This is a genomic window from Actinotignum vesiculae, assembly GCF_051267215.1.
GTDB classification, from domain to species: Bacteria; Actinomycetota; Actinomycetes; order Actinomycetales; family Actinomycetaceae; genus Actinotignum; species Actinotignum schaalii.
In genome coordinates, this window is the sequence record NZ_JBOZGG010000006.1 from 57,672 (window position 1) to 115,342 (window position 57,671).

The 57,671-nt window shown below is 62.9% G+C and carries 48 protein-coding genes, 2 tRNA genes and 1 other RNA gene (2 of these 51 cut by a window edge); 20 read left to right on the forward strand and 31 right to left on the reverse strand.

The genetic code is table 11. The features are described from left to right. On the reverse strand, positions 1-345 hold the 5' portion of the coding sequence (locus ACRQHG_RS04580; protein WP_435713452.1) for a DNA gyrase/topoisomerase IV subunit B. It extends 1,779 nt beyond the left edge of the window; only the first 345 of its 2,124 coding nucleotides appear in the window; it begins with the start codon at positions 343-345; its stop codon lies beyond the left edge, outside the window. A gap of 175 nt (positions 346-520) precedes the next feature. After that, positions 521-715 carry a DUF7455 domain-containing protein gene (locus tag ACRQHG_RS04585; RefSeq protein WP_026428827.1) on the reverse strand — a complete coding sequence of 65 codons (195 nt, stop codon included), beginning with the start codon at positions 713-715 and terminating at the stop codon, positions 521-523. 81 nt (positions 716-796) lie between these two features. Here ACRQHG_RS04585 and ACRQHG_RS04590 point away from each other — a divergent pair, with 81 nt between their 5' ends. Further along, positions 797-1,552: a 3'-5' exonuclease gene (locus tag ACRQHG_RS04590; RefSeq protein ID WP_435713453.1), complete on the forward strand. Its 756-nt coding sequence runs from the start codon at positions 797-799 to the stop codon at positions 1,550-1,552. Here ACRQHG_RS04590 and ACRQHG_RS04595 read toward each other — a convergent pair. Further along, a complete protein-coding gene (locus ACRQHG_RS04595) occupies positions 1,500-3,317 on the reverse strand; it encodes an RNA polymerase sigma factor (RefSeq protein WP_435713454.1) in 1,818 nt (605 codons plus the stop codon). The two genes, ACRQHG_RS04590 and ACRQHG_RS04595, sit on opposite strands and share 53 nt — an antisense overlap. Before the next feature lie 293 nt (positions 3,318-3,610). After that, complete coding sequence (locus ACRQHG_RS04600; protein ID WP_435713455.1) at positions 3,611-5,014, reverse strand: hypothetical protein; 1,404 nt, start codon at positions 5,012-5,014, stop codon at positions 3,611-3,613. 107 nt (positions 5,015-5,121) lie between these two features. Here ACRQHG_RS04600 and ACRQHG_RS04605 point away from each other — a divergent pair, with 107 nt between their 5' ends. Further along, positions 5,122-6,162, forward strand: a complete 1,041-nt coding sequence (locus tag ACRQHG_RS04605) for a polyprenyl synthetase family protein (protein ID WP_435713456.1) — start codon at positions 5,122-5,124, stop codon at positions 6,160-6,162. Here ACRQHG_RS04605 and ACRQHG_RS04610 read toward each other — a convergent pair. Continuing rightward, positions 6,159-6,500 carry an Rv2175c family DNA-binding protein gene (locus tag ACRQHG_RS04610; RefSeq protein ID WP_435719610.1) on the reverse strand — a complete coding sequence of 114 codons (342 nt, stop codon included), beginning with the start codon at positions 6,498-6,500 and terminating at the stop codon, positions 6,159-6,161. The genes ACRQHG_RS04605 and ACRQHG_RS04610 overlap by 4 nt on opposite strands. A 202-nt stretch (positions 6,501-6,702) precedes the next feature. On the opposite strand from ACRQHG_RS04610, the gene ACRQHG_RS04615 reads away from it, so the two are divergent. Both ACRQHG_RS04615 and ACRQHG_RS04620 read left to right on the forward strand, forming a co-directional pair. Then, entirely contained in the window at positions 6,703-7,197 is a 495-nt protein-coding gene (locus tag ACRQHG_RS04615) for a lytic transglycosylase domain-containing protein (RefSeq protein WP_435713457.1), read from the forward strand. Between the two features lie 36 nt (positions 7,198-7,233). Next, positions 7,234-8,910 carry a protein kinase domain-containing protein gene (locus tag ACRQHG_RS04620; RefSeq protein WP_435719612.1) on the forward strand — a complete coding sequence of 559 codons (1,677 nt, stop codon included), beginning with the start codon at positions 7,234-7,236 and terminating at the stop codon, positions 8,908-8,910. 102 nt (positions 8,911-9,012) lie between these two features. Here the strand turns inward: ACRQHG_RS04620 and ACRQHG_RS04625 are convergent, their stop codons facing one another. Both ACRQHG_RS04625 and ACRQHG_RS04630 read right to left on the reverse strand, forming a co-directional pair. Beyond that, the gene (locus ACRQHG_RS04625) at positions 9,013-10,371 is read right to left on the reverse strand and encodes a class II 3-deoxy-7-phosphoheptulonate synthase (protein ID WP_026428820.1); all 1,359 of its coding nucleotides are present in this window, start codon (positions 10,369-10,371) and stop codon (positions 9,013-9,015) included. 253 nt (positions 10,372-10,624) lie between these two features. Beyond that, positions 10,625-11,839 carry a pyrophosphate--fructose-6-phosphate 1-phosphotransferase gene (locus ACRQHG_RS04630; protein WP_284896588.1) on the reverse strand — a complete coding sequence of 405 codons (1,215 nt, stop codon included), beginning with the start codon at positions 11,837-11,839 and terminating at the stop codon, positions 10,625-10,627. A gap of 69 nt (positions 11,840-11,908) precedes the next feature. Here ACRQHG_RS04630 and ACRQHG_RS04635 point away from each other — a divergent pair, with 69 nt between their 5' ends. The 3 genes from ACRQHG_RS04635 (at position 11,909) to ACRQHG_RS04645 (ending at position 15,116) form a co-directional block, all read left to right on the forward strand. Continuing rightward, complete coding sequence (locus tag ACRQHG_RS04635; RefSeq protein ID WP_435713677.1) at positions 11,909-12,418, forward strand: SdpI family protein; 510 nt, start codon at positions 11,909-11,911, stop codon at positions 12,416-12,418. Between the two features lie 52 nt (positions 12,419-12,470). Continuing rightward, entirely contained in the window at positions 12,471-14,354 is a 1,884-nt protein-coding gene (locus tag ACRQHG_RS04640; RefSeq protein WP_435713676.1) for a DEDD exonuclease domain-containing protein, read from the forward strand. A 135-nt stretch (positions 14,355-14,489) separates the two neighbouring features. Next, positions 14,490-15,116 (forward strand): superoxide dismutase, encoded by a 627-nt coding sequence (locus ACRQHG_RS04645; protein WP_435713678.1) that lies wholly within the window; start codon positions 14,490-14,492, stop codon positions 15,114-15,116. A 187-nt stretch (positions 15,117-15,303) separates the two neighbouring features. Here ACRQHG_RS04645 and ACRQHG_RS04650 read toward each other — a convergent pair whose 3' ends face one another. Then, complete coding sequence (locus ACRQHG_RS04650; protein ID WP_435713553.1) at positions 15,304-16,305, reverse strand: FKBP-type peptidyl-prolyl cis-trans isomerase; 1,002 nt, start codon at positions 16,303-16,305, stop codon at positions 15,304-15,306. 65 nt (positions 16,306-16,370) lie between these two features. After that, positions 16,371-17,726, reverse strand: coding sequence for a dipeptidase (locus ACRQHG_RS04655; RefSeq protein WP_026428814.1), 1,356 nt, complete (start codon positions 17,724-17,726; stop codon positions 16,371-16,373). Between the two features lie 188 nt (positions 17,727-17,914). On the opposite strand from ACRQHG_RS04655, the gene ACRQHG_RS04660 reads away from it, so the two are divergent. Beyond that, positions 17,915-18,610 (forward strand): DUF3043 domain-containing protein, encoded by a 696-nt coding sequence (locus ACRQHG_RS04660; RefSeq protein ID WP_435713554.1) that lies wholly within the window; start codon positions 17,915-17,917, stop codon positions 18,608-18,610. Positions 18,611-18,646: 36 nt separating this feature from the next. Here the strand turns inward: ACRQHG_RS04660 and ACRQHG_RS04665 are convergent, their stop codons facing one another. Both ACRQHG_RS04665 and ACRQHG_RS04670 read right to left on the reverse strand, forming a co-directional pair. Then, complete coding sequence (locus tag ACRQHG_RS04665) at positions 18,647-19,072, reverse strand: hypothetical protein (protein WP_026428812.1); 426 nt, start codon at positions 19,070-19,072, stop codon at positions 18,647-18,649. An 81-nt stretch (positions 19,073-19,153) separates the two neighbouring features. Next, positions 19,154-19,468 (reverse strand): P-loop NTPase family protein, encoded by a 315-nt coding sequence (locus ACRQHG_RS04670; protein WP_026428811.1) that lies wholly within the window; start codon positions 19,466-19,468, stop codon positions 19,154-19,156. Positions 19,469-19,593: 125 nt separating this feature from the next. Between ACRQHG_RS04670 and lpdA the strand changes: the two genes are divergently transcribed. Both lpdA and sucB read left to right on the forward strand, forming a co-directional pair. Beyond that, positions 19,594-20,967 (forward strand): dihydrolipoyl dehydrogenase, encoded by a 1,374-nt coding sequence (gene lpdA / locus ACRQHG_RS04675; protein ID WP_435713555.1) that lies wholly within the window; start codon positions 19,594-19,596, stop codon positions 20,965-20,967. Positions 20,968-20,985: 18 nt separating this feature from the next. After that, the gene (gene sucB / locus ACRQHG_RS04680) at positions 20,986-22,743 is read left to right on the forward strand and encodes a 2-oxoglutarate dehydrogenase, E2 component, dihydrolipoamide succinyltransferase (RefSeq protein WP_435713556.1); all 1,758 of its coding nucleotides are present in this window, start codon (positions 20,986-20,988) and stop codon (positions 22,741-22,743) included. Positions 22,744-23,745: 1,002 nt separating this feature from the next. Here the strand turns inward: sucB and ACRQHG_RS04685 are convergent. Beyond that, a complete protein-coding gene (locus ACRQHG_RS04685; protein WP_435713557.1) occupies positions 23,746-24,417 on the reverse strand; it encodes a hypothetical protein in 672 nt (223 codons plus the stop codon). 318 nt (positions 24,418-24,735) lie between these two features. Between ACRQHG_RS04685 and ACRQHG_RS04690 the strand changes: the two genes are divergently transcribed. Next, on the forward strand, positions 24,736-25,437 hold the full coding sequence (locus ACRQHG_RS04690) for a DUF4191 domain-containing protein (protein WP_087070668.1): 702 nt from the start codon (positions 24,736-24,738) through the stop codon (positions 25,435-25,437). A gap of 159 nt (positions 25,438-25,596) precedes the next feature. After that, on the forward strand, positions 25,597-27,021 hold the full coding sequence (gene glnA / locus ACRQHG_RS04695; protein ID WP_435713558.1) for a type I glutamate--ammonia ligase: 1,425 nt from the start codon (positions 25,597-25,599) through the stop codon (positions 27,019-27,021). Between the two features lie 114 nt (positions 27,022-27,135). Here the strand turns inward: glnA and ACRQHG_RS04700 are convergent, their stop codons facing one another. From ACRQHG_RS04700 to ACRQHG_RS04710, 3 genes are all read right to left on the reverse strand, one after another. Continuing rightward, the gene (locus tag ACRQHG_RS04700) at positions 27,136-30,162 is read right to left on the reverse strand and encodes a bifunctional [glutamine synthetase] adenylyltransferase/[glutamine synthetase]-adenylyl-L-tyrosine phosphorylase (protein WP_435719613.1); all 3,027 of its coding nucleotides are present in this window, start codon (positions 30,160-30,162) and stop codon (positions 27,136-27,138) included. A gap of 17 nt (positions 30,163-30,179) precedes the next feature. Beyond that, the gene (locus ACRQHG_RS04705; protein WP_435719615.1) at positions 30,180-31,517 is read right to left on the reverse strand and encodes a glutamine synthetase family protein; all 1,338 of its coding nucleotides are present in this window, start codon (positions 31,515-31,517) and stop codon (positions 30,180-30,182) included. 99 nt (positions 31,518-31,616) lie between these two features. After that, positions 31,617-32,816, reverse strand: coding sequence for a DUF2207 family protein (locus tag ACRQHG_RS04710; protein ID WP_435713561.1), 1,200 nt, complete (start codon positions 32,814-32,816; stop codon positions 31,617-31,619). Between the two features lie 194 nt (positions 32,817-33,010). Here ACRQHG_RS04710 and panB point away from each other — a divergent pair, with 194 nt between their 5' ends. Together panB and map are read left to right on the forward strand one after the other, a co-directional pair. Beyond that, positions 33,011-33,817 (forward strand): 3-methyl-2-oxobutanoate hydroxymethyltransferase, encoded by an 807-nt coding sequence (panB, locus tag ACRQHG_RS04715; RefSeq protein ID WP_026428802.1) that lies wholly within the window; start codon positions 33,011-33,013, stop codon positions 33,815-33,817. Between the two features lie 9 nt (positions 33,818-33,826). Continuing rightward, a complete protein-coding gene (map, locus tag ACRQHG_RS04720; RefSeq protein ID WP_087070663.1) occupies positions 33,827-34,738 on the forward strand; it encodes a type I methionyl aminopeptidase in 912 nt (303 codons plus the stop codon). A 104-nt stretch (positions 34,739-34,842) separates the two neighbouring features. On the opposite strand, the gene rnpB is transcribed toward map, so the two are convergent. Then, an RNA gene (gene rnpB / locus ACRQHG_RS04725) (RNase P RNA component class A) lies at positions 34,843-35,187 on the reverse strand. A 711-nt stretch (positions 35,188-35,898) separates the two neighbouring features. Between rnpB and ACRQHG_RS04730 the strand changes: the two genes are divergently transcribed. Then, positions 35,899-38,322, forward strand: a complete 2,424-nt coding sequence (locus ACRQHG_RS04730; protein WP_435713562.1) for a hypothetical protein — start codon at positions 35,899-35,901, stop codon at positions 38,320-38,322. 210 nt (positions 38,323-38,532) lie between these two features. Here ACRQHG_RS04730 and ACRQHG_RS04735 read toward each other — a convergent pair whose 3' ends face one another. The 4 genes from ACRQHG_RS04735 to ACRQHG_RS04750 form a co-directional block, all read right to left on the reverse strand. Further along, complete coding sequence (locus tag ACRQHG_RS04735; protein WP_435713563.1) at positions 38,533-39,273, reverse strand: zinc ribbon domain-containing protein; 741 nt, start codon at positions 39,271-39,273, stop codon at positions 38,533-38,535. A gap of 151 nt (positions 39,274-39,424) precedes the next feature. Further along, entirely contained in the window at positions 39,425-40,210 is a 786-nt protein-coding gene (locus ACRQHG_RS04740; RefSeq protein WP_435713564.1) for a Nif3-like dinuclear metal center hexameric protein, read from the reverse strand. A 111-nt stretch (positions 40,211-40,321) separates the two neighbouring features. After that, positions 40,322-42,376, reverse strand: coding sequence for a CocE/NonD family hydrolase (locus ACRQHG_RS04745; protein ID WP_435713565.1), 2,055 nt, complete (start codon positions 42,374-42,376; stop codon positions 40,322-40,324). A gap of 92 nt (positions 42,377-42,468) precedes the next feature. Beyond that, positions 42,469-44,043, reverse strand: coding sequence for a peptide MFS transporter (locus ACRQHG_RS04750; protein ID WP_435719616.1), 1,575 nt, complete (start codon positions 44,041-44,043; stop codon positions 42,469-42,471). A 308-nt stretch (positions 44,044-44,351) separates the two neighbouring features. Between ACRQHG_RS04750 and ACRQHG_RS04755 the strand changes: the two genes are divergently transcribed. Continuing rightward, a complete protein-coding gene (locus tag ACRQHG_RS04755) occupies positions 44,352-45,191 on the forward strand; it encodes an aldo/keto reductase (RefSeq protein WP_435719618.1) in 840 nt (279 codons plus the stop codon). A gap of 64 nt (positions 45,192-45,255) precedes the next feature. On the opposite strand, the gene ACRQHG_RS04760 is transcribed toward ACRQHG_RS04755, so the two are convergent. Further along, positions 45,256-45,329, reverse strand: a tRNA-Val gene (locus ACRQHG_RS04760). 85 nt (positions 45,330-45,414) lie between these two features. Further along, positions 45,415-45,813, reverse strand: a complete 399-nt coding sequence (locus ACRQHG_RS04765; protein ID WP_026428793.1) for a DUF3052 family protein — start codon at positions 45,811-45,813, stop codon at positions 45,415-45,417. 337 nt (positions 45,814-46,150) lie between these two features. On the opposite strand from ACRQHG_RS04765, the gene aceE reads away from it, so the two are divergent. From aceE to ACRQHG_RS04780, 3 genes are all read left to right on the forward strand, one after another. Beyond that, positions 46,151-48,886: a pyruvate dehydrogenase (acetyl-transferring), homodimeric type gene (gene aceE / locus ACRQHG_RS04770; protein WP_035276891.1), complete on the forward strand. Its 2,736-nt coding sequence runs from the start codon at positions 46,151-46,153 to the stop codon at positions 48,884-48,886. A 216-nt stretch (positions 48,887-49,102) separates the two neighbouring features. Next, positions 49,103-50,884: an ABC transporter ATP-binding protein gene (locus ACRQHG_RS04775; protein ID WP_435719619.1), complete on the forward strand. Its 1,782-nt coding sequence runs from the start codon at positions 49,103-49,105 to the stop codon at positions 50,882-50,884. Then, on the forward strand, positions 50,881-52,668 hold the full coding sequence (locus tag ACRQHG_RS04780; protein WP_320768543.1) for an ABC transporter ATP-binding protein: 1,788 nt from the start codon (positions 50,881-50,883) through the stop codon (positions 52,666-52,668). The genes ACRQHG_RS04775 and ACRQHG_RS04780 overlap by 4 nt, the downstream gene beginning before the upstream one ends. Positions 52,669-52,760: 92 nt before the next feature. Here ACRQHG_RS04780 and ACRQHG_RS04785 read toward each other — a convergent pair whose 3' ends face one another. The 4 genes from ACRQHG_RS04785 to ACRQHG_RS04800 form a co-directional block, all read right to left on the reverse strand. Beyond that, positions 52,761-53,228: a hypothetical protein gene (locus ACRQHG_RS04785; RefSeq protein ID WP_435719620.1), complete on the reverse strand. Its 468-nt coding sequence runs from the start codon at positions 53,226-53,228 to the stop codon at positions 52,761-52,763. 176 nt (positions 53,229-53,404) lie between these two features. Further along, positions 53,405-54,067 (reverse strand): HAD hydrolase-like protein, encoded by a 663-nt coding sequence (locus ACRQHG_RS04790; RefSeq protein WP_284896543.1) that lies wholly within the window; start codon positions 54,065-54,067, stop codon positions 53,405-53,407. Continuing rightward, on the reverse strand, positions 54,064-54,678 hold the full coding sequence (locus ACRQHG_RS04795; protein ID WP_026428788.1) for an L-threonylcarbamoyladenylate synthase: 615 nt from the start codon (positions 54,676-54,678) through the stop codon (positions 54,064-54,066). The genes ACRQHG_RS04790 and ACRQHG_RS04795 overlap by 4 nt, the downstream gene beginning before the upstream one ends. 48 nt (positions 54,679-54,726) lie before the next feature. Continuing rightward, complete coding sequence (locus ACRQHG_RS04800; protein ID WP_284896541.1) at positions 54,727-55,341, reverse strand: hypothetical protein; 615 nt, start codon at positions 55,339-55,341, stop codon at positions 54,727-54,729. A 34-nt stretch (positions 55,342-55,375) separates the two neighbouring features. Between ACRQHG_RS04800 and ACRQHG_RS04805 the strand changes: the two genes are divergently transcribed. Continuing rightward, positions 55,376-55,816 carry a hypothetical protein gene (locus ACRQHG_RS04805; RefSeq protein WP_284896538.1) on the forward strand — a complete coding sequence of 147 codons (441 nt, stop codon included), beginning with the start codon at positions 55,376-55,378 and terminating at the stop codon, positions 55,814-55,816. Here the strand turns inward: ACRQHG_RS04805 and ACRQHG_RS04810 are convergent. From ACRQHG_RS04810 to ACRQHG_RS04830, 5 genes are all read right to left on the reverse strand, one after another. Beyond that, positions 55,813-56,319, reverse strand: a complete 507-nt coding sequence (locus tag ACRQHG_RS04810; protein WP_026428785.1) for a DUF3145 domain-containing protein — start codon at positions 56,317-56,319, stop codon at positions 55,813-55,815. The two genes, ACRQHG_RS04805 and ACRQHG_RS04810, sit on opposite strands and share 4 nt — an antisense overlap. A 55-nt stretch (positions 56,320-56,374) precedes the next feature. Next, entirely contained in the window at positions 56,375-56,887 is a 513-nt protein-coding gene (gene def, locus ACRQHG_RS04815) for a peptide deformylase (protein ID WP_284896535.1), read from the reverse strand. Positions 56,888-57,022: 135 nt separating this feature from the next. Next, positions 57,023-57,094, reverse strand: a tRNA-Asn gene (locus tag ACRQHG_RS04820). Between the two features lie 152 nt (positions 57,095-57,246). Continuing rightward, a complete protein-coding gene (locus ACRQHG_RS04825) occupies positions 57,247-57,531 on the reverse strand; it encodes a hypothetical protein (RefSeq protein ID WP_284896532.1) in 285 nt (94 codons plus the stop codon). Between the two features lie 9 nt (positions 57,532-57,540). Then, a protein-coding gene (locus ACRQHG_RS04830; RefSeq protein WP_087070647.1) for a cupin domain-containing protein crosses the window boundary here: on the reverse strand, positions 57,541-57,671 show its 3' end. It continues 211 nt past the right edge of the window; 131 of the gene's 342 nt are visible here — the last part of the coding sequence; the start codon falls outside the window, past its right edge — the gene reads right to left on this strand; its stop codon occupies positions 57,541-57,543.

Genomic DNA, 57,671 nt, shown 5'->3' on the forward strand with positions numbered 1-57,671 from the left:
GCCGCCGGAAGCGGAATAGGATCCGCCGCCGAATTTCCCGCCGGCGTGCAGGCGGGTGTACACAACTTCCACGCCGGAAAGTCCCACCCCGGGGACGGTATCCACGGGGACGCCGCGGCCGTCGTCAGTTACCTCAACCGATCCGTCGGCGTAGAGGGTGACGGTGATATGGGTGGCGAATCCTTCCAGGGCTTCGTCGATGCCGTTGTCGATGATTTCCCAGAGGCAGTGCATGAGTCCGCGTGAATCCGTGGAGCCGATGTACATGCCGGGGCGTTTGCGCACGGCTTCCAGGCCCTCGAGGACTTGGAGATGACGAGCTGAGTATTCTTCGGAAGTTGACACACCGGTAGTTTACGCGAACGGCTGTTCGCGAGCCGCCGCGGCGCGCGTGAAAGTGTGTGAAAGTGCGTGAAAGTGTGTGAAAGTATGTGAATCCCACGGTTCACACCAGTCCCAGCGGGGCACATTAACTCAAAAGCGGCCCGGGTGGGCCGCTGGTGGTGAGATCGAAGAGAAGCTAGGCGATATTTTCGCGTTCGTCTTGAATCTCAAGGGCATCTTCACGCAGCTTATCGAGATGCTGGGAAGCATGATGGCCGCAGAAGAAAAGTTCTCCATAAGGCAGGCGTACCCGAACGTAAGCCTGGGCTCCGCAGGCATCGCAACGATCCTGCGCGGTCAAGGGAGCTAATTCAGTCAATGTAGTACTCACATACCTATCAAAGCATAAAAGGGCGCGCTTATTCCTGAGGAGAAGATCACCCCGGGCCCGTGCTCTCGGTAAGCTGAACGCATGGGTGTTTCTCAGGCGCACGGTATTTCTTCTGGCTACGCTGCCCTCGATTTGGAAACCACCGGTTTAGATGCGCGCACTGACCGGATTGTGGAGATCGGGGTGGTGCTTCTGGATGAGCAGGGCAACCCGGAACGCGAATGGGACAGCCTGGTGAACCCGCTACGGCCCATGGGAGCTACGGAGATTCACGGGGTACACGCTGCGGAAGTGGCACAGGCGCCGTCGTTCTCACAACTGCTCCCCCACGTGGAACGGCTGCTGCACGGGCGTATCCTTGTGGCGCATAATGCCCGCTTTGATCTGGGTTTTCTCAACGAGGCTTTTCGCCGGGCCGGAAGCCCGCTACGGATCCCGCTCAGCGCTGCCGTGTGCACGATGGATCTTTCGCGCATTTATGTTCCGGAGGGGCGCCATTCCCTCATGGCCGTGGCGCGCCGAGCCGGCATTGAGATAGAAGAACACCACCGCGCCATCACGGATGCGCGCATGTGCGGACGGCTTCTGGCGGAATATCTGCGCCGGGAGGCGCGCGGGGAACGCTACGCCACCAGCGCGCACAGCCGAGACGGGCGGGAAATAACAGCAGCGGCGTGGGACGATGCTCGCCGCCACGCCGCTGAGATTATTTGGCCCACCCCGCTATTCGAGGTGGAATTCCCGGGTGTGCGCCGCGCGCGCCGGGAATCTGCCGCGCCTGGTGTTACTCCAGGTAGTCACGCAACACCTGCGAACGGCTCGGGTGGCGCAGCTTAGACATGGTCTTAGATTCGATCTGGCGAATGCGTTCGCGGGTGACCCCGTAAACCTTGCCGATTTCGTCCAGGGTTTTCGGCTGGCCGTCGGTGAGGCCAAAGCGCATGGAAACCACCCCGGCTTCGCGTTCGGACAGGGTATCGAGAACGCGATGGAGCTGTTCTTGGAGCAGGGTGAAGCCCACGGCGTCTGCCGGGACTACCGCTTCGGAATCCTCAATGAGATCACCAAATTCGGAGTCGCCATCTTCACCGAGCGGGGTGTGCAGGGAAATGGGTTCCCGGCCGTACTTTTGAACTTCGACGACCTTTTCTTCGGTCATATCCAGTTCTTTCGCCAGTTCCTCGGTAGTTGGTTCCCGCCCGAGCTCCTGGAGCATCTGGCGCTGGACCCGCGCGAGCTTGTTGATGACTTCAACCATATGCACCGGGATGCGGATGGTACGAGCCTGGTCCGCCATCGCGCGGGTAATGGCCTGGCGAATCCACCAGGTGGCATAGGTGGAGAACTTGTAGCCCTTGGCGTAGTCAAACTTTTCGACGGCGCGCACCAGCCCCAAATTCCCTTCCTGAATAAGATCAAGGAAGAGCATGCCGCGGCCCGTGTAGCGCTTAGCCAAGGAAACTACCAGGCGAAGATTCGCTTCGAGCAGGTGGTTCTTAGCGTGCTTGCCATCGCGGGAAATAATCCGCAGTTCACGGATATAGGCGTGGTCTTTCTCCTTATCGAGATTGCCCTGGTCCAGCAGATGCTGGGCGTAGAGCCCGGCCTCGATTCGCTTGGCGAGTTCTACTTCTTCCGCGGCGTTGAGCAGGGGAACTTTACCGATCTGCTTGAGGTAGTCCTTGACCGGATCCGCGGTGGCACCAGCAACGTGAACACGCACCGCCGGTTCATCCGAATCATCGGAATCCTTGACGGTGAAACCACCCCGGGAATTACGCCCGGTTGTTTCCGTTTTGGCGGCGCTATCCGTTTCCTTATCGGCTTCGTCCTCCTCTTCCTCGGGTTCCTCTTCGGAGTCCTCAGAATCGTCCTCGTCATCCTCGAGATCGTCGTCCAGATCCTCGGCATCAACATCCTCAGCATCGACGTCGAAATCTTCATCCTCGAGATCCTCATGTTCTTCAGGATCTTCCGGTTCTTCCTGCTTAGCGGTAGCACGCTTCGAGGTGGTCTTCTTCGCGGTGGAAGATGCCGAAGAAGCCGCCTTGGATTCGGCCGCCTTGGAGGTGGTCTTCTTCGCGGCAGTCTTGCGGGTGGCCGACTTCTTAGCGGCCGACTTCTCCTCCTTGGCTTCCGCTGCGGCCGCGGTCGCATCCTTAGCGGCCGCCGCAGTTTCCGGAGCTTCGGCTTCAGTGGCTGCCTTCTTAGTGGAGGTCTTCTTCGCCGCGGTGGACTTTGAGGCGGTGGACTTCGTAGCGGCGGACTTCGCGGTGGTGGCCTTCTTGGTGGAAGATGCCGAAGAAGCTACCTTGGATTCGGCCGCTTTAGATTCAGCCGCTTTCGATTCGCTTGCCTTGGAGGTGGTCTTCTTGGTGGCAGTCTTCTTGGTAGTGGTGGCCTTGGTGGCAGTGGCCTTCTTAGCGGCCGGCTTCTTCGCAGCCGTTGTGCTTTCGGAAGCGGTAGCTGCCGAGGTGGCCGATGCCGTGCGACTGGAGGAGCGAGAGGCCGCCTTCTTCTTCGTACCCGAAGCGGATGCGGAGACCGCGGTGTCCTTTTCCACGGCAGCGGTTTCTTGTGCACTGGCAGACTTTGTGGCCACGTGAGACCTTTCCCTAGTGTTATCAACGAATGCCGAGAACCGGCACGGGGTATCCACCCCAAAGAGCTACTTAGCGGAACGCGCCCGACCCGCTTTTTGTTCCCCGGCCTCCCCAACGTGCCGATCCTCACATAGCATTCTTATCCTCGGCGACTATAGTTCTCCCACTTCCGCGCGCACGAACTTTCCCTTCGCCGTGAACTTCTGCCGCCGCGAAATTCCGTGCCCGCGCGAACTTCCGCGAGCGCGAACTTCCCCGCCGGCGCACGTGCCTCTTTCACGCACGCAACTACTTAGGCTGCTTGCCTACCAGGTCCGTATCGATCCATAGTTTCCGGCTCTTGGCCCACAGCTTCCAGCTCAATATCCACCGAACCGCGCGGTGTGGCCGCGTCACCAGGGCCGTCGCCATCCGCGTTGGCACGGCCGTCACCATTCGCGCTGCCAAAGCCGTCACCATCCGCGTTGGCAACGCCATCACCATCCGCGTTGCCAGGCCCGTCGCTATCCGCGTCCCCTTCACCGCCACTACCAGCTTTGGTGCGCGAGCACCTCCCACCCCCGTTCGGGCCGAGCAGCCAAGGCGGTAGCGCGTTCCATTCCGCAGCATCTTTGAGCATGCGCGCCAGACGCGAGCCGGAATTGATTTCCAGCGCTTCCTGAGCGCGCAGCGCGGTCATGGAGTTTTGCCCCACCCACCAGGCTAAATACGCCGAACAGGCATAGGGAACCTCCACTCCTTCCGGAGCCAGCCGAGCTAATTCATCCAGCAGCGCCATCATCCCCAAAGCCCGCACGATATTGGGGCGCTCCCCCACCCCGGTGGCAAAGCCCACCGCGGGATCAACGGAAGACATCGGTAGCAGCGGATCGTGTTCGAGGGAAACCTGCAAGATTTTGTCCCGAATAGGGATGTGCACAAGCCCGGCCAGGGCCCGCCCAGCTTCGCGGGTGGTGATGCGCGGCGGGCCGGCTTTGCGGCGGCGCACCACCCGGGAAAGGAGCATATCCCAATGCTCTTCCAGGGCCGTAACCTCCTCCCCGCGCGCTTCTTCCATCGCCGCCGCGGTATTACGCATCCGGGTGGGGCTGGCTTTGACGATATCGCGGCTCGGTTCTTGTTCCAGCGGAGCCGAACCCTTATATACAAGAGCCGCCGCCGCCTCGGTAGATTCCAGTTCTTCCCAGCGGCAAAATGTTTCTTCTCCCATATCCATAAATCCTTCGTTATCGGCAATGAAAAAATCACAACTCCACGCATCGCGAGTGCCCGGGTCGCCATCCCAGAGCCGGGAAAGAGCAGCGCAGAGCAGCTCCAGGAGGGCCAGCACCGAGGCAAATTCGCGGGTGTGCGCGAAGCGAACAAAACTTGGGCAGTACACCACCGCCACGCAGCTGAACATGCGGCAGGCAGCTACCGCGTCAGTGATCTGCCGCGCAACATAGGGCGAGATAGGGCCGGCACGCAGATCCACCCGGATAAGTGGCGTTTCACCCCCGGCCACGGCAACTCCCGGCGGCTCGGAAGATTCCAGGGAATCGAACCATTGCGGTAGTTCCTCCCCATCCGGGCCCAGAGCCCGGTGTATTTCCGGGCTTCCCCCGAAGAGTACGAAGTGGTGGCGCGGGTAATAGCCCAGCAGATGGGGAATAACAGCGAGGGCATCGCGCGGATGATGAAGTGTGATTGTGTCCATAGCGCTAGATAACCAGCTTCGGCAAGCGCGTGCTCGCGAGTGCCGGTACCCTGTGGATGGGGCGCGCACCTCACGAATCTGTGGATAAAAGAAGCGGAGCACGAGCAATGGAGTGGAGCACTCGCGATTTCACCAACGGGGTTGATAGCCGTATTGAGGCGCGTTTGGATTCGCTGCGCCGTTGGAATCAGCCCGAGGTGGAGGATTTCATCGATACGGTTACCGCGCTTGCGTCCGGTGGTAAGCGGACCCGGGCGCGGTTGGTGCGGGCTGGGATGCTCGCTACTCTCCCGGATCCTACCTGCGCGGATATGGTGGCGGCGGTGCGTTTGGGCGCGGCCGTGGAGCTTTTCCAGCTCGCGGCCCTTATTCACGACGATATTATTGACGCTTCTGCCACGCGCCGCGGGGTCCCCACGGTGCATGCCGAGTTGGCGAATTATCACCGCGCATCGGGCTGGGATGGTTCCCCGGAACGCTACGGTTTCCGTGCCGGTTTGATTGTGGGTGATGCCGTGCTAGCACTGGCGTCCCAAGAAGCGGTAAGCGCCGGGCGCAGTGCCCCCCTCGAGCCGTTTTTCACCATGTGTGAGGACGTTGGTATCGGCCAGTTCCTCGATATCCGCTGCGAATACACCCGCGCGGCTACCCGGGAAGATATCAGCGCGATTATCACCCATAAAACGGTCTCGTATTCCGCGCTCTTCCCCCTGCTTATCGGGGCGGCGCTCGCCGAGCAGCCCGCCCCGGAAACAATCGCAGATTTGCGGGCTTTCGCTACGCCTTTCGGTGAGGCCTTCCAATTGCGCGACGATATCCTCGGGATTTTTGGCGATCCGGCCGTCACCGGCAAACCCGCCGGCGATGACCTCACCGAAGGGAAAAACACTTTCCTCTTCCTCGAAACTTTGGAGCGGGTCAGCGAGGTGGATGCCCGGTGGCTGCGGTCCTTGCGTGGGAAGCGTCTGGAGGGCGACGACGTCGTTCGCGCTCAGACCCTCATGGAGGACTCCGGAGCGCGGGCTCACGTGGAAAAGATGATTCGCCAACGTGAAGACAGTGCGCGGGCTATCTTGCCGCGCCTGAATGAGGCCGCCCGCGAGAGCTTAGGGGAGCTCCTCCAGCGCCTGCGTTCGCGCACCCACTAGAAAGCCAGGCCGGCGATAACGCGCCGGACCGCGTGGGTATGCCCGCCAATGAGGGCACCCAAGGGGGTGTCACGTAATTCCGGTTCGAAGCGGCGTAGCCATTCCTGGGCTTCGTCGTCGTTATATCCGGCATCGCGCAGGGAAATGATGGTGCCGCGCAGCGAAGGCAGGGGCACGCGCCGCCCCTCTTTCACCACAAATTGCGCCTTATCGGCGTAAAGCGCATTATTTTCCCCGCGCCGCACCGCCAGAAAACGGGCATCGCGCAGCTGAGAGCGTACCGTACGCAGATCGGTCTCGAGGTAATCGGCCAGCTCCGGAAGGCTCAACCACGTCACAGTTGTATTCTCTTTTTCCACGCTTCCCATCTTAATGCCGCGGCCGCTCAGGCGCGCAGGTGGGCACGGGCGCGGCGTCGTCGCCATTACAAAATCGTCACAATCTGGTGACATTTTCACAACAGTGCACTATTGTCACAAGTGGAACAGCGGCCGGGGCGCAATCGAGATGTCCCCCGCACCGGCCAGGAAGTGAGAAACGGTGGGATCGAAGGCGAATCTGGCGCGTTTGCGGGCGCAGGCACCGGCCCCGCGCTACGAGCTTTCGCACGCGGAAATCGCGGCGCGTTTGAATGCGATTATCGCCCCGAGCCGGGCGGAAACGCAGAAGATGGTGCGTGATACGGCGGCGCTTATGGGCGTCAACCCTCGGCTTGCAATGGCGCATGCCTATATTGAATCCGGTTTTAATTCCCGGGCGCTCTCCCCCAGCGGTGCGGCGGGTGTCATGCAGCTGATTCCCGCGGCTTCGCGGTGGGCGGGGCGGATGGTCGGCCGGGATCTGGACTGGCTTATTCCCGCGGATAATATCACCGCCGGTATTGCGATTATTCGCTATTTGCAGCGCCACACCGCCAGTACTCATGAGGCGATTGCCGCCTACTATCAGGGACTGGCGCGGCTGCGGGAGGCAGGGGCGTATCCCTCTACCCAAAAGTATGTGCTGCGGGTCTTGCGCGCGGCCAAGAGTTTCTAAACGCGGCGTTGCGAAGCGGCGCGCTACCCTAGGTGTGTGACTATTCCTTCCCTGCCGGCCGGGTGGCTTGGGGGCCGCTACCGTCTCGACGCCCCGGTGGCGCGCGGCGGGATGGCAACGGTGTACCGCGGCTACGACACGAAGCTGGATCGCGTGGTGGCGATCAAAATTATGCACCCCGATTTGGCCGCCCTCGATGATTTCACGCGGCTTTTTCAGCGGGAGGCGCGGGCGGTTGCCGCGCTGAGCAGCACGCATATCGTCACTATTTATGACCGCGGGGTGTGGAACGACGGCGCAGCTGAGCGTGCGTACCTCGTCATGGAATACGTGCCCGGCCCCACGCTACGCCACGAGCTGGAGCGCCTGGGTTCCTTCCAGCTCGGCACCGCACTCGACATCTGCGACCAGGTGCTCCAGGGCCTGGCCGCTGCCCACCGGACCGGCATTATTCACCGGGATATCAAGCCGGAAAATATTTTATTCGACGACGCCTGCCCGCCTCCCTCCCCCGTCCGCCTTCCACAGCTCGCGGTGACGGTGACCGATTTCGGCTTGGCCCACGCGGTGAGTGCTTCCTCGGGGGCGCTGCCGCGCTGGGGAACTCTTGCCTATACCGCTCCGGAAATTTTGGAGCAGCGGGCGGTGAGCCCGGCCTGCGATATTTATGCCACCGGCCTGGTGCTTTTTGAATTACTTGCCGGGCGCCTACCCTGGGCCGGGTATTCGGCTGCCCAGCTCGCGGCGGCTCAGGCTCGGGAAGATCTGCCGCGCCTGGCCGGGGATAATCCGTGGCTGCCGGCGCAGGTCGATTCTTTTATCGGGGTACTCACCGCGAAAAATCCGGCGGATCGCCCGGCGAGTGCCGTGGAGGCCCGCGAATTGCTGCGCGCGCTGCGGGCTGGCATCGCTGATGATGCGGCTCTGCGGCGTATTCCGGTCACGCCGCGCCGCCCGCAGCCGGTGCACCGTGAGGATGTGGCGGGCGGTCGTGATGGCGCCGAGCTGGAGACCTCGGCTGCCGCAAGCACGGGGCACGCCGCCACGCTCAATGCTGGCGCGGATGCGACAGTTCCGGTGCGCGCCCCGGTGCACCGTGCTCCGTCCGTCCTCCGCCCCACCCGGAAACTTACGGCGCGACCGGCAAGCTCGCAGCAAGATACGGCGCGACCGCAGCGCGGTGCGGGAACACCGGGGCAGCGCAGCGCTGGCCGGAGGCGCGCCCGCGCGTGGCGGATTGCCGCCTGGGTGTGCGCAATTGCGCTGCTTGCTGGGGCAGGCGGTGCCACGTGGGCGCTCACGGCCGGCCCGTGGGCGCGGGTAACGGTGCCTGAGCTTGCCGCCGGTCTCACCCAGGCACGCAGCCAGATGGAGGCGCTCGGGCTCACGGTGGAGACGGACGTGCGCGGCGGAAACGGCGCGGCACCAGGCACCGTGCTGGGCAGCAATCCGCAGGCGGGGAGCCGGGTGCGCCCGGGGAGCACGGTTGAGCTCCTCGTTGCCGGCACAGCCCCCGACTCGACCGTTCCCGACGTGGCGGATATGGCGGAAGCGGAGGCACGCTCCGTGCTCGAAAAAGCGGGCTTCCAGGTGCAGGTGCGCTACCGGGAAACCCGGGCTGCCGCGCCGGGCACCGTGCTGCGACAGGATCCTGGCCCCGGCGTGAGCGCTGCACCCGGGCAGAAGGTCACCCTCACTATCGCGGCGCGGTAGCCGGGCCACACTCGCCCCAGGCCACACTCGCCCCGGCACCCGGCCGCGAACACACCGAGGCAAGGCCGCGGCAGCCCAGGCCACGCTCGCCCCACCCTCGTTTTACAGGTGCACGTCGCGCAGCATTTCGGCCAGCTGGTAAGCCAGCTCGAGGGACTGCTGGTGGTTCAGGCGCGGATCGACCAGCGATTCGTAGCGTTCGGTGAGGGTCTCTTCGAAGATTTCTTCGGAGCCGCCCAGCACCTCCGTCACGTCATCCCCGGTCAGTTCCACGTGGATACCGCCCGGGTGGCTACCGAGGGCTTCGTGAACCGCGAAGAAGCCGCGAATTTCCGCCATAATATCGCTCAGGCGGCGGGTCTTAATTCCATTGGAAGCCTTGATGGTATTTCCGTGCATGGGATCCGAGACCCAGGTAACCGGGCGGCCATCACGCTGCACCGCTTCCACCAGGGGCGGCAGGGCTTCTTCCACCCGCCCGGCCCCCATGCGGGTAATGAAGGTGAGTCGGCCCGGTTCACCTTCCGGATTGAGCTTATCGATAAGGGCGAGAGCGGTATCTGGCGTCGTCGTCGGACCTAATTTCACCCCGATCGGGTTACGTGCGTGGGAGAACATTTCCACGTGGGCGCCGTTCACATCGCGGGTGCGTTCCCCGATCCACAGGAAGTGGGCGGAGGTGAGGTAGGGCTCGTGGGTGCGCGAGTCGATGCGCATCATAATTTCCTCGAAGGGCAACACCAGGCCCTCGTGGGAGGAATACAGTTGCGTTTCTGCCAGTTGGGCGCCGTCGACCCCGGCCGCGGTCACAAAACGCATGGCGCGATCAATTTCGCTCGCGGTTTTTTCGTACCGCACGTAGGCCGGGTTGGCAATAAAACCGCGGTTCCAATCGTGCACGGAACGCAGGTCGGCGAAACCGCCGCGCGTGAAAGCCCGCATGAGGTTGAGAGTGGCCACCGAGTACAGGTAGGCCTCCTCTAAGCGGTGCGGATCGTGGCGGCGCGCCGCGGCCGTGAATTCGTGCCCGTTAATGGAATCGCCCAGGTAGGAGGGCAGGGTGGTATCCCCAATAGTTTCGGTGGCCTGAGAGCGCGGCTTGGAGTACTGGCCGGCCATCCGCCCAATTTTCACCACCGGCACCGAAGCCCCGTAGGTCAAAATAACCGACATTTGCAGGAGGGTACGCACCTTGGCGCGGATGCGATCCGCGGTGATTTGCTCGAAAGATTCGGCGCAATCCCCACCCATGAGGACAAAAGCTTCACCGCGTTGCGCGGCCGCGATACTTTCGCGGAGCCGATCGCATTCGCCCGCAAAAACCAGGGGCGGCATTTTCGCCAAGCGCTGCATAACCGCAGCGAGCTCTGCTTCATCCTCGTAATGGGGCTGGTGCAGAGCGGGCTTCTCGCGCCAGGTGTGGGCCAGCGCAGCAATTTTATGCGTATCGTCCTCAAACATAATCGAAATTTTAGCCCGGAACGAGCGCGCGGGCGGAATTGCGTCGGAGCAATGAGACGCGCGCGCCACGAAAACTCGCCCGGCGCCACCATCCACGCGCGGCACCATCCACGCACGGCACCGCAAAACGCGAACTGCACCAGCGCGCGCTCCGCACAAAAAACTCGCCCCGCACCAGGTCAACCGGTACGGGGCGAGCAATCACGTATGGATACGGTTCAGCCGGGCCGTCCAGGCTCACGGCGCAGCCGCATTAGGCGTGCGGGCGGACCTCCTGGCCGATGGCCTTCATGGTCTCCACGAACCAATCCTGGGTGATATCGAAAGCCTTGTGGCCCTTCACCCGCGGGAAAGCAATATTGGTGAGGACGTTACCGTTTTCCTCATCGTGGCCGATGAGGCCGGGCTTGCCTTCCAGGGCGCACTGCACGGCCAGATCCACCATGCCCTTGATGAGGCGCAGGTCCTCAGCATTGGCGTGCCAGGCGCGTGAGAAGTACCCGGACTTTTGCACCATGACCTTTTCCGCGCCGAGCTTCTGCGCGAATTGCTCCGCGAACCAGCGGCCCGGATTGACCTTATCGAGCTGGACGTGCCCGAAGGGATCGCGCGGCACTTCCTGGCCGGCGGCTTCCATTTCGGCCACGATTTCATCCACGCCCGCACCTTCGGAAAGGAAGATATTGACGTTGCCAATCTCATCCATAATCTTCTTCAGGCGCTCGGCTTCGCCGTTGATATCCAGCGCCATTTCGGGCAGGAACACGGCGTGTACATCCCAGCGTTCCTTGGTCAGGCCCAGTGCCGGAGCCCATTCCTGCTCCTGAACCCAATCGTGGTAGTACTTGGAAGCCTGCGCGGTGAGGTACCCGCAATTGCGCCCCATAACTTCGTGCACGATGAGCATGCGCGGGTTGGAGCGATGCTCGCCAATAATATGCTGGGCGTAGAGCGAGGCTTCTTCCGCGGCGGTCCAGGCACCCAGGGACTGGCGCACCGGAATAATGTCATTATCGATGGTCTTGGGCAGACCCACCACCACGAGATGATGCCCGTTTTCTTCCAGGTAGGCAGCCAGATCCGCGGCGGTAGTATTCGTATCATCACCGCCGATGGTGTGGAGCACATCCACGCCATCTTCCACGAGGCGCTGGGCGGCGAATTCCAGCGGGTTCACGCCTTCTTCCACGAGGCCACGCTTGACCAGATCCTCGGTATTGGTCAGCTTGACGCGGGAGTTACCGATGGGCGAACCGCCGAAACGGTGCAGGATATGGGCCTGTTCGCGCCCTTCTTTATCGATGGTGATGTAATTCCCGGTGAGCAGCCCGTGGTAGCCATGCTGGTAGGCAATAATTTCCACATCGGGCGCAATTTCCGTATAGCGCTCAATGAGGCCACCCACGGCCGAGGACAAACACGGGGCGAAACCTCCGGCGGTCAAGAGCGCAACGCGGCGGACAGTCATCGTTAACCTTCCGTTTCTGATTGGGGGATTATTCCGCTGTTGATTATACCCGCCGCTATAGTGTCTTTCATGGGAGAAGGACCTACGGGCGAGCGCCCCGATAATAGCTTCGATGCGCAGTGGGACAAGATCGCGCGCGAGCTAGAAGCCGAAGGCGTGGGCGCGAATATCGATAGCACCCGCGGTGGCGGGGTGGCGCTACCTCCGGTGGATACTTCCCCGCGGTACGCCGATGCCGCGTGGGCGCTGAGTGGTGGGCGCGCGGCCGGCCCGCGCGATTGGTCCCCGGCCCCGGAAGATTCAGATTTTTCCGACGACGACGCCACTTTCGATCCGGCCTCTCGCGAAGAATACTACGTTCCCCAAGCCCCCGCCCACCGCTACGCCAGTCTCGCCTGGGTAGCCACCGGGGTGCTGGTCCTCATCAGCGCGCTCATGTTTATCGGGCTGCTGCCCGCGCCGCGCCTGACCGCGTGGATCTTGGCCGGAGGCGCACTGGTGGGCGTGGTGGTCGCCATTATTTTGACGGCACCCGCCCGCGAAGATACCGATCCGTACGACGACGGCGCCCGCCTGTAGCGCGCTACTTCCGCGCGAATTTATGTCGTAGCTCCGCGCTAGGGTAAAAATCATGACAGCACGGCATATTCCGAGGCCTGACACCCGGATTGATACTGAACCTATTGAGGTGTATCGATCCGGCCGCCCGTTGCTGCCCCGCCAGTTGGAATTCGCGGATCTGGGTACTCCCCTGGAGGAAGTGACCTTCGTGGTGGTGGACGTGGAAACCACCGGAGGGCGCCCCGGGGCGCATTCACTCACCGAAATAGGGGCGGTGAAAGTGTGCGGCGGGGAAGTGGTGCAGGAGTTCTCTTCTCTCATTAATCCCGGGGTACCGATTCCGGCCCAGATCACCGTGCTCACCGGAATCACTACCGCGATGACGGTGAGCGCTCCCCCGCTCAGCGAGGTTCTCCCTGCTTTTCTTGATTTTCTTGAGCCTGATGCCCCAGCGCTTGACGGTCGCGCACCTGCCCCTGGCAGCGGAACTCTCGCTTCTAGCAGTAGAGTGCCTGCCCGAAACCGGGCGGCGGAGCCACCGGTGCTTGTGGCTCATAATGCCCGCTTTGATATGTCCCATTTGCGCGGGGCGTGCGAAGCGATAGATGTGGCGTGGCCGCGGTTGCGCGTCCTCGATACTCTCGGGCTGGCGCGGCGTATTTTCACCCGCGATGAAGTCCCCAACCATAAATTGAGCACCCTGGCTGGCTACTGCCGGGTCGCGGTGCAGCCAAGCCATCGTGCCCTCGATGATGCGCGGGCCACCGTGGATGTGCTCCACGCGATGATCGGGCGGCTCGGCCCGCTCGGCGTCACCCATATTGAGGACCTGCTCACCGCATCCAATCCGGTTCCGGCCCGCCGGCGCCGCCGCGCCGTGCTCGCCGATCATGTACCGCACGGCCCGGGTAGCTACCGTTTTATCGGCCCGAATGATGAGGTGCTCTACGTGGGCAGCTCGGGGAATATGTACCGGAGGGTGCGTCAGTATTTCACCGCCGCGGAAAAACGCCGCCGCATGACAGAAATGGTAGAGCTGGCCACCCGGGTAGAAACCACCCCCACCGCCACTCTCCTGGAGGCACGGGTGGTGGAGCTGCGCGATATCACCCGCTTCGATCCGCCCTATAATCGCCGCTCGCGCCGCCCGCAAACTCGCACCTGGATCAGCTTGGATACCACGCCCGTGGCGCGCCTGAAAATTACGCGCGGCTGTTCGGCAATGGAGGTCGCGAACTCCTTGGGGCCTTTTGGTTCCCGCAGCGCTGCCCGGCGCGCCGCTGAACTTATCGGGGATGAAGCCGGGCTCAACCCCGCCGGCCTCAACGTGCCCCGCCAGGCGGATCTGAGCGATTGCCCGTGCCATTTTGCTTCACATAGGCCCTGCACGCTACCCCCGCGCGGCACCGTGAACACCGCCCCGGTGGCGATCTCCCGCGCCCGGCGGCTGTTGGCCGGCTCCCTTGCCGAAGTATGGGACCACCAGATGGCCCGCATTGCCCGCCTGGCCGGTGCGGAGCGTTTCGAAGAAGCCGGAGTGGAACGCGACCGGCTTTCGGCGCTCCTCACCGCCGCACACCGGCGGGAATTGTTGGTTCCGCTGTGGCGAGCAAGCTGCGTCGTCGCCGCATCTAAACGAGAGGACCACTGGGAAATCATCCTCGCAAGTTACGGCAGGCTGCTTGCTAGCGCGACGGTCAGCGAAGCCCGCGATGTTCCCGAACATGCCGCAGCGCTCCGCCACGCAATTCCCCTGCTCGCGGCTCCCGCCCGCACCGCCGAGCACTCCCACCCGGAAGAAACCCAACTCCTGGCCGCATGGCTAGCCGATCCGCGCTCGCGAGTGCTCGCCATTGAGGGCGAGGTTCCCCTCGCGGTGCCCCTCGCCTCCGCCCACCGCTTCGCCGCTTCCTTCCCGGGCGCCGAAGAATCGCTCGGCTTGGCTGAGCGCTAAACCTCCCCCATTCTCACCACCTATGTGCCGGACACCACATATACTGGGGGTGCTCACATTCAATTACTGTTCGGAGATTCCGAACATATCTCAACAGGGCGGCACCGCGATGCCGCCCAGAATTGGAGTATGAGAATGGCAACCTACACCCTCCCCGATCTTCCCTACGATTACGCGGCACTCGAACCGTATATTTCCGGAAAGATCATGGAGCTCCACCACGATAAACACCACAAGACCTACGTTGACGGCGCCAATAAAGCCCTGGAGAACCTTAGCGAGGCTCGCGAGAAGGGCGATTTCGCGGCGGTGAACCAGTACACGAAGGATTTTTCTTTCAATCTGGGCGGTCATATTAACCACTCGATTTTCTGGACCCTGCTCTCCCCCAACGGTGGTGGGCAGCCGGAAGGCGAACTTGCCGAAGCCATCAAGGATTCCTTCGGTGATTTTGCTACCTTCCAGAAGCAGTTCACGGCTGTGGCCACCGGTATTCAAGGCTCGGGCTGGGCAGTGCTTGGCTACGATTCCGTGGCCGGCAAACTGGTGATCTACCAGATGTATGACCAGGCCAATAATGTGCCCGCCGGGGTGCTGCCCGTTTTCCAGCTCGATATGTGGGAGCACGCCTTCTATCTTGACTACCTCAACGTCAAGGCCGATTACGTCAAGGCGATCTGGAATATCGTCAATTGGGAAGAAGCCGGGCAGCGTTTGGCAACCGCCCAGGAGCAGGCCGCCGGCCTGCTCATTCGCAAATAAGTCGGGCGCGAATCGATTTAGCGCTATTCAGTAATAGCACGAAGGGCGAGGCTCCTCACAGAGGCACCTCGCCCTTCACGTTATCCTGGCCAATTTCGACCCTATCCGAAACCGCCGGAAGCTACCCGGTAGCTAGCCGGTAACTATCCGGCAACTACCTGGTGGCTACCCAGAAACTACCTGGCAACTACACCGCGGAAAGAATATCAACCACCACAGCGATGGCCTGGGCCGGATTGTCCTTACTGGGCACGCTCAGCAGAACCCGCGAGCCCACCGGCACCCCGGCCAGGGGCGCGAAAATCTGCTGGGTAGACGGAACCGAACGCGGCCCGGCCGGATAGTTCGCCGTTGTGGGCGCCCAGGTGTTTTCCGCGTGGGCGTTATCCCATTGCGCGGCCGCGAACTGGAGCACATAGGTGCCCTTCTCCGGGAGCGGGGCCCCGCTGCCGCGGGCAATCACCGTGGCCTTGAGCTCCGCGGGAGCCTCCGCGCCCTCTTTCACCCGGATCTCGGTAATGGGCTGGCCCAAGTCCCCCTTGTATTCCACCGGGAGGGCATCAGCGGCAGTTTCCACCGTGGCACCGGCCTCACCCGCACTCTTCGCGTTCCAGGCATCCAGAATTTCCACGTAGAACGCGATGGTATCCGTGGCCCCGATGGAGCCATCCTGGGTACCGCCCGAAGGTCCGTAGCCCCACTTCGCCGGGATAGACAAAATCAACTTGTCCCCCACGTGGGCCTTGGCCAGGGTGTGGCTCCAGCCCGGGATCACCTGGGCGAGCGGGAATGTGGCCGGAGCGTTACGCGAATAGGAAGAATCGAAAGGCTCATTCTTCCCCCACACTTGGCCCACGTAATTGACCTTGGCCACCGCATCGGCGCCAAGTTCCGCGCCGCTGCCCTGTTCAAGCACCCGCACCCGCACATCCGCGGGAGCATCCCCCTTCGGGAACTCCAGCAGCGGCGCCTGCGCCGTGCCACCCAGGGACGGCATGCCCTCCTCCGAGTACACGATCTCGGGGACTTCCCCGGGGGCGGGGCTTTCCACCGCGCCGCTTGCCTCAGCGCTTGCGGATTCCGAAGCAGCCGGTGTTGAGCTAGCTGCGCCGTCGTTCTCACCCGAACATGCCGCGAGGCTGCACGCAAGCAAGGCCGCCGTGCAGCCCGCAAGAATTTTCTTTCCCATCAATGTCACTTTCTTCATCCCGTTCGCGCCGCGCGAGTGCGCCGCGGCCTTCGCGTATCCGCGCTTTAGCGGCTTTCGCCCGCGCCCAGTTTCTCCAGGAGCAGCGCCTCCGCCAGAATAGCGTTACGCCAATCGCCCAGGTGCAGGGATTCGTTATGAGCGTGAGCGCGCGCGTCCGGATCTTCCACGCCGGTCACCAGAATCTCCGCCTCCGGGAAGACTTCCGCGAGGTCGGAAATGAAGGGAATGGACCCGCCGGTGCCGATGTCCACCGATTCGTGGCCGAAGGCTTCGCTGAGGGCCTCGCGGGCCAGATGCATGATGGGGGTATCCTCCCCGGCCTTGAAACCGGACCCCGCTTCCGCGACTTCGGTCACCACGGTGGCCCCGAACGGCGCCTGCGCTTCGATGTATTCGGCCAGCAGTTCGCCGGCGCGCTGCGGATCCTGACCGGGAGCCACCCGCATGGACAGGAAGGCCCGCGCGGAGGGAATCACGGTATTGGAAGCTTCCGCGGTGGAGGTCACGTCCATGCCGATCACGGCGATGGAGGGTTTCGTCCACATGCGCGAATTGAAGGAGCCGGTGCCCAGGAGCTGCATGCCGGGCAGAATCGCGGCATCGCGGCGCAGGTGCTCTTCTTCGTAATCGACGTCGGCATCATCCCACGCATCCAGGCCGGGAACCGCAACGTCGCCGTTCTCGTCGTGCAAGGTGGCGATAATCCGCGCGAGGGCGGTCACCGCATCGAGGGTGGGCCCGCCGTACTGGCCCGAATGCACGCCGTGGGTGAGAGTGGACACTTCCACGCCCAGGCGCACAACACCGCGCAGCGAGGTGGTCAGGGAGGGCACCCCCACCTTCCAGTTGCCCGAATCAGCCACCACGATGGCATCGGCCTCGAGGCGATCCCGGTAGGTTTCCAGGAAAGCGTGGAAGGTAGGCGAACCGATTTCTTCTTCACCTTCGATGAAGAGGGTGACGTTCACGGCCAGGTCATCGCCGAGGGCCGAGATCGCGGCCATGTGGACGAGCACGCCCGCCTTATCATCGGCGGTGCCGCGCCCGTACAGGCGCCCGTTCTTTTCTACCGGCTCGAAAGGATCGGATTCCCAGCCGTCCAGGGTGCCCTGCGGCTGCACATCGTGATGCGCGTAAAGAAGAATGGTGGGCTTATCATCGCCGACGTGCTTATGGGCGAGAATCGCCGGGCGGCCCTTCCCCTGGGGCGTTTCCAATTCAATAATATCGACGTCGAAACCGCGTTCGCGGGCCATGCGCGCCACGAATTCCGCGGATTCACGTACCTTCGCCTGGTCAAATGCATCGGCGGAAACGGAAGGAATACGAACAAGGTCCTCAAGCAAAGCGCGATGGACGGGCAGGGCCTCATCCACGCGCGCAACAAGATCACTACTCATACGTCCTAGGGTACCGGGTTCGCGCCCGCGGGCGCGGCGGGTGCTGAACAACGACGGCGCAGGCCGTGGGTGGCCGGCTTTGCGTGAAGGGCTGCGGTAGTGTGCGCGGGTAATGGACAGGGCGGCCGCGCGCGAACGGTTAGACTATTCTCGTTCAAGGCATAGTTGGCGACGACGCAGGAGTTGAGATGGCATTCGGCCGCAAGAAAGAGGCATTAGAAAAGGCGCAAGAACAGGCAGCCCCCGCCCCCACTCTTCCCAAGGGATATACCCCGGGCAAGGGAGCCCCTACCCCGAAGCGTAAGGACGTGGAAGCGCGCCACCGCCGGCCGATTATTTCTGATAAATCCTCGATGACCCGCGAGGAAAAGAAGGCCCGCAAGGCCGAGGAACGCGCCCGTTCTTCCGAGCGTTGGGAACGCGAACAAACCGCGATGAAAACGGGGGATATTCGGAATATGCCCCTCGCTCACGCGGGTGTGCAGCGGGCTTTCGCGCGCGATGCTCTTGATTCGCGCTTCCAGTTCTCCTCGCTCATGCTTTTCCTGGCCGTCATTATGATCGCGGGTGTTTTCACTCTCACCCGCTTCCCGTTGGTCTTCAATGTGTTCGTTATTACCTGCTACGCGATCCTGGTGCTCATGGCCCTGGAATCGTGGTGGCGGGCCCGCCAGGTGCGCACCCTGGTCGAATACAAATACGGGGAGGATAAGACTCCGGATCGCCTGGTCGGGCAGATGATGTCACGCGGGTTTACCCCGCGGCGCTGGCGCATGCCCCGCCCCATGGTGAAATTCGGTGAGTACCCCGAGGGCGGCACTCCCGCGGATCTCAAGAAGGCGCGGGAAGCGAAGAAAGAAATGAAGCGCGCCGCGAAGGGCTAAAAGGGCTAAAAGGGCTAAAGCGAAGGGCTAGCGAGATTACAGATTGCGCTGGGCGATGCTGGCTGGCCGGGACCACATAATCCAGGCCAGCCCGGCAATGGCCCCGAGGGTGGGAAGGTAATAATAGGTGGCACCGGCCTGATACCAGGGACTCACCTGGTGGAAAAGATCGGGGATGACCACGCCCACCACGGCCATCACAATATTGGCGCTCCAGCAGGTGGTGGCCACCCAGCGCATCCGCCGCCCGTTATGGAGCGAACCGGCGCAGGCCAGCACCCACACAAGCGCCGCCACCAGGGTGGTGGTCATGCGCCCGGGATAGCCCAGCTGAAAATCTTCGGTGCCCGCAACAATGGCCCGCCACACAAAAATGGCGGCCCCCAGGCTCAGCGCAATGAGGAGGAAGAGAGGCCAGCCCACGGCGGTGCGCCTCTCGTCTCGGATCATTTCACTATTCACCTGGCTCCTCCCAGAATCCTGCACTGGCTGTGCGCCTCCTTCGCGGAGCTGACCGCGGAGACGACGTACCATCATAAACCTTTAAGCGCGCCGGTGCTCCGCGTTCCAACGGCGCACCGACTCGGGATAGCCGGTGCGATTAATTTCGTAGAAAGGTATGCCCAGTTCACGGGCAAGTTGCGCTCCGGCTGCCAGATCGGGCACCCGCCGGCGGGTCCACTCCCCGGTGCGAGCAACGAGGAGAAGAGCTGCCGGCTCACGCGGAGTTTCCACCTCAAAATAGGCTTCCACCCCCGCGCGAGTCTCGATGAAATCGGCGAAGTGTTTCGCCGTTGCCGAACGGCGAGCACCGCCGTGAGCAGCACGGGAACGGGAGCGACGCGAAAAAAGACCCATACGGTGATTTTAGCGACCCTCGCTGGGAGCGTGATGCGTCCCAGATAACACCTCGGCATGGCAGAATATAGGTATAGCGGCTCTTGTACCGCATTCCAAAATGTTGTATTGCGAAGGGAAATCCTGTGGCAGAAACGAAAGAGTACGACGTCGTCATCCTCGGTGGCGGCAGCGGCGGCTACGCGGCCGCGCTTCGTGCCGGTCAGCTCGGCCTGACCGTTGCTCTTATTGAGGCTGACAAGCTCGGCGGTACCTGTTTGCACCGCGGGTGCATCCCCACCAAAGCATTGCTGCACGCCGCTGATGTTGCCGATGAAATGCGCGAAGGCCCGTCCATTGGCGTGAAGGGTTCCTTTGAGGGCATTGATATGCCCACCTTGCAGGCCTACAAGAACGGCGTGATCGAGAAGATGTTCAAGGGCCTGACCGGCCTGGTCTCCTCGCGCGGCGTGGAGATTGTGCAGGGCTGGGGCAAGCTCGTCGCGAAGGACACCATCGAAGCTAATGGCGTGCACTACCGCGGCAAGCATATTGTGCTGGCCTCCGGTTCCTACTCGAAGACCATCGGCCAGGAGATCACCGGCCGCGTCCTCACCTCCACCGAAGCGCTGGAGCTGGGTGAGGCCCCCGGATCCGTGATCGTGCTGGGCGGCGGGGTCATCGGGGTGGAATTCGCCTCCGCGTGGCGCTCCTACGGTGCGGAAGTCCAGATTATTGAGGGCCTGCCGCGCCTGGTCCCCAATGAGGATGCGGAAGTGTCCAAGAATCTGGAACGCCAGTTCCGCAAGCGCGGTATTAAATTCGCCACCGGAACCATGTTTGATCACCTCGAACAAACCGATCATTCCGTCAAGGTTTTCACCCAGGACGGCAAGGAATTCGAGGCGGATTACCTGCTCATCGCTATCGGGCGCGGTCCGGCCACCGCAAACCTCGGCTACGAAGAAGTCGGGGTGAAGATGGATCGCGGTTTCGTGCTCACCGATGAGCGCCTGCGCACTAACGTTGATGGAATCTACGCGGTGGGCGATATTGTGCCCGGCCTCCAGCTGGCACACCGCGGTTTCCTCCAGGGCATTTTCGTTGCCGAAGATATTGCGGGCCTCAACCCCAAGGTGATTGACGAAACGAAGATCCCGCGCGTGACCTTCTGCACCCCGGAAATCGCCTCCGTGGGTCTCAACCAGGATAAGGCTGAGGAAGAATACGGCAAGGAAAATATCACCACTGCCACCTTCAACCTCACCGGGAACGGCAAGTCCCAGATGCTGGGCGCGGCCGGTTTCGTCAAGCTGGTTGCGGTCAAGGATGGTCCCATCGTGGGCTTCCACGCCATCGGGGCGCGCATGTCCGAACAGATTGGCGAAGGCGAACTCATGGTGGCCTGGGAAGCCTACGCGCAGGACTTCGATGGTCTTATCCACGCCCACCCCACCCAGAACGAAGCAATCGGCGAAGCGGCACTGGTCCTCGCGGGCAAGCCGCTCCACAACCACTAAATCGAGGGAGATAACTCTATGTCTGAACCGTTGAAGATGCCCGCCCTGGGCGAATCCGTCACCACCGGTACCGTGACCGCCTGGCTCAAGCAGGTGGGCGATACTGTTTCGCTCGACGAGCCGATTGTGGAAGTCTCCACAGACAAGGTCGATTCGGAAGTCCCCTCCCCCGCGGAAGGCGTGATCGAACAGATCCTCGTCCAGGAAGATGAAGAAGTTGAGGTAGGTGCCATCCTCGCCTATATCGGTGATGGCTCCGGCGTGGCTGCTCCGGCAGCTCCCGCCAGCAATGCGGCGCACGCGGAAGAAGCGGCTCCGGCTGCTGCCGCTCCTGCGCCGGCAGCTGCTCCTGCCGCGCCGGCTCCGCAGCAGGGTGGCTCGGCTGCCACCGGTGTGGAAGTGAAGATGCCGGCCCTGGGCGAATCCGTCAATGAGGGAACCGTCACCTCGTGGCTGGTAGCCGAAGGCGATGAAGTTGAAGCCGACCAGCCCATCGTGGAGGTCTCCACGGACAAGGTCGATTCGGAAGTCCCGGCCCCGGCCGCCGGCATCATCCAGAAGATTGTGGTCCAGGAAGATGAAACCGTAGCGGTAGGCACCGTCATCGCTTATATCGGCGACGGCGCAGCCGCGCCCGCCCCCGCGGCTCCCGCCGCCGGTGCGGCCCCGGCTGAAGCACCAGCCAGTGTGGCAGCGGTCCAAGAACCGGCTTCCGGGACCCCGCAGCACGGCACCCCGGCCCAGCAGGAAAACCAAGCGCGCACGCCGGATCTGGATGCGGCTGATGCCGGCACCGGATTCTCCGAACCGGATGCCTATATCACTCCGATTGTGCGCAAGCTCGCTAAGGATTTGGATGTGGATCTGTCCGGAGTTAAGGGCTCCGGTGTGGGCGGGCGTATTCGCCGCCAGGATGTGGAAGCGGCAGCCGCGGCCGCGAAGAAGGCTGCGGAAGAAGCCGCGCGTGCCCAGGCCGCTGCTTCCCAGGCTGCCCCTGCCGCTGCACCCGCGCCCGCCGCGGCGAAGAAGTCTGTGCCGAGCGCGCCGTCTGCTGAGGCAGCTCAGCTGCGCGGTACCACCGCGAAGATGACGCGCCTGCGCCAGACCATCGCTAAGCGCATGGTTGAATCCCTCCAGATTTCGGCGCAGCTAACCACCGTGATCAAGGTGGATGTCACGAAGATTGTCAAGCTTCGGGAAGCCAATAAGGCTGCTTTCGCCGAACGTGAAGGCACCAAGCTGACCTACCTGCCCTTCTTCGTCAAGGCCGCCATCGATACCCTGAAGAACCACCCGAAGCTCAACGCCACCATCAAGGACAATGAGGTGGAGTACTTCGATTACGAGAATATCGGCATCGCGGTGGATACCCCGAAGGGCCTGTTTGTTCCGGTTATCAAGAACGCGGGCGATCTCAATATCGCCGGCCTGGCCCGGGCGATCAACACCGGCGCGGCCAAGGTGCGCAATGGCGAAGCAGCTGTCGATGACCTCACCGGCGGTACCTTCACTATTACAAATACCGGCTCGAACGGCGTCATGTTTGACACCCCGGTCATCAACCAGCCCGAGGTGGCCATCCTGGGTATCGGCGCGATTATGCGCGAACCCGGCATCGTCAAGGACGCGGACGGCAATGAATCCATCGGTATTCGTTCCTACCTCTACCCGGCGATCACCTACGATCACCGTTTAGTCGACGGCGCAGATGCCGGCCGATTCCTCAAGGAATTCAAGGCCCGCTTGGAAGAAGCTGATTTCGAGGGTGCGTTCTAAGGAACTAAAGAACTAAGAACCTTGGTTCCTCTGGGTTACGCAGTACGCCTAGGCTGCTACGTAACTCGGTGACACAACCTCAGCCGCGTGCGTGATCGCGCGAACGGGAAGCTCCCCGGTTCCGGTAGTGCTATCTGGCATTCCGGATACCGGGGAGTTTTCGGGTTAATAGCCGGGTTAATAGCCAAAATTGTTGCTAGTGGCGGCGTGCCGGTGGCGCGGGTCCGACCCGGTACCGCAACGAACCGGATCCGAAAACAGAGTGTACGGGCGACCGGCGCGGTGGGCTTCGGCGCGTACTGTCCACAAAAAGCAACCACAGCTACATTAACTTTTCCGAATCGTGCACTGGTGTTGCTTTTTGTGCGCTCCTGGCTCTGGGCGTTGCATCCTGTCGCTCCTCCGTGTCGAGGCGTTGCTTTTTGAGAGCTTCCGCGCCGGGAGCTTACATTCTGTGAACCCTGGTGTTGTGGTGTTGCTATTTGCCGGTGCCAACACCGGGAGGTTGCATTTTGCGAGCACCTTCGCGGACCGGTCTCTGCTTGTATACCCCTGGGGGCAAGTAGGAATTGCGTGGGCCAACAGAGTGTACGTGGGTGACAGTTTTTCCCTGCTTTATTGTCAGGCGGTCGGTGTCAAGTAGTTGTGAAAAATATGGCTACTATAACATGTATAGATATAATGGTTACGGTTTGCGCCCTGCTTAGGCCGCCCGCTTGGCCCGGAAAACAAAGTGGGTGTGAGAGCACCGTTTTCAGCCGGTTTTATGTTCCTTATGCCCATTCTGTGGGACGCAGTGTCCAGAATGCCCGTTTTGTTGCCTCGCTGGAGCATCGCTGCCCCGTGGCCGGCGGGGCGGGGTGTGTTTTCCGGGATGTACTGCCGATGTCGTACATGCGAAGTACATCCCGGAAAACATATAGCCCCTCCCCAGGTGCTGGTGTGACTCCTGAGGTTCGGTTGATGGAACCTCGGTTGATGGGCCCTCGCCGGCGGCCGCCTTTACGGGCACGGATGAACCGCCACGATCCGCCACGGCTGCGGGCTCAGCTGCCAGCGCGCACACCGCTCCGGTTGCGGCCCGATAGTTTCCCCGCTGGCGAGAACGAGACTGCGCTGCACCGTGACAACTTCAAGAAGGTTCTCCCCCACCCAGAAAGCTTCCCGCACCTCGGTTTCCACATGCGCTACCGGAGTGTTCTCCAGTACGCTACGCAACTTCGCATCGGCTGCCGCTGCTTCACCTTCCGGCACGCTCAAGGCGCTCAGCGCCGCTATATCACCCGCACTAATAGCGGCATCGCGCGCCGCCACCAGCTGGCGAGCCACCGCCACAGCATCCGGCTCCGACGCGAGATCTGCGCCAGCGCTAGACACCGGGCGCTCGCCGGGTACCGAACGGTCGCCAGGCACCGCGCCCTCGCCAGGCGCCGCGTCCTCGCCAGGCACCGCGCCATCGCCGTACCCCGAGTCTTCTCCCCGCACCGGATCCGCGGGGGCCTTGTTCACCGTGGGTACCAGCGCGCCCAGCGCCATTCCTACCAGTACACCTGCCACCATCCCGAGGACGCACAGGCGCACCAACATAGCCACCCGCCCGTCGCTAGCTCCGCTTACCCCGCCTACGCCACGTGCCCCGCGTGCCCCGCGCCGCTTCATCACTGTGCCTGCCATAGGCGTACTTCACCACCGCCGGCCCATCTCGTCCAGAAGCCATCCACAGGCAGGCCCGCCACTACGTCGTTATCCACAAGCCGCTCACGCCTTGCGGCACACATCTCGGATCGGGTGGCGTAGCTTATTCCAGCATATTCGTACAACACCAAGGGACAGTCCTTCCAGACCTAGGCGTTGCAACCACCACTAGAACTCAAGCTCCCCACCGCACCCCCGAACGGTCCGCCAGCGTGAGATTGGGCCAGACGCTCAACAAAGCCGGCGCTATCGTCTAGAATCGACGGGGACTATCGAGAAGGATCTAAAAGGAATCAGATGGCACAGGATAAGAACAAGGGCGCGAAGAAGAAGCCGGGCTTTTTCAAGACTCTGCGTGACGCATTCACCATCGCGAAGCGCACCTACAAGCATCTGGGCTGGTGGCTTGCCCTGGCCGGGCTCGCGGGCCTGGGAATTGGTATTCTCCTCGGTTTCCTCACCAAGAGCTGGATCGCGTGGACCGTTTTCGGGATCCTCCTCATGCTCCTGCTTCCCATGCTGCTTCTCACCCGGGCGGTGCGCTCGGCTAGCTACGCGCAGCTGGACGGCATGCCGGGAGCCACCTCCGCGATTCTCGATTCGCTACGCGGCTCGTGGGTCAAGCAAACCGAACCGGTGCGTTTCAACGCCCGCCACCAGGATTTCGTTTTCCGCCTCATCGGGCGCCCCGGCGTGGTTCTGGTTGCCGAAGGCCCCATCTCACGTACCCGCAAGCTCGTTGATGATGAGCGCCGCGCCATCCGCCGGGTAGCTCCGAATGCCCCGGTGCACGCCATTTTCATGGGCAATGGCGAAGGGCAAGTCCCGCTGGCCAAGATCGAAAAGGCCATTAAGAAGCTCAAGAAGGAAATTTCCGCCCAGGAAGTTTCTGCCCTGGCCCAGCGCCTCGAAGCTCTTGGGAATAAGGCACTCAATATCCCCAAGGGAATTGATCCCACTAATATTCGCGCTAATCGACGGGCCCTGCGCGGCCAGTAGGCCGCGCCGTCGTCGTACATATGTAGTATCCGCCCGGGGAATTCCACGTGAGTTCTCCGGGCGGAGGCACGCCCGGAGGTTTTTTGAGCCGGGGGCAGCACGCTAAACTACATGGGGTAACCGCACCGCTAGCCGCGCCGCGCGCCGGGAGGAGTCCGCATGTTCACAAGTGTCGCCGAAGCTGCCGAGTTTATCGCGGAAAACGAGATCGAATTTCTTGATATTCGCTTCTGTGACCTGCCCGGCGTGATGCAGCATTTCACGGTGCCCGCCACCCAGGCAACCGCCGAAAAAATGAACGAGGGCTATATGTTTGATGGCTCCTCGATCCGCGGTTTCACCTCGATTCACGAATCGGATATGAAACTACTTCCGGACGTGTCCACCGCTTTTGTGGATCCGTTCCGTTCCGAACCCACCCTCGTCATGAATTTCAATGTGGTGGATCCCTACACCGATGAGCCTTTCGCGCGCGATCCGCGCAACGTTGCCGAGCGCGCCGAGGCGTACTTGCGTTCCACGGGTATTGCGGACACGATTTCGGTGGGTGCGGAAGCCGAGTTTTATTTATTCGACGACGTGCGCTATGACACCACTGTCAATCATTCCATGTATGTGATTGATTCCAATGAGGGCTCCTGGAATTCGAACCGCTTGGAGCCGGGCGGGAATACCGGCTACAAGATTCCCCACCAGCAGGGCTATTTCCCGGTGGCGCCGGTGGACGCGAATGAGGATGTGCGTGACCTCATGTGCCAGTATTTGGCGCAGGTGGGTCTGGATGTGGAACGTGCCCATCACGAAGTGGGCTCGGGCGGCCAGCAAGAAATCAACTATCGCTTCAATTCTTTGCGCGCCGCGGCGGACGACCTCATGAAATTCAAGTACGTCATTCGCCGAGCTGCCGATGTGTGCGGGAAAACTGCCACGTTCATGCCCAAGCCGCTTTTCGATTCGGCCGGCTCGGGGATGCACTGCCACATGTCGCTGTGGAAGGATGGGCAGCCGCTTTTCCACGATCCGCGCGGCTACGGGCAGCTATCGGACCTGGCGCGCTGGTACGTGGGTGGTTTGCTGGCCCACGGCAAGGCGCTCGCGGCCTTTACTAATCCGTCCGTGAATTCCTACCGCCGCCTGGTTCCTGGTTTTGAGGCGCCCATCAATTTGGTGTATTCGGCGCGTAACCGTTCGGCCGCGATCCGGATTCCGTTGAGCGGGAATTCCCCGGCCGCCAAGCGTATTGAATTCCGGGTTCCCGACCCGACCGCTAATCCCTATCTAGCTTTCTCCGCGGAGCTCATGGCGGGCCTGGACGGTATCCGCAACCGGATTGAGCCGCCAGCCCCCATCGATAAGGATATTTACGAGCTGCCACCGGAAGAATACGCGGATATTGAGACGATTCCGGCGTCCCTCGATGCGGCCTTGGCCGAGCTGGAAGCCGATCACGATTTCCTCCTCGAGGGCGATGTATTCACCGAGGACTTCATCGCCACCTGGATCAAGTACAAGATGGATGCGGAGGTCACCCCGCTGCGGGCCCGCCCCCACCCGTACGAATTCGAGCTGTACTACACGCTCTAAACAGGTGCGAGGCCAGGGCGTTTCGCACTGGCCGCAGCTGCCCACAGCACCCGGGCTCCTTGCACATAGGCGACGCGGCCCGCGGCGGCCTGGTCGCAGTGCGCGGGGCGCGGGCTAGCCGCGCCCGTAAAATACGTGTTCCACGGCGGCGCGGGCATGCCGCGCGGCCCGGGCGCGCCGGTCGAGGATATCGCTGGCGTGCTCGGCGCCCAGGATCGCGGCCATGCGCTCGCGCTCGCGTGGATCACGCGGAATGACCTGGGCGGCGCTCCCGGTGCGGCCCGTCGCCACAAAAGCGGCCTGGCGCAGCGCGCTGGCAGCCTGCCAGCCCGCCACGAGGGCGTGTTCCTCTTCCGCGGTGATCAGCCCGGCAGCGCCGGCCGCCCGCAGCGCCTCCCCCGTTCCGGTGACCCGGAGTTGCGGGCAGGCCGCGGCGTGCTCGAGCTGGAGAAGCTGCGCGGTCCACTCCACATCCGCGCTTCCGCCCGGCCCGAGTTTGAGATGGGAGGCCGGAGCCACTCCCCCGGGGATTCGTTCTTTTTCCACCCGGATTTTCATGAGCCGAATGGCGGTGCGCCGCGCCTCATCCCAGTGCGCCGGGTAGCGCAGCGGGGCGATGAGCTCAAGGAAACGTTCCCCGAGTTCGCGGTCCCCACCCACCACGCGGGCCCGCAGCAACGCCTGGAATTCCCAGGGCTCAGCCCAGCTGCGGTAATACTCCCCGTAGGAATCCAAGCTGCGTGCGAGCACCCCGCTGCGGCCCTCCGGGCGCATATCAGCATCCACAGCCAGCGGCGGCGCCCCGCCCACCTCCTGTTCCAGGCGCATAAAAGCACGCGCCAGCGCATCGGCATCCCCGGCGGCTTCCTCCGGCCCGTCCCACACGAACATCACATCCGCATCGGAGGTGTAGCCGCATTCGCGCCCGCCCAGGCTCCCCAACCCGATCACCGCAAAAGAAAAATCGGGATGCGAGCCATCCGCCTCGTTTTTTTCGGCGACGACGGCGCACCTGGCGGCGCGTACCCCCGCTTCCACCGCGCATTCCACGGCGTTACTCACCGCGCCCGCCACCTCTTCGGGCCCGAGCAGCCCGAGGGCCTGAGCCATGGCGGTGCGCAGCACTTCCCGCCAGCGCAACCACCGGCCCGCCCCGGCGATCTCCTCCGGCTGGCTGCGTCGCTCGAGGAGCGCGTCCAGCTCCCCGCGCAGCGCGGCGGCGCTGCGCGGGGCCAGCTCGGCGTCGTCGCCCAACCATGCAATGGATTCGGGTAGTTCGGGGATATCGCGGGCCAGGAAACGCGAACGGGAAAGGATGAGGGCGAGGCGGTGGGCGACGGGCCCGCCATCGCGCAGGGTGCGCATATACCAGGAGGTGGCCCCCATTTTTTCGGAGAGCACCCGGAAAGCAAGCAGGCCGGCATCCGGTTCGGGGCCTTCGGCGAACCACCCGAGCATGACGGGCAAGAGCTGGCGGGCGATGGCGGCGCGCCGACTGGTGCCTTCCGTGAGGGCGCTGATATGGCGTAGTGCGCCGGCCGGGTCACGGTAGCCGATACTGGCCAGGCGGATGCGGGCGGCTTCGGGGGCGAGGGAAATATCATCGGCGGCTAGCTGCGCGGCGGCGGGAAGGAGGGGCCGGTAGAAAATATCTTGGTGAAGTTCGCGCACCTCCCGGCGTACCTGCGCGAAAGTGTCGGTGAGGGCCGCGGCATCGGGCAGGCCGAGGGAGCGGGCTAGGCGGCGCAGGTCGTCTTCGCGGGTGGGAAGCACGGCGGCCCGACGCAGCCGCACCAGTTGGGCGCGGTGTTCTAGGCAGCGCAGCCAGCGGTAGTGGTGGTCGAGGCGGGCAGCATCGGGGCGGGAAATGTACCCGCCTTCGGAGAGGCTCGCGAGCGCCGTGGTGGTGGTGGCCGAGCGGATGGTGGTGTCCACGCGCCCGTGCACGAGCTGGAGGAGCTGGACGGTGAATTCGACGTCGCGCAGGCCGCCCGCCCCTAATTTGATATGGCGTTCGCGTTGGGCGGTGGGGATATGGGCTTCCACGCGGGCGCGCATGGCCCGGGCGTCGGTCACGAAGTTGTCCCGGGAGGCGGCGTTCCAGACGAGCGGGGCGGTGGCGCGCAGGTAGTTATCGCCGAGTTCGCGGTTGCCGGCGGCCACGCGGGCTTTGAGGAGGGCTTGGAATTCCCAGCTTTGGGCCCAGGTGGCGTAGTAGTCCAGGTGGGAGGCGAGGGTACGCACCAGGGGGCCGGTTCCGCCTTCGGGGCGCAGCGCGGTGTCAATGGTCCACAGGGCGCTTTCGGGGCCGGGTGCGCTGATGTATCCGGCGAGGGTGGTCGCCAGCGCGGTGCCGATCTCGAGGGCTCGTGCTTCGCTAACTCCCGGGCGCGGTTCGGTGATATAGACAACGTCCACATCGGAGGCGTAATTGAGTTCCCCTCCCCCGGTTTTCCCGAGCGCGATAATCGTGAAATCGACGGCGTTGGCATCGGGTACCCGGGTGCGGGCGAGTTGGAGGGCGCCTTCCAGGGCGGCGCAGGCCAGGTTGGAGAGGGTGGCAGCTACCTCGGGCAAGCGAGCAGCAGGATCGGGCAGGGTGAGGTCCCAGCCGGCCAGGGTGAGGATGCGGGTGTAGTAGTGGGCGCGCAGCGCGGCAATAACATCCTGGAGGTCACTGCGGTTCTCACGCGAATCGCTCCCGGGCGCCTCGTGTGAATTGTTACCGGTATCGGTTCCGGCCTCCGTTCCGTCCCCCTCCCCGATGCCCGCAAGCCAAGGGGCCAGGGCGGCGCGCATGGCCGCACGTTCATCCGCCTCGCTCAGCAGGGCGCGTGCTTCGGCTTCTTCGGCGGTCCCGCATAGTTCCCGGGCGGCTTGGGGGTGGCGCGCCAGGTGATCGGCCAGCGCGGTGGAGAGCCCGAGCACGGCGAGCAGGCGTGGCCGGGCTGCGTCGTCGTTCCCTACACCCTCCCGCCGGTTTAAGCCGAGCCGCGCGCAGGCCGCAAGCGCCCGGTCCGGATCCGCTGCTTGCGCGAAATCTTCCGGCTGCCAGGCGCCGGCCTCCAGCTCCGCGGCGGCGCGTTCGGGGGCCGTGAATCCGCAGCGCCGGGCCCGCTGGGCGAGGGTGAGACGTCGCATACCCGCTCCCCGCAGCCCTAGCGATCAGCCCGGAAACGCGCGCGTTCCAGCGGGGTGACCTGGGCGCGGTATTCGGCCCATTCGGCGCGTTTATCACGCAGAAAGTAATCGAAGGCGTCCTCGCCCAGGATCTCGGCAACCAGGTCGGAGCTTTCCATGAGTTTGAGCGCGCTATCCAGGCTCCCGGGCAGGGATTCGATACCGAGCACGGAACGTTCCATATCGGTGAGGAGGAGGACATCCGTATCGGCCGGGTCGGAAAGATCGTATTTTCCTTCGATTCCGGCCAGGCCCGCGCCCAGCACGACCGCGAAAGCCAGGTAGGGATTGGCGGCGGTATCCAGGGCGCGGTATTCCAGGCGCGCGGATTGTGGTTTGGTGGGCTTGTATTCGGGCACCCGCACGAGGGCCGATTGGTTGCGCGGCCCCCAGCACACGTAGGGCGGGGCTTCCCCGCCGCCCCACAGCCGCTTATAGGAATTAACATGCTGGTTGGTCACCGCGGTGATTTCGCGGGCGTGGCGCATGAGCCCGGCCAGGAAGCGCCGCGCCGTGACCGACATCCCGAATTGGCCGCGCGGGTCGTGGAAGGCATTTGTTTCGCCTTCGAAAAGTGAGAAGTGGGTGTGCATGGCCGAACCGGGCCAGTGCGCCAGGGGTTTGGGCATGAAGGACGCTTCCACCCCGTGGCGCAGTGCCACTTCTTTAATAATGACGCGAGCGGCCATAATGCTATCGGCCATCGTCAGGCAGTCGGCGTAGCGCAGATCCACTTCCTGCTGGCCCGGGCCGATTTCGTGGTGGGAAAATTCCACGCTGATGCCTACGTCTTCCAGGGAGAGGATCACATCGCGCCGGAAATTATGGGCCACCGAGCGGGTCACGTAATCGAAATAGGAGGCCGAATCAATCGGGGTGGGTTCTTCATCGTCGCTGGCTCCCGGCTGGAAGAGGTAGAACTCCACTTCCGGGTGGGCGTAGGCGGTGAAGCCCAGGTCCTCGCAGCGGCGCAGGGTGCGCTGGAGGATAGCCCGCGGGTCGGAGCGGGCCGGTTCACCTTCGCGGGTGAGGATGTCGCAGAACATGAAGGCGGCGTCGTCGCTCCCATCCACGCCACGCAAGACCGCAAAGGTCGAGGCATCCGGGCGCGCAATCATATCGGATTCATACACGCGCGTGAGGCCTTGGATGGCCGAGCCGTCGAAGCCGACGCCCTCCGCGAAGGCGTTATCGAGCTCCACGGGAGCCACCGCCACGGATTTGAGGGTGCCGACGATATCGGTGAACCACAGCCGCACGTAGCGGATACCGCGGTCACTTATGGTGCGAAGGACGTGTTCTTGCTGGTCATCCATGGCGCTTCATCTTTCCGTGTTTTTCGGGGAGGGTCCGTTAGTTCCGGCGAATTCGGTTATGCGTTCGGGCGCGGTCCGTTAGTTGCGGGCGAGACCTCGTTATGTGTGCGTGCGAGTGGAAACGGGGAGTAATCCGCGTACGAAACGCCGCAGGTGGCGCCGCCGTGCATGCGGAAGATCGTGGGCGAGCGGGTGGGAACGGAACCGGGTTTCCAGAACGCTCAGGGCTTCGCGTAGCTGGTACCAGTTTGTGATGTCTTCTCCGGCCAGGTGCAGCCACGGGAGGGCAGCGCCGACGTCGCGCATATCCCGCGAGTTAATTCGCTCGAGGGAACGAACCCATTCATCGGCGCATTCCAGGCCGTAGGCCCAGCCCACGTAGGAAGCGAGGACCTCCGCGCTCACCCCGGCGAAACGGGGCGCCGCGGTGAGGAAACGCCGGAAGCCTTCCACCTGATCGGAGGCCACCACCCCGTTCGGGGTGAGGGAAGAAAAGTTGAGGAGCCCAACGAATCCGCAGAACACCAGCCAGCCACCCACGATGAGCCAGTACCAGGACAGCTGGAAAGCCAGGGCCCCGATAAAAGCCAAGCCCGTGAGCGCGATACCTCCGAAGAAAAGCACGGCGGCCAGCGAACCCACCAATTCGCGCCCGTGGTGGTACCAGCCGCGCCGGGAAACCACTTCCGTTTTGCTATCGCGCGCGATGGCGAGGGCGAGGCGGGTGGAGAATCCCTGCACTCGCAGCACCGGGCGGGAGGCGGCCGGCAGCCCGGCGTTTTCCATCGCGGTGCGGTAGGAGCGGTCATCAAAGGGTTCGGATTCCCGGAATGCTGCCGATTCGGCGCTTTCCGGGGAGGCCAGGGCGGCCAGGAAACGGGCCTCGAAAGGTTCGAGGGTGGACGTATCGGCTTCGGTGAGAGAGATGGTGATCATTTGGCCGCGCAGGGCCGGATCCCGGAAGAAGTCAATGGTGAGGAATCCGCGGGCGGCCAGGTCGAGGAGAGTGGTGATGGCGGCATCGTCCGCGGCGTAGTGGCGGTGCATAAAAGCCCCGAGGGCGGCGGGCATCTCCGGCGGAATAGTGCGTACCGGCGGGCGAGTATGCGGGCGGCGCCGCCGGTAATTATGGCCGGTCATCCCGGCCGGTTCACGCGGATATACCCCGCGCGGCAGATCGGCGTATTCCCGACTGGGGATGAGCGCCAAGCACATAATGACCAGGGCAGTCACCCCGATCCCTAAGGCCAACCAGAATTCCAGTGCGTTCATGGACACCAGCTCAAGCAAGGGTTCCACAGTCACCTCCTCGCACCTAGCGTACCGTGCCAGCAGGCCCGCGGTACGTGCGCCTGGATTCTAAATCGGAGTGCGCAGCACCGTGCTAGCGGCCGGCACGTAACGCCGCGCAGCGTCAACGTTCCACCGCGGGCGCGATGATGCACCGGCGCGCGTGACCTAGTACTCTAAGCCATAGATATCGGGAGGTAATCATGACGGAGTTCTCACCGGCACGAATTCGGGTGCAGCACCTGAATGAGATGGTCGCTAACGGAGAGGTGCTCACGGCACTCACCTGCTATGACGCTCTAACAGCGCGGATCTTGGACGCGGCCGGAATCGATATTTTGGTGGTGGGCGATTCCATCGGCAATACCGCCCTGGGATTCTCCTCCACTATCCAGGTCACCCTAGAAGATATTGAGCGAGCCACCAGCGCCGTCATGCGCGGCACCACCCGGGCTTTTATTATTGCCGATATGCCCATGGGCACTTACGAAGAAAGCCCCGCGCAGGCTATCCGCACCGCCATCCGCCTGGTGCGGGCCGGGGCGGACGCGGTGAAACTGGAAGGCGGGGAAGCTTTCGCCCCCACCGTCGAAGCCCTCACCAAAGCCGGGATTAACGTGGTGGCCCACGTGGGTTATCGCCCCCACGCGGATGCCGCCCTGGGTGGCCCGCGGGTCCAGGGCCGGGATGAAGAAGAAAGCGAGGCCATTATTGATGACGCGGTCTCGCTGGAGAAGGCCGGAGCTATTGCCGTCGTCGTCGAAATGGTACCCGGGAAACTCGGAGCGAAAATTACCGAGATTCTTTCGGTTCCCACCCTCGGCATCGGGGCCGGATATCGCACCTCCGGGCAGCTGCTGGTCTGGCCGGATATGGCCGGGATGACCGAATGGCAACCCTCCTACGCCAAGCGTTTCGGCGAGGTGGGTGCGGCGCTGAGCAACGCGGTCACCGCTTTCCGCACGGCCGTCAAGGGCCGGGAATTCCCCGATAAGGAGCACAGTTTCTAAGCCACTACAATGGTGGCTATGAGTCTTGCAGCACGTGCGCCGCTCGGTACGGCGCGTCCCGGAAAGATTTCGCCGCGCCGTAAAGTTCCGGCTTCCATTGAACGCCCCGAATACATGTTCCATGACGGGCCGGAAGTGATCACCGCCTCGGATGTGAAAACCGAGGAGACGATTGAGCGGATTCGGGTGGCGGGAACCATTGCCGCGGATGCCATGTACGAGGCCGCCAAAGCGATCCGCCCGGGCGTGAGCACCGATGAGCTGGACCGCATCGCGCACGAGTACATGATCGATAACGGGGCTTACCCTTCCTGCCTGGGCTATATGGGTTTCCCCAAGTCGATCTGCACCTCCGTGAACGAGGTTATCTGCCACGGCATCCCCGATGACCAGGTACTACGCGAGGGCGACATTATTAATCTGGATGTCACGGCCTATAAGGACGGCGTACACGGGGATACCAATGCCACCTTCGGCGTGGGCGAGATCGACGAAGAATCCCGCCTCCTCATCGAACGCACCGCCACCGCCACCCTGCGCGGCATTAAAGCGGCACGCCCCGGGCGTCAGGTCAATGTGATCGGGCGGGTCATCGAGTCTTACACCAAGCGTTTCGATTACGGGGACGTCCGCGATTTCACCGGGCACGGTGTAGGCGAAGCTTTCCATTCCGGCCTTATTATTCCTCATTACGACGCCGCACCTTTGCACGGGGAAACTATCGAAGAGAATATGGTCTTTACGGTCGAGCCCATGGTGACCCTGGGAACTATCGACTATGAGATCTGGGATGATGACTGGACCGTTGTGACCAAGGATCGCGGGCGCACCGCCCAATTCGAGCACACCATCGTAGTGCGGGAAAGCGGACCGGAAATCCTCACGCTGCCCTCCGATCCGAATCTCGGGCTGCGGCTCTAGGCGGGGAGACACGGAGGGCCACGGCTGGCCGCGGGGCTGGGTACGGCGCTAGCTACGGCGGAGCTGATAGACGCGTGGGGGGCGGATCCGAAAATCCGCCCCCACTGTCATCTTGGCCTATACGCCGGGTTCTGTACCGCTTACGCGGCGGCGACCATCCATCTACGTGCGCCATTGCTGACGCACTCTAGCAATCCACCCGTGCCCTAGACGAGGAGCCTTGCGGGGCACTGTCTGATCTTGCTCCCGGTGGGGCTTGCCGTGCCATGCCGGTCACCCGGCACGCGGTGGTCTCTTACACCACCCTTTCACCCTTACCTTGCGGCGGTTTACTTTCTGTTGCGCTTTCCCGCGGGTCACCCCGGGTGGGCGTTACCCACCACCGTCCTCTACGGAGCCCGGACGTTCCTCGAGGCGCATACGCGCCGCGCGGCCGCCCGGCCAACATGACCCGTTTATGCTACCAGCCTGACAGGCGCGTGGTAGCAGACCTACCGGCACGTGGTAGCAGACCTACGGGCGCGCGGTGGGCAACCCTACGGTGCGCGCGTGCCGCTATACGGTGTGCGGCGGTCACCCCTGGATTCCGATCAGGGTTCTGATCGGGGTTTCGGCAGCATCTAAGAATGCCGTTTCTGAATGCATCTCCCCCATCGATTACCATGAGTAATTATGCAATATTGTTTCCTTGCTCACATGAGAAGACCTGAAAGCGCAGGAAAGTAAGGCAAGCCGTTCCCGGCGCCACAGCAGCGATTGTTAAGCATTTGAGGATCCCTTGCTCATAAATATTAAACCTGCTTAGAATCCAAGCAACAGGCAAAACAGCGACGTTTCGCGCGTTTTCTCTGTTAGTAGGTAATGGCTGCGGGGGCCGACTTTGCGTGAGGGTCGGCTCCCGCACCTCTCTCCGCAACGCTGCGTGACTACACCACGAGCTATCGAACGCCACAAATACCCACCATGCGCAGCGGATATGCGACACAACGCGGATACCCCACAAGCCGCGGATATGCCCCACCATAGAGGCTCACCACATTTATCCAAAGGTCATGTACGAATATACAGTTCTCCCCGTAGACTTTAGCTGTTTTATAAACGGTCAAAAGTTGCAGATTAGCCGTTCCGGGTAGTACTGCACGTCTTCGCGAAGGATCCCCATGACACAGCGCATCTCCCGACTCGCCAGTACTCTTACCGTGACCACCCTCGCCCTTACCATGGCGGGCACCGTGGCCGCCCACGCCCAGCCGGCCGCCGGCTCCCCCACCCCGGGCGCGTCCTTTACCTCCTGCACGGATTCCCCCAAAGCGAAAGCCGCGGTGGATGAAGCAAAGGCCGAACGCGAGGCACTGCTCAAGGCCTCGGAAACGGCGCAACAGGAACTCGCCGCCGCTCAGGAAGCGGCAACTGCAGCGCAGGCCGCCAAGGATGCGGCCGCCGCGAAATTGAGCGAGGCGGAGAAGGCTGCCCAGACTGCCGCGGAGGCGCGCGATGGCGCGAAAGCCGCCCTCGATGCTTTCCAGGCGGAAGGTCAAGCCGCGAAAGATGCGCTTCCCGCGGCCCGCACCGCCCTCGAAGAAGCGGAGGGCCGGGTAGGCGCGGCGTCGTCGCAAAAAGACAAGGACAGCGCGGCGGTGACGGAAGCGCAGCGCGTTCTTGACGAAAAGAACGCGGATCTCGCCGCAAAGACGCAGGCGGAGAAGGATGCGCGCGCGAAGCTGGAGGCGGCGCAGGCCGCCGAGGCCGCGGGCAATGCCGAACGCGAGAAGCTCGCCGCGCAGTTGCGTGAGGTGACCGAGAAGAAGGAGCAGGCGGATGCGGATCTCGCTGCGGCGCAGGCGAAGGAACGCGCGGCGCAGGATGCTCGTTTCGAGGTGGTTACGCGGGAAGCAGAAAAGGTCGCCGCCGCGCAGCGCGGGTACGACGACGCTGTTGCCGCCCTTCCCGCCGCTCAGGCCGCGAAGGAGGAAGCGCAGCAGGCAGCCACCGCCGCCGCTAACGATGTGACCGTCAAGCGCGGCGAGGACGAAGCCGCCCAGGCGAAGGTCAAGGACTCGGAGGCGAAGCTGGCGCAGGCCACGCAGAAACTCGGCGATCTTGAGAACGCCGTGACCGACCTGAAGAATCGCCAGGCCGAGGTAGAGGCCGCGCTGCCCGGGCTGGAGCAGGCGAAGAATAACGCCGAGGCTGCCTACAACGAAGCCCAGGCGGCCGAGGACGAGGCAAGGGATTGGTACGAGGCCGCTGCCGGAGATAAGAAGAATTTCACCGAGGAGGATGTAGAGCAGTACCGGCAGGAATGGGAGGCGAAGAAGGCGGAAACTGCCCCGAAGAAGGCGGCTTTCACGCAGGCCAATGAGGCCTATACTGCCAAGGCTGCGGAAAAGGATCAGCTGGCCACCCAGGTTCCAGCGAAGGAAGCGGAGCGCGATGCCGCGCAGACCGAGAAGACCGGGCTGGAGGCAGCTCACGCTGCGAATCAGCAGGCCGCGCAGGAGAGCGCCGCGAAGCTCGCCGCAGCGGTGGAGACTGAGGCTGCGAAGCGCGCTGCTCTCACGGAGAAGGACGCGGCGCTCACCGCGGCCCAGCAGCAGGTAGAAACGACGAAGGCCGCCCTCGCCGCAGCGGAAGCGGCCGCCGCGGAAGCAACCCGCCCGGTGGATGAGACCCTGGCCGCGGCCCAGCGGGAAACCGCCGCCGCGCAGGAGAAAGCCACGCAGCTAGCCGCCGAGCACGCCGCACTTTCCGAGCAGATCATGACCGTGCACGTACCCAAGTGGAATGATCTGCGACTCAAGCGTGAAGATGCACAGCAGGAGCAGACCCAAGCTGCCGGGGCACTCGCGGAGGCGGAGGCCGCGAAGGGCGCCGCAGATCAGGAGCTTGAGAAGGCGAAGGCTGCGGCGGAGAAGAGCGCCGCGGCGGTCACGACCGCTGAGGGTGAACGTGACGCCGCACGCCAGAAGGTGAAGGATCTGGAAGCGGCCGGCGCGAAGCTGGACGGTTTGCAGGCAGAATATGACACGTTGGCCGGTGCGGGAGCGCTCGCGGAGGCGGATGCGGCGGCGGCCCGCGAGCAGGATACGGCAGCTGGCACGGCACTTGCGGAAGCGACGGCGAAGGCCGCGGAGGCCGATGCGGCGGTCAAGCGTTCCGCGGATGATCTTGCCGCGCTTGATGCGCGTATCGCGGCGCTGCGGACTTTCCTGGAGAAGTGCGCCGCTGAGGAAGCGGAGCGGCCGGGTGCGGGTGTGCAACCCGGCACCCCGGGCGCTCCTGAAACTCCGGCGCAACCGGAACAACCGACTAATCCAGAGCAGCCCGGAACCGGAACCGCGGCTCCGAGCACACCGACACCGGGCGCTTCGGCGCAGAATCCTTCAACGCAGGGCGGTAAGCATGCCGATCCTTCTGCCCCGGTCGCCCGCGGTCCGCAGTCAGTTGCCAAGCACGCGGCACCCGCGGCGCAGCTGCCGAGCACCGGCGCGGAGAGCAGCGGTATCGCGGGTTCGGCTCTGCTGCTGATGCTCGCCGGAACGGGTGCGGTGGCTTACGCTTCCCGTAAGCGCGCCACGCGCTAGCACCGACCGCCGCAAGACACAGAGTGCGCATAAGAACACCATTTTCAGCTGATTTCATGTTTCTTATGCGCACTCTGTGTCCCTCATGGTTTCGAATGCGCACTTCGGACGTCCCCGCCTGGCGATTGCTCTGGCGGGGACGGGTTGTTTTTCCGAGCTGTACTGCATCTGTCGTACATGCGAAGTACAGGCGTGAAAAAGGAAGCCCGCCTAGGCTTCGTCGTAATCAATCGGGACGATAATGCAGTCGTAATCCTCAGAAAGATAAATCTCATCTTCCGGGGTCGCCTTGATTTGTGCCACTTCCACCGGGGAAAGTGTGATTCCCGCCCCGGTAGCGCCGTTGGGCGTCATGGTCATAACCGCGTAGCCGCCGGTAGCAACCGAGTGTTCGTACACTTTTTTGAGAGATTCTGCCAGCGGTGCATAGAGTTCCTCGCGCTGGGCACGGATTTTTTCTTGAGAGGCGGTGATGTCCGCGACCACGTCCTCCAGTTCGGAGCGCTGGGCCAGTACTTTTTCTTGGAGTGAATCGATAGCTGCGCCCAGTTCTCGTACTCGCTCTTCGCCGCCTTCAACAGCTTCAAGCGCAGCGAATTCCTTTTCCGACGTTTCTTCCAGGGTGGTGCGCAGCGCCGCCATTTCGTCTTCCAGCACGAGCAGATCGCGGGAGGTCAGCCCGGTGCCGGCATTATATTTTTCTTCTTTATCCGCTACTTGGCGAGCCAAATCCGCACTGGTCTTCTCCACGCTCGCTAACTCCGCCCGCGCCTGTTCCAACTGCGTTTCCGCCGTGGTTTTTTCCCGTCCGCGCGCGGCAATCGCGTTGAGGAGTTTACCCAAGGAAGCTCGCAGTGGATGCTGGGTATTTTCCCGCTCGAGGCGGTTGAGCTGCGCGTCCAAGTCGGCAACCTGAAGCAGGATAAGTTGATCGGCACGGGGTGCTTTCATCGGGTGGATCTCCTTCGACTCGCACGAAAGGCGCACGGCGCGCCTTCCCCTATTCTATGCGGGAGAACCGGCCCCGCGCAGCGAGCTCACCCGCACCACCTCACCCGCACAGTGCCGATGGCCCGGCCGACCCCACTGCGCCGTCGTACCTTTAACCGCGCACCGCAATATTCCAGGCATCCGTGGGAATCTCGGAAATATACGTATCCAGCTGCGGGAAGCGTTCGCGTAAACGCTGCTCCATCTCCCCCAGCACCGGCCATTCGCTGGCCCAGTGGGTGGCGCAGATGAGTGCGCAGCCGCCGTCCCAGATATGGTCCGTGGCCGGGTGGTGGCGCAAATCGGCGGTGAGATAAGCATCCGCGCCCGCGGCTTTCGCGGCCGCCAATAGTGAATCCCCCGAACCGGAGCAGATGGCCAGGCGCCGCACCACCCGCTGTGGATCGCCCGCTCCGAGCACCCCGGCCGGAGTATGCGGCAGCACCTGCGCTACCCGTTCCACCAGCTGCCCGAAAGGCACGGCTGCGATGCTGCCCACTCCGCCGATTCCGGATTCGGGATCCAGCGGCGCCTCAATCTCCACGTCCAGAAGCCGAGCGAGTGCGGCGGTGGAGGCCACAACATCCGCATTGGTGTGGGCGCTAAAAAGCGCGACTCGCCCGCGCACCAGCTGCGTGACCCATCTTCCCTTGGCGAACGTTCCCGCCACGGTGGAGGTCCCCCGCAAAAAGAGCGGATGGTGCGTGATGAGGAGGTCAGCCCCGCGTTCGCAGGCTTCTTGCACGGTTGCTTCACACGGGTCGACGGCGAAACCGACGCTGCGCACCTCGTCGCTGGGCAGGCCGGCCACCAGGCCGACCCGGTCCCAGCTTTCCGCGCATGCGGGTGGGAAGAATTCGTCCATGGCCGCGGTGATATCCGCCACTGTATACGTCATGAATCCACCCTACCCGGGGCGCGTGGCGAAGCGAAACTGCGCCGTCGCCCCACGCCGCGCCGCCGCCCCGAACGCAACCGCGCCGCGCGAACGCAAGCGCGCCGCACCGCTCTAGGCCGCCGTGCGGTCCACGGTGCTCTCCCACTCCTTGTGGAAGATTTCCTCCTCGTGATCGAAGGCGGTGACCACCGATTGCACGTAGAAGTTCTCCGCATCGCAGCGAATGCGGGTATCGGCTTCCAGGCGAACCTCCCAACCGATATCCGGGCGGGCCAGCCCGATTTTCCATTCGGCTTCGGTGCGTGCCGAAAGCGGGTCATCCCAGGAAATCCAGTAGCGTTCCACGGAATCTTCGTCGTAGTGGAGGCCGTCCGGGTAGACCCGGGTGCCCCCGTAGGCCGGATCTACCTGGATAAACGTTTCTTTCTTCACCACGTCGCGGGCGATGAGGCGTTCGGGGCGGCGCGCCCCGGCAGCCCCCGCTTCCGGGTATGTCACATCCAAACCAATGGGCTGGACCGGCCCGGCGAAACGCACCGCATCATCGAGCGCATCGCGCTCTCCCCCGGGGCGCATCGGGCGGGCGGGCACCACCAGGGCGGAGGCCCCCAGATCCACCTCCACCCCGGCGTTGTCCCGCGCCGGCCAAATCCACGGCCAGTAAGCGCTGGAAAGCGCCACCCGCAACGTGTGCCCGGCCGCGAAATGGTAGCCAATACCGGTAAGCGGAATCTCCACATCCACCCACTGCCCCGCGGGCATCTCCACGATCCGCTCACGCCCCTCGCGGGCACTCAGGTTGAGGTTCCCGCGGGTGATAAGCGTGGAGGCACCGTCCGGGGCCACATCTTCCAGGCGCACATACATATGGCCGCGTTCCCCGCCATTGCGCAGCCGCAGCAACGCCCTGGCATTACCGAGAATCTCCACCGATTCCCCCAGGTAAAAATCGCAGGTCACCGCGCGGCCATCGTCGGCGCGCTGATCGACCGGCAAATCGGCGTCGTTCCCGTACGGGAAGTACCGCCCGGCATCCGAGCCGATGTCTTGCGGCGACTTCACAAGAATCGTGCCACCACGCACCGCACCCGGCGATACGCTCGCCTGCCCCAATTCAAAACGCAGCGGCTCAATATCCGGGGAGGGCCAGGCGCGTTCCGCCACCCAGCGCCCCTCGATTTCCTCGTATACCGAGGCCGGGCGCATGGGGTCACTGATCCAGGTACGCAGCAGCGGCTCATCCATTGCGCCGTTATCCACGCCCTTGAGCCACCTATCCCACCAGCGCAGCGTTTCCCCGAGGAAATCAATATGCGGCCCCGGGCGCAGATCGCGATCCGGATACTGGTGACTCCACGGCCCGAGCAGCCCGCGCACGTTCTTCCCCAGCGCGGAGAGATTCTCCACCAGGCGCAGCACGGTATCGCGGTACGGGTCAAACCAGCCGCCCACCGCGAGCACCGCCGCGTCGAGTTTCGAATAATCCTCACACACCGAGCCGTGTTTCCAGTAGGCATCGCGGGTCTGGTGGCTCATCCAGGTATCTACGTAGGGCTCCATATTATTGAGGCGCTCCAGCCACATGGACGTCCACTTCTCCCCCACGGCGCGCGGGTCCGGCGGCCGGGATTCGAAGGCGAGCATGGTGGCGCCCCAGGCGTGCATATCCACCGCGAGCATCGAGCCGCCGAAATAATGCACGTCATTGTCGTAGCGGTCATCGGTGGAGCAGGTCGTGACGATCGCCTTGAGGGCTTCCGGCTGGTAGGAGGCAAGCTGGAGCGAATTGAAACCGCCCCAGGAAATCCCGAACATGCCCACGCTGCCCGTGCACCACTCCTGCGAAGCAATCCACTCGATGACTTCCAGGCCGTCTTGGTGTTCCTGCGCATCGTATTCATCGCCCGGGATACCCTCGGAATTGCCGTGCCCGCGGATATCGACCCGGATGGAAGCGTAGCCGTGCCCGGCGTAATACGGGTGGCGTTCGTGATCGCGCGGCGCGGTCCAGTCCCCGCTGCGGTAGGGCAGATATTCCAGGATCGCCGGCACTTTTTCCTCCGTGCGCGGCATCCAGGCTTTCATCCACAGCCGGGTGCCATCCGAAAGCGGAATCCACGCCTCGCGAATCTCGGTCTCGTAGGGAAAATCTGTGATGTACTCCATTGTTCTCCTTCCTATGCGTCTCTGTGTTGTTGTTTTAGTGCGTGTGCTGCGGTTTTCGTGGGGCGCTATGAGGAACGACGACGCCGCCAGCTTTACGCGACGACTTTCATACGTGAACGCATCCACGGAGTAAGCGCCATGAGCAGCACGCCGTAACCGATAACCACTACTCCCTGCACCCCGAAGTAGGCGGGGATGGAGGCGGCCATATTTTCGTAATCGAAGAATTTCACCACCTGAGCTTGGATCCCCTGGGCGCAGGCCATGGCCGCGAACCACAGGGCCATGGTTTGGGAGGCGAAAGCTCGCGGGGCGAGTTTGGTGGTGGCGGACATCCCCGAGGTTTGCAGCACCAGGTCCCCCAGGCCGAGGAAGATATAGCATCCCACCAGCCACAGCGGCATAAGGAGAGCCCCGCGCGGGGTGAGGATGCCCGCGAGCGCCACAATGACGAAGGCGATCCCGCCGAGCACCGCGCCCAGCCCCACTTTTGCGGCCACATGCGGTTGGCGTTTGCCCATTTTCAGCCAGATCCAGGCGAGCACCGGCCCCATAATGATTTCCACGATGGCGGTGAGGGAAATGTAATAGGAGGAGGGGTAGCTCAGGGAGCCGATGGTGTTATCGGTGGCGTTGAGGGCCACGAGGTTGAGGGTGTTCCCGGTTTGGAAATAGAGCAGGTTGTAGAGGATGAGGGCGATGAGCAGCAGCGCGTAAGGGATGAGATTGCGCCGTTCTACCGGGGTGACCTTCGGGGAGCGGTACATCCACAGGAAGAAGAACACCGGCACGATCCAGGTGATCACAGAGATGCCGTTGACGACGTCGCTGAGCGTGGCGGAGGAGAAGGTGGCGAAAAGCGTGGCTACCGCGACTACTCCCCCAACCAGTCCCACGAGCATCCAGAAGGAACGGTCCGCCACGAAACTGGCGCGGATGCGATGCGCTTTGGCACGCCCGGATAGATTTTTTCCGGTTGCCACGTAGGCGATGAGGCCGAGGATCATTCCCACCGCGGCGGAGGCGAAGCCGGCGTGCCAATGCACCCGTTGGCCGAGGAACCCGGCCACCAGCGGCCCGAGGAACGCCCCGATATTAATGCCGGCGTAGTAGATGGAGAAGCCGGCATCGCGGCGGCTATCCCCGGGTGCGTAGAGTTCACCCACCATGGTGGAAACATTCGGTTTGAGGAGCCCGGTTCCCACCACGATGAGGCCCAGGCCCACCCAGGTGAAGAATTCGGTGGGGATACCCATGGCGATATGGCCCGCGGCAATAACAATGCCGCCCCAGAGCACCGTGCGGTAGGTGCCGGAAATCCGATCCGCGATCCAGGCTCCCGCGATGGAAAGCAGGTAGACGAGGGCACCGTAGGCGGCCACGATGGAGGATCCCACGTCCTCCGCGTAGCCTAGCCCGCCACTCGCGATGGCATCGGTGAAGTAGAGGACCAGGATGGCCTGGAAGCCCAGGTAGGAGAAACGCTCCCAGAGTTCCAAGCCGAAAAGGGAATACAGGCCGGTGGGTTGGCCCATAAAAGAGCGGGTGGCGCGGGCGCGCCGGTCGCGGCGCAGGGCTTCCTTGTGTTCCTTTATGTACTTTTTGGGATTCTCGACGTTATCGGGGACCTGCGCGGCGATTTGCGCGTGGGTGGGTAGGTCAGGCACGTGGTACTCCTTCTCGAAAAACGGGACCGTCTGACCCCGCTATCGCGGCCGCTTCCTCCTTTCTCTAGGCGCGCGCGTGCGTCCTCCCGGGGCAGTGCGACGGGCGCACATCCCCGGCTTTTTCAAGCACAGCAGGGGCTTTTTTCAGCCCTGCTATCCGTTTTCCAGGGTAACAAGCACCTCCGACATAACCGCGATTTGAGTACTTTTTTATCGTTTTCGCCCCGGCTCCCACCCGCCGCAAGCCCTGAGCCCGTAGGAAAAACTCGAATAGACATGACATCGGTCACATTGCTAGGCTGTGGGGCATGACAATATGCAATATTCCCACCATCCCCCTTGCCGATGGCGGCCAGATTCCCCTGGTTGGAATCGGCTCCCTACTGGCCAAAGGCAATGAACTTGCCACCACGCTCGGCCAGATCATTGCCGATGGCTACCGCCTTATCGATACCGCCCAGCAGTACGCCAATGAAACGGCCGTTGGCGAGGCGGTGAAACGCTCCGGGGTGCCCCGCGCGGAGGTGTTCATCACCTCGAAGGTGGCCGGCGGGGAACAGGGGAAGTGCTACACCCGGCGCAGTATTGAGGATTCGCTACGCCGCCTGGATACCGATTACCTTGACGCTCTCCTCATCCACTGGCCCAATCCCTCCCGGGGCCTGTACGTGGAAACCTGGGAGGAGATGCTCGCGGCGCAGGCGGAGGGCCTGGTGCGCCACGTGGGGGTCTCTAATTTCTTGCCCGAACATCTCACCCGCTTGCATGAGGCCACCGGGGTGTGGCCGGTGCTCAACCAGATCCAGCTCTCGGTTGCCCTCCCGCGCACCGATCTGCGTGCTTTCCACGAGCGCCACGGTATTGTCACCCAGGCGTGGCGGCCGCTCGGCGGGCCGGAAAAGCTGCTGGATCAAATCGTGGTGAAGCGCCTGGCTGCCAAGCACGGGGTGAGTGCCGGGCAGATTGTGCTGCGCTGGTGTGTCCAGCAGGGCATTGTGGTGATTCCGTCGTCGTCCCAACGCGAGCGCTGGCGGGCAAATGCCAATATCTTCAACTTCGCCCTGGACGACTCGGATATGCGCGATCTGGCCGCGCTGGACACCGGCGACCTGCACGTGTGGGATGCGCGCACGCACGAGGAGTGGTAGCGGAATTTCGCGCCGCCACGGCGCAACGGGAATCAGTCCCGCCCCGCATAACCGGCATAAAGAGTGGGCCCGACCGGATTCGAACCGATGACACCCTGGGTGTAAACCAGGTGCTCTGACCAACTGAGCTACGGGCCCGCGCGCTGCGCACTCGGATGATCCTACCCGATGCGCGGCCCGCGCGCACCTTCCCGCCGAAAATACCGGCAGCGCCCCGCCTGCTCTAGTAGCGCAGGCCCTTATTGGTGAGGCGCACGCCCGTCCAGGACTCCCCGAGGGCCACGGATGTGGTTGGTTGCATGCCCGCGGTATCGGCAGCCTCTTCAATATCGTTATGCGGCACCGCATTCGACACCCGCCCCGTGGGCACGAAGAGCCAGCAAATAGCATTTTCGTCGTCGAAATTAGCCTTGATATCCAGGAGCAAATCGGTGAGGTCATCGACATCACCGTCGTCCGCGCGCCACCAGGCGATGGCGCCGTCCACGATATCGCGCGAATCTTCGTCCACCAGCGCGCTTCCGATAGTTTCTTCGATCTGCGCGCGGACCTGGGCGGCTACGTCGTCGTCGTAGCCAAATTCTTGGATGATGTTCCCTTTCTGGAAACCAAACGAACTCATGGCTTAAGCTCATCTGATCGCCGGCATTTTTTCAAGTTAATCTCAGCCGCGTCGCCCGTGATTTTGGTGATCATTACCGTACGACGACGCGCGCCGCCCGGTTCCCGGGCGCCGCGAAAGCCACCCGCCGTGCGCCCCGTCCACCGCTCAGCTTAATTCCGCTCATGCCTGTGCGATGGCTCTCAACAACGCGGTAATATAAGAGTGCATGTGTAAGAGGTACCACAGCCGTTCTGGGACTAAAGCCGCGAACGGGTAGCCTTGACACGTCCCTATGAACTACAACCACTCAAGCAATGGAGGAGATTCCGTGGCTTCACAAGATTCTGATGATCGCATGGTGTCCGGCCAGCTCAGCCAGATCCCGGATGTTGATCCGGAAGAAACCCGCGAATGGCTCGCGTCCGTGGATGATCTGATTGAAACAAATGGTGCGGATCGGGCGCGGTTTATCCTCGCCAGCGTGGATGAGCACGCGCGCGCCAAGGGAGTTTCGGTCTCCCCTGATCTCGTCACGCCCTATATCAATACAATTCCGGCGGAAGAAGAACCTCCTTACCCGGGCACCCCGGAAGAAGAGGAACTCGAACACCAATTCCGCAGCTGGACCCGGTGGAACGCAGCCGTGATGGTCACACGCGCCCAGCGCCCCGGCGTGGGGGTAGGCGGCCATATTTCCTCCTACGCCGCCCAGGCCACCCTTTACGAAGTGGGCTTCAACCACTTCTTCCGCGGCCCGGATGCTCCCGGTGGCGGGGATCAAATCTTCTTCCAGGGCCACTCCTCCCCCGGTAATTACGCCCGTGCCTACCTGGAAGGGCGCCTGACGGAAGCGGATCTGGATTCCTTCCGCCAGGAAGCCTCCCATATTTCCGGCGGGCGCGGCCTGCCCTCCTACCCGCATCCCCACCAGATGCCGGACTTCTGGCAGTTCCCCACCGTGTCCCTCGGGCTGGGCGCCACGAACTCCATCTACCAGGCTTGGTTCAATCGCTACCTGAGCGAACGCGGTATTAAGGACACCTCGGATTCGCACGTGTGGGCCTTCCTGGGCGATGGCGAAATGGACGAACCTGAATCGCGCGGCATGCTCCAGCTGGCCGCCTCCCAGAAGCTGGATAACCTCACCTGGGTGGTCAATTGCAACCTCCAGCGCCTGGACGGCCCGGTGCGCGGCAACGGCAATATCGTGCAGGAACTCGAGTCCTTCTTTAAGGGCGCGGGCTGGAATGTCATTAAGGTGCTGTGGGGTTCGGGCTGGGATAAGCTCCTCGCCCAGGATAAGGACCACGCCCTCGTGGACCTCATGACCTCCACCCCAGACGGTGACTACCAGGGCTTCAAGGCTAATGACGGCTCCTACGTGCGCAATAACTTCTTCGGGCGCGATCCGCGTACGAAGGCCATGGTGGAAGATTGGTCCGATGATGAGATTTGGGCGCTGCGCCGCGGCGGCCACGATCACCACAAGATCTACGCCGCCTACCGGGCGGCCCTGGCCCATAAGGGCCAGCCCACCGTGATTCTGGCGCAAACGGTCAAGGGCTATGACCTCGGCTCGAACTTCGCGGGGCGCAATGCCACCCACCAGATGAAGAAGCTCAATAGCAACGATCTCAAGCTGCTGCGCGATACCCTGCGTATCCCCATTGATGATTCCCAGCTGGAAGATCCCTATAACGCGCCGTACTACAAGCCGGCTGAGGATCACCCGGCCATGAAGCATATGCGCGAGCGGCGCGAAGCGCTGGGCGGCTACCTGCCCCAGCGCCGCACCCACCAGGGTGGAATCGCACTGCCGGCCGATAAGCCCTTCCAGTCGATGAAGAAGGGGTCAGGCAAGCAGAAGGTGGCCACCACCATGGCCTTGGTTCGCCTGCTCAAGGACATTATGCGCGATAAGGAATTCGGCTTCCGCATGGTGCCGATCGTTCCGGACGAAGCGCGTACCTTCGGCATGGATTCCATGTTCCCCTCCGCCAAGATCTTCAATACCCAGGGCCAGCAGTACACCGCGGTGGACCACGATATGCTGCTGTCCTACAAGGAATCCACCCAGGGCCAGCTGCTCCACACCGGTATTACCGAAGCCGGTTCCCTCTCCGCTTTCGTGGCGGCCGGAACCTCGTATGCCACCCATAACACCCCGATGGTGCCCTTCTACATCTTCTACTCGATGTTCGGGTTCCAGCGCACCGGGGACCAGTTCTGGGCTGCCTACGATCAGCTGGCCCGCGGCTTCATTATTGGCGGCACCGCCGGGCGCACCACCCTCACGGGTGAGGGCTCCCAGCATATGGACGGGCACTCTCCCGTCCTCGCCTCCACCAACCCGGGCATGGTCATTTACGATGCGGCCTACGCTTATGAACTCGGCCATATCTTCAAGGATGGCCTGAAGCGTATGTACGGGGATGGCTCGGACGGGCGTGAGCAGAACGTCATGTACTACCTCACGGTCTACAACGAGCCCATCCACCAGCCCGCCGAACCGGAGAATGTGGATGTGGACGGCATTATCCGCGGTATCTACAAGCTCGATGAGGCCGATGGTCTGGGCGGCCCGCGTGTCAATCTGCTCTCCTCGGGCGTCGGGGTGCGCTGGGCCCGCGAAGCCAAGCGCATGCTGCGTGACGACTGGGGTGTGGATGCCACCGTCTACTCGGTGACCTCCTGGTATGAGCTGCGCAAAGACGGCTTGGCCACCAACGAATACAACTACCTCCACCCGGAGGAAGAACCGCGCAAGGCCTACGTGACCGCGAAGCTGGAAGGCGAAGAAGGCCCCTTCATCGCCACCTCCGATTTCGAGCACCAGGTCCAGGATTCCATCCGCGAATGGATCCCCGGCGACTATGAGACGCTCGGCGCCAAGGGCATCGGTATTTCCGATACCCGCCCGGCCGCCCGGCGCTACTTCAAGATCGACGACGCCACCATGGTGGTGCGGGCCCTGTACGCGCTGGCCAAAGCCGGCAAGATCGACCGCTCGGTTGTCCGCCAGGCAATCGAGAAGTACGATCTGCATAACCCGGCAGCCGCCGAACCGGTTCCCGATAACGACCCGGAGTAAAGCGGCGCGGGCCACGCCGGGATTCCCGGCACGCCCAAGCTACGGCGCTCGGGCGCTGCACCGGCAGCGGCGCAGGCCCGGCGTCGTCGTAACTAATTGAATAGTGTTTGAGCATCCGTGCTCTCACACGTAGCATAGTGTGGCGGTCCTCCTCACCCGCGAATAATTATCGCGAGCTGAGCTTTCGGGCCGCCACACATATATGGAGGCTAGTGATTGACCGTTTATCGACTGGCGTGGAGGCATCTGCGCGACCGCAAATTCCAGCTCCTCGCGATTGCTGTGCTACAGATCGCGCAGGTGCTCCTCGGACTCACCCTCCCCGCGCTGGGCGCTAACGTTATCGATTACGGCATTCTGGAACGCAATAGCTCCTATATTTGGTCACGCGGGCTGCTCATGGCGCTCTTCACCCTCGCGCAGGTGCTCTGCGCTATCGGGGCAATCTATTACGGGGCCCTGGTCTCCACCCACCTGGGCCGGGAGCTGCGCCGCGAAACTTTCGCGCATGTGCAACGCTTCTCCCCCGCGGACCAGCAGCGTTTCGGAGCCTCCACCCTGGTCACTCGCACCACGAACGACGTCAATCAAATCCAGATGGTCACCCTCATGTCCCTCACCATTATGGTGACGGCCCCGATTATGGGCGTGGGCGGGGTACTCATGGCCATCGGGCAGGACGTAGTCCTCTCCCTCACCCTCCTCGTCATTATCCCGGTGCTCACCGCAATTATTCTGGTGTGTACCGCGATGCTCGCCACACGCTACGAAACCCTCCAACGGCGCGTGGACGCCATTAACGATGCGCTGCGCTCCCAGCTTTCCGGGGTGCGGGTAATTCGGGCCTTCCGCCGCGAAGAAGCCATGGCCGGGGAATTCGAGGTTCATAACCGCAATTTCCGTTCGATTATGCTCCAGATCGGCACGATTTGGTCCGCGCTGCTGCCGGCCATGAGCGCCGTGATCGGGCTGGCCTCCGCGCTGATCGTGTGGATTGGCGGGCATCGGATTGCCGGGGGTTCCATGCCGGTGGGGGCGCTCGCCGCGTTTATCACCTATCTCATGATGATTCTGGGCGCGGTCATGATGCTCGGCATGATTATTATGGTGGTTCCGCGCGGGAACGTTTCCGCCGAGCGCGTCATCGAAGTGAATACCACCGTTCCTTCCATCACGGACGCGCCGGATGCGCGGGAGATGCCGCCCGGCCCGGTCACCTTCCGCTTGCGCGATATTTCCCTCACCTACGCGGATGCGGACGAGCCTGCCTTGCGCGGCATTTCTTTGTGTTTCCGACCTGGAACGACGACGGCGATTATTGGCGCCTCGGGCTCGGGCAAATCATCGCTGGTGAAAATACTGCCGCGCCTCGTGGATGTGAGTACCGGGCGCTTCACCGTGGAAGGCAGCGCCGGAGCCGGCGAAGTGGATGTGCGCGATATTCGACTCGCTGATTTCCGCCGCCGGGTGGCCCTCGTACCCCAACGCGCTTTCCTGTTCAGCGGCACGGTGGCCAGCAATGTTGCCGGCTCCACCCGCGATATTGACCAGGAGCGGGTCATTGATGCGCTGCGCTGCGCCCAGGCCTGGGATTTCGTGGAGGCCGGGGGCGGGCTGGAGATGCCGGTGGAAACCGGGGGGACTAATCTTTCCGGCGGGCAGCGCCAGCGCCTAACCATCGCGCGGGCCCTCTACCGAGCCCTGCCCGATAGCTCCGGGCGGGCCGGGGCTGACCTGGTAGTTTTCGATGATTCTTTCTCCGCCCTCGATTACGCGACCGATGCCCAGCTACGGGCCAACCTCAAGGAGCGGATCCGGGATGCGGCGGTGGTCATCATTGCCCAACGTATTTCGACGACCCGCAGCGCTGATTGCGTCGTCGTACTGGATTGCGGCGAGGTAGTGGGCTGCGGAACGCACGCGCAGCTCATGGAAACAAATGAGATGTACCGCTCGATTGTGCGCTCCCAGGAGCGCGATGAGGAGGCGCGGGCATGAGAGGTGCCGGAAATATTGACGAAGCCCGCGATATTCGCGGGGCGCTCCTCACTCTTATTCGCCACTACCTGCGCCATTACGTGGGGCGGATCGTGGCGGTGCTGCTGCTTTCGCTTATCTCCACCGCAGCCGTGGTGGCCGCGCCCTTCCTGCTCGGGCAGGGCACCAATGTGGTGGTGGATGGAATTCGCTCCGGCGGCGTGGATTTCCCGGAGTTGGCGCGGGTGCTGAGCCTGGCGGCCGGGTGCTATATTCTCTCGGCGCTGCTGCGTTTCTGGTTCGGTTATATTATTCGCCTTATTATTCAGGATCTCGGCTATGAGATGCGGCGGGATTGCCAGCAGAAAATTGATCGGATGCCGCTATCCGTGCTGGATAAGCAGCAGCGCGGGGATGTGCTCTCGCGGGTCACGAACGACGTTGATAACGTGACCCAGTCCCTGCTGCAAACTCTTTCCGAAGTCCTCTCCGCGATCTACCAGATTATCGGGATCGTGGCGGTGATGGTCTATTTGTCCTGGTCGGTGGCCCTTGCCTCGTTGGTGGTCATCCCGGTGGGGATTATTGGGATCCTCCTGCTGCTGCGCCGCTCCCGCCCCTATTTCCGCGACCAGTGGCGCCTCACCGGCGACGTGTCCGCGGTGGTGGAGGAAAGTTTCACCGGGCTGGATGTGGTGGCCGCTTACGGGCTGGAAGATGAATTCCAGGGGCAGTTTGATAGCGCGAATGCGCAGCTCTACGATGCGTCCTTCCGCGCGCAGGCAATCGCGCAAATGTCCCAGCCGCTTATGATGCTGGTGCAGAACGGTTCTTTTGCCATCGTCACGCTCCTGGGCAGTATTCAGGCGATGGCCGGCACGATGACGATTGGCGGGTTGCAGGCGATGATGCAATACACTCGCCAGCTCTCCCATCCGCTTCAGTCCCTGGCCTCCACCGCGAATCTTATTCAATCGGCGGCGGCTTCCGCGGAGCGCATTTTCGATTACCTAGCTCAGGAAGAAATGGCCCCGGATGCGAGTTCCAGCTACCGTGAGGTTGTGGCCCCCGAGGCACGGCGCGGCACCATCGAATTCTCGCACGTGCGTTTTGCCTACGAGCCTGATACTCCGGTGATCCGCGATCTCTCACTACGGGTGGAGCCGGGGCATTCCGTGGCGATTGTGGGGCCCACCGGCGCCGGGAAAACCACGCTTGTCAATTTGCTCATGCGCTTTTATGAGGTGGATGGCGGGGCGATTACCGTGGACGGCGCGCCCATCGATTCCTTCACGAAGGAATCCTTACGGGAACATTTCGGGATGGTCCTGCAAGACACCTGGCTTTTTGACGGCACGGTCTGGGAAAACATCGCTTTCGGGAAGGACGGTGCTACGCGCGACGACGCCATTGCCGCCGCGGCCGCCCTGGGCATTGATGATCTTCTTGAGACCCTCCCCCACGGTTTTGATACCCATATTGGGGATGAGGGCGAGAATGTTTCCGCCGGGGAGAAACAGCTCATCACCATTGCGCGGGCCTACCTGGCCAATCCCGATGTGCTTATTTTGGATGAGGCCACCAGTTCGGTGGATACCCGCACCGAGGCGCTTATTCAGGATGCGATGGAGCGGCTGCGCGAAGGGCGCACGTCCTTCATTATTGCGCACCGGCTCTCCACCGTCCGCAATGCCACCACGATCCTGGTTATGGAAGCCGGGGACGTGGTAGAAAGCGGCACCCATGAGGAACTGCTGGCCGCCGGCGGCGCCTACGCCCGCCTCTACGAAAGCCAGTGGGCCTGAGCTGCCGGCAGTTCGAGTCTATGCTGGCGGCGGCGCGCCCAAGCTAACCGTGATCCTGAGACCTGCGGGACTAGACGACCGGGACCGCGAGCTTAGGCGACCGGGACCGCGAGCTTCTCCTCCGCCGGGATTTCCCGGCTGGCAAGATAGCCGGACATGAGCCGCGATACCGCGCTGGCGCCCAGGCTAAGCACCCACAGGGCAGCCATGAGAATGAGAATGCTCGGATGCCCGGCATCCTTAATAATGAGGAAGACCAGGAGGATCACTCCGAGGGCAGCCGCGATCACCGGGACGGCCTGCATGGTGGGGCGCAGCCACGCCGGTGCAGAGCGCCGGGGTTGTTCCAGCAGCCCAAACCACTGGTAGACCCCTAGGAAATAAACCTGGCCGAGCGCGACCCAGAGCATGCCAAAACAGGTGCAGGTCCACACCACCAGGCTATATTCCGGAGCCCATTGCATTGTTTCCATTGCGCTAACGCACAGCAAAAGATAACCGAGAAAACCGCCGAGAACCGCAGCTCCCGCCGCGATCTTTCCAGCCGTGTACGCGTTCATATGAGATCCCTCCGTTGAGCTAGGTAGCCAATCGCCGCGGTGACGATCTTATGTGGGAGTCTAACGACGCCTCGGGTGGATGTATACGGCCACGCCCTTCGCTGCTCAGATCTTAATCAAATTGTATCCAGACTTAATGCTGCTGTGACCCTATGTTAATATGCCCGTGCCTGATGTTAATGGGATTGTGACCGCTCCACTCCGGCGAAATCCCACAGGATCTCACCGAGCTCGCGCGCGGTTCCCACGTGCCGCCAAGCTAGCTCCCATTCGGAACGCGGTGCAGTCCCCCACTCCACGAGCACCGTGGGAAGGCCGTGCTGGCCTGCGCCGTCGACATCGTGAATACGATCCCCCACCATGAGGGCACGCGAGGTATCGATGCCCTGCGCCCGCAATTCGCGCAGCGCGGCCCCCACCACCTCAGCTTTCCCGTACCCGGGGATATCTTCGGGATCCCCGGCAATATAGCGGAAGTGCTGCGCCACGTCCTGGTGTTCCAGAATCGCGCGGGCATTCTTTTCGTTTTTCGACGTCGCAATGGCCAGCGGCACCCCGGCCGCGTCCAGCTCCTCTACCAATTCGCGCATCCCGGGGAAAATCGGGGTGTCGAGCATGCGCTGTTCGTAGCGGACGCGGTAGCGGCGCACCATCTCTACCGGGTCGGCCGCACCGAGCTTCGTGAAGGTATCGATGAGCGGCGGGCCGATGAACTGCACAAAGAATTCTTCGGGGTGGTCCTCCCCCATTTCTTCGCGCAGGGTGGCCCGGAAAGTTTCTTTGACGATAGCGGCGGAATCGTGGAAGGTTCCGTCCAGATCAATAAGGATAGGGTTCACAGGTCAAGTCCGGCGGTATCGCCTGCTCCTTGTCTCGCGATTTCGTTAGTTACCAGGTCAAGTACGGTGGTGGGACCGCGCCCCACGGGCCCGTTCACCACCACATCCAGGGCATGGCCCAGTTCATCTTCCACAATCCAGCCCTCTTCGAGGGGTTCTTCCGCGCCGGGAAGAATCAGCGTGGAGGAGAGTAGCGGTTCGCCCATTTCCGTGACTACGGCTTGGGTGATGCGGTGGTCGGGGATGCGCACGCCCACCGTGTGCTTCTTCGGGTTGAGGGTCATCCGCGGCACTTCTTTGGTGCCCTTAAGAATGAAGGTGTAGGGCCCGGGCGTGAGGCTTTTGATGAGCCGAAAATCGGGATTATCCACAATCACGAGCTGGCCGAGCTGCGCGAAATCGTGGCACAGCAGGGTGAAATGGTGTTTATCACCCACCTGCCGGATGCTGCGAATCCGCTCCAGGCCCTCCTTATTGCCCATCTGGCACACAATGGCGTAACCGGAATCGGTGGGCAGGGCCACCACCTCACCGCGGCGCAGCCGATCCACCACTTTGGTGACGAGCCGCGGTTGCGGATCCTCAGGATGAATATCAATGAAGGTAGCCATAGCCCCTAGTCTAGTCGAGGCCGCGACACGAAAAAGCGGCGGTTTTGACTACTCCGCCGCGCTCACCGCCTCCCGCAGCTCCGCGAGCTCATTCGCCTTGCCATAGGGTTCCATTTCCCGCAGATACGCGCGGGCTTCATTGGTGCGCCCGGCCGCCAGTGCGGTGCGTACCAGAGCCTCACCGGCCTCGAAACTGTGGGTGGCCGGATCCCAATGGGCCAGCCCCAAACTGAGGGCCTGATCCGGATGCCCGGCGTCGCGCAGAATTGCCATGGCCCGGGCGAGGATGTGCCCATCCGGATTGCGATCCGTGGCGGTGGTGAGGAGCCGCAGGGCCCGCTCGGGATCGGAGTCCACCGCAAGCCGAGCCATATGCAGCTGCGGGTACCAGGAAGCCGGTGAGCTGGAGAGTTCTTCGGCGAGGGCATAAATCGCCAGGTCCGCGGAAAGGATGCTTCCGGTTCCGGTGAGCTCCGCGGTGAGCGGATCAGCGGGCGGGAGTTCGCCTTCGGCCGCGCGTGCCAGGGTGACGAGCTGGGTGAAAGCCTCGACGTCGTTCGGGTCCTCAGCAAGCCGCTCACGCAGCGCCTGCGCGGTGGCGGTACCGGCTTCCGGGGCCCGGGTATGCTGGAAGAGTTGCTGCATCAAATCGAGGAATGCCATGATGCGAGCGTACCGAAAATAGGGAGGTCGTGCGATGGAGGTAGCGCAACTCATGTCGCTGGGCGCGGATGTTCTGGAGCGCGAAGGCTACCCGGATGCCACCGAAAGTTTCGAGCTGAACCGCGTGGATAGCGTGACACGCTGGGCAATCGCTGTCACCTTGGAAGACGCCAGCGGCGTGGTGGTGCCCGATAGCGAGATCTGCGCGGCGCGCACCCTCGGGGAGCTGGTGCGGCTCAGCTGCCCGGGCGCGGACCTCAGCCTCGCACCTTCTTCTCAGCACGACGGCGCAGCTGCGGCCCGCCCCGCTTCTGCCACCACCGCGAATGCGGCGGCGGGGCCTAGCCCGGCGCAGTCGGATAAGGCGAATGTGCGGGATAAGCCGGAGACGCCGACTGAGACGAATCGGCCAGATGTGCCGGATGAAAACGCCCCGCTATCCGCGGAGGATCTGCGGGCTGCCCTGGGGCTTTAGCCCACGCGGTGCAGCCAGCGTACCGGCGCACCCGCGCCGGCATAGCGGAAGGGCTCAAGTTCATCATCCCAGGCTTGACCGAGGGCAATATCGAGGAGCCGGCGCATTTCTGCGGCGTCGTTCCCCGCGTTTTCCAGGGCGGCCCGCACCCGGTTTTCCGGAATCACCACATTGCCGGTCAGATCTGTTTGGGCGTAGAAAATACCGAGGCCGGGGGTGGCGGACCAGCGGCCTCCTTCGGATACCGGGCTGGCATCCTCGGTGATCTCAAAACGCAAATGCTCCCAGCCGTTGAGGGCGGAGGCGAGCATGGCTCCGGTTCCCACTTCTCCCGTCCACGAGGCTTCTGCCCGGTTCATATGCGGGGCTGCGGGTTGTTTCGTCCACTCAAAATGCGGTTCGTATCCGAGCACACTTGTAACCGCCCATTCAACGTGGGGTTGAACGGCCGGCATAACAGAGTGAATGAATATGACGCCGCGAGTGGCGTATTTGTGTGCCATAGCATTCCTCCTGCGCTTGGGTGGCTTTCCCCGTGCTACCCACGCGGAGGGGCTACTAGAGCGATTGTAGCGCAGAAGAGACGCGCAGCTGGCGAATATCGCGCATCGCTTGTTTACGGACCTCCCGCTCCAGGCGGTCAAGGTAGAGGTGGCCGTCCAGGTGATCGCATTCGTGCTGGATGCAGCGCCCGAGGAGCCCCTCCCCTTCCACGATTTTCTTCTTGCCGTCCAGGTCGATACCTTCCGCCCGGGCGTACCAGGCGCGCTTGGTCGGGTAGTACAGGTCCGGGACGGATAGGCAGCCTTCCTCGCCATCCTGGTATTCATCTTCGGAGAGGGCCACGATCACAGGATTGAGGATGTAATCGATCTCGCCGTCGATATGCCAGGAGAAGGCGCGCAGGGAAACCCCGATTTGGTTGGCTGCTAGGCCCGCCCGGGCGTCGTCGTTCACGTTTTCGAGGAGGTCTTCAACCAGGCGCACGATGCCCGGGGTGATCTCCCGAATCGGATCGCAGGGGGTGCGCAGGACCGGGTCCCCCACCACGCGAATCTCCCGGAATGCCATCACGAACTCCTTTATAAGATTTCTCACATTAAGACTGCCCGGCGGCGCGGCTTAGGCTTATGGCTTACAGGACCGCACCGCGGGTGCCGGACAGAGCAGAACGGCGGTAAGCCTACGCTCACCGCCGTTCGTTCGCTCCCGCAGCTGGACTCGAACCAGCAACCGTTCGATTAACAGTCGAATGCTCTGCCATTGAGCTATGCGGGAATTTGCAACAGAAAAGATAATAGTCAATGGCGGGCCGTGAAGCAACTTGAGAGGTGTGCGCTCTACCACCCTTGGCTCAAAGGGTTGCTATAGGCCGGGCCCCTGCCGTACTTCAGCCGTTGCTAGGCGCGCCTCAGGCGTTGTTACACGTGCTAGGGCTGGTCACCACCGCCGCCGTTCGCCACCACCACCGCCACTACCTGCTGCTCCCCTGCGCCAACATCAGCCGCGGCCAGGTGCTGGCGCAGGGCGCGCCCGGCGAAGAACATGACGATAAGCAGGATGACCCCCACAATCGCGGCGGCGATCATACGACGGCGTGCGATGCGCTGAATCTCCTCCGCCTGGGCGGCGTCAAGGGTGCGGGATTCTTGCGCCTCGGGCCCTTCCGCCGCCTCAGGCCCTTCCGGCAGGTCCGGTTTCTCGGGTTGTGACATGGGGCTACTCTAGCCCACGCTCTGCCCGGTGAGCATGAACAGCACCATCTTGGTGGGAGCCAGGGCGCGCACCGCGTGCGGGAGGCGGGTGGGCAGGTGCACGAGCCCGCCGGGGCGCAGCTGCACTGTGCGCCCCTCGG

Coding starts and splice junctions, on each gene's coding strand:
- ACRQHG_RS04740 (WP_435713564.1), bottom strand. CDS start 40,210: ATGACGTATACAGTGGCGGATATCACCGCGGCCATGGACGAATTCTTC.
- ACRQHG_RS04730 (WP_435713562.1), top strand. CDS start 35,899: ATGACACAGCGCATCTCCCGACTCGCCAGTACTCTTACCGTGACCACC.
- map (WP_087070663.1), top strand. CDS start 33,827: ATGGTGGCTATGAGTCTTGCAGCACGTGCGCCGCTCGGTACGGCGCGT.
- ACRQHG_RS04645 (WP_435713678.1), top strand. CDS start 14,490: ATGGCAACCTACACCCTCCCCGATCTTCCCTACGATTACGCGGCACTC.
- ACRQHG_RS04705 (WP_435719615.1), bottom strand. CDS start 31,517: ATGGATGACCAGCAAGAACACGTCCTTCGCACCATAAGTGACCGCGGT.
- def (WP_284896535.1), bottom strand. CDS start 56,887: ATGGCATTCCGGGAGATTCGCGTGGTGGGGGACCCGGTCCTGCGCACC.
- glnA (WP_435713558.1), top strand. CDS start 25,597: ATGTTCACAAGTGTCGCCGAAGCTGCCGAGTTTATCGCGGAAAACGAG.
- ACRQHG_RS04800 (WP_284896541.1), bottom strand. CDS start 55,341: ATGGCATTCCTCGATTTGATGCAGCAACTCTTCCAGCATACCCGGGCC.
- ACRQHG_RS04605 (WP_435713456.1), top strand. CDS start 5,122: ATGGAGTGGAGCACTCGCGATTTCACCAACGGGGTTGATAGCCGTATT.
- ACRQHG_RS04805 (WP_284896538.1), top strand. CDS start 55,376: ATGGAGGTAGCGCAACTCATGTCGCTGGGCGCGGATGTTCTGGAGCGC.
- ACRQHG_RS04745 (WP_435713565.1), bottom strand. CDS start 42,376: ATGGAGTACATCACAGATTTTCCCTACGAGACCGAGATTCGCGAGGCG.
- ACRQHG_RS04625 (WP_026428820.1), bottom strand. CDS start 10,371: ATGTTTGAGGACGATACGCATAAAATTGCTGCGCTGGCCCACACCTGG.
- ACRQHG_RS04635 (WP_435713677.1), top strand. CDS start 11,909: ATGGGAGAAGGACCTACGGGCGAGCGCCCCGATAATAGCTTCGATGCG.
- ACRQHG_RS04755 (WP_435719618.1), top strand. CDS start 44,352: ATGACAATATGCAATATTCCCACCATCCCCCTTGCCGATGGCGGCCAG.
- ACRQHG_RS04650 (WP_435713553.1), bottom strand. CDS start 16,305: ATGGGAAAGAAAATTCTTGCGGGCTGCACGGCGGCCTTGCTTGCGTGC.
- ACRQHG_RS04660 (WP_435713554.1), top strand. CDS start 17,915: ATGGCATTCGGCCGCAAGAAAGAGGCATTAGAAAAGGCGCAAGAACAG.
- ACRQHG_RS04655 (WP_026428814.1), bottom strand. CDS start 17,726: ATGAGTAGTGATCTTGTTGCGCGCGTGGATGAGGCCCTGCCCGTCCAT.
- ACRQHG_RS04685 (WP_435713557.1), bottom strand. CDS start 24,417: ATGGCAGGCACAGTGATGAAGCGGCGCGGGGCACGCGGGGCACGTGGC.
- ACRQHG_RS04810 (WP_026428785.1), bottom strand. CDS start 56,319: ATGGCACACAAATACGCCACTCGCGGCGTCATATTCATTCACTCTGTT.
- ACRQHG_RS04780 (WP_320768543.1), top strand. CDS start 50,881: ATGAGAGGTGCCGGAAATATTGACGAAGCCCGCGATATTCGCGGGGCG.
- ACRQHG_RS04590 (WP_435713453.1), top strand. CDS start 797: ATGGGTGTTTCTCAGGCGCACGGTATTTCTTCTGGCTACGCTGCCCTC.
- ACRQHG_RS04765 (WP_026428793.1), bottom strand. CDS start 45,813: ATGAGTTCGTTTGGTTTCCAGAAAGGGAACATCATCCAAGAATTTGGC.
- ACRQHG_RS04825 (WP_284896532.1), bottom strand. CDS start 57,531: ATGTCACAACCCGAGAAACCGGACCTGCCGGAAGGGCCTGAGGCGGCG.
- ACRQHG_RS04735 (WP_435713563.1), bottom strand. CDS start 39,273: ATGAAAGCACCCCGTGCCGATCAACTTATCCTGCTTCAGGTTGCCGAC.
- ACRQHG_RS04600 (WP_435713455.1), bottom strand. CDS start 5,014: ATGGACACAATCACACTTCATCATCCGCGCGATGCCCTCGCTGTTATT.
- ACRQHG_RS04785 (WP_435719620.1), bottom strand. CDS start 53,228: ATGAACGCGTACACGGCTGGAAAGATCGCGGCGGGAGCTGCGGTTCTC.
- ACRQHG_RS04670 (WP_026428811.1), bottom strand. CDS start 19,468: ATGGGTCTTTTTTCGCGTCGCTCCCGTTCCCGTGCTGCTCACGGCGGT.
- ACRQHG_RS04690 (WP_087070668.1), top strand. CDS start 24,736: ATGGCACAGGATAAGAACAAGGGCGCGAAGAAGAAGCCGGGCTTTTTC.
- ACRQHG_RS04640 (WP_435713676.1), top strand. CDS start 12,471: ATGACAGCACGGCATATTCCGAGGCCTGACACCCGGATTGATACTGAA.
- ACRQHG_RS04700 (WP_435719613.1), bottom strand. CDS start 30,162: ATGCGACGTCTCACCCTCGCCCAGCGGGCCCGGCGCTGCGGATTCACG.
- ACRQHG_RS04630 (WP_284896588.1), bottom strand. CDS start 11,839: ATGACTGTCCGCCGCGTTGCGCTCTTGACCGCCGGAGGTTTCGCCCCG.
- sucB (WP_435713556.1), top strand. CDS start 20,986: ATGTCTGAACCGTTGAAGATGCCCGCCCTGGGCGAATCCGTCACCACC.
- aceE (WP_035276891.1), top strand. CDS start 46,151: ATGGTGTCCGGCCAGCTCAGCCAGATCCCGGATGTTGATCCGGAAGAA.
- ACRQHG_RS04795 (WP_026428788.1), bottom strand. CDS start 54,678: ATGGCTACCTTCATTGATATTCATCCTGAGGATCCGCAACCGCGGCTC.
- panB (WP_026428802.1), top strand. CDS start 33,011: ATGACGGAGTTCTCACCGGCACGAATTCGGGTGCAGCACCTGAATGAG.